At 70.2% G+C, this 56,278-nt stretch carries 58 protein-coding genes (1 of these 58 cut by a window edge); 36 read left to right on the top strand and 22 right to left on the bottom strand.

The window, feature by feature from the left end; all coding sequences use genetic code 11:
* From uvrC to J1M46_RS04470, 9 genes are all read left to right on the top strand, one after another.
* Positions 1-885, top strand: the 3' end of a protein-coding gene (uvrC, locus tag J1M46_RS04510; RefSeq protein WP_206446720.1) for an excinuclease ABC subunit UvrC. Its footprint begins 1,026 nt before the window's first position; only the last 885 of its 1,911 coding nucleotides appear in the window; the start codon falls outside the window, past its left edge; the stop codon is at positions 883-885.
* Positions 882-1,745, top strand: a complete 864-nt coding sequence (gene rapZ / locus J1M46_RS04505; protein WP_342384276.1) for an RNase adapter RapZ — start codon at positions 882-884, stop codon at positions 1,743-1,745. The genes uvrC and rapZ overlap by 4 nt, the downstream gene beginning before the upstream one ends.
* A 14-nt stretch (positions 1,746-1,759) precedes the next feature.
* Positions 1,760-2,737 (top strand): DNA-binding protein WhiA, encoded by a 978-nt coding sequence (whiA, locus tag J1M46_RS04500; protein WP_206446719.1) that lies wholly within the window; start codon positions 1,760-1,762, stop codon positions 2,735-2,737.
* Between the two features lie 94 nt (positions 2,738-2,831).
* The gene (locus J1M46_RS04495; protein ID WP_206446718.1) at positions 2,832-3,455 is read left to right on the top strand and encodes a superoxide dismutase; all 624 of its coding nucleotides are present in this window, start codon (positions 2,832-2,834) and stop codon (positions 3,453-3,455) included.
* 80 nt (positions 3,456-3,535) lie between these two features.
* On the top strand, positions 3,536-4,543 hold the full coding sequence (gene gap / locus J1M46_RS04490; protein ID WP_206446717.1) for a type I glyceraldehyde-3-phosphate dehydrogenase: 1,008 nt from the start codon (positions 3,536-3,538) through the stop codon (positions 4,541-4,543).
* 5 nt (positions 4,544-4,548) lie between these two features.
* Positions 4,549-5,760 (top strand): phosphoglycerate kinase, encoded by a 1,212-nt coding sequence (locus J1M46_RS04485; RefSeq protein ID WP_206446716.1) that lies wholly within the window; start codon positions 4,549-4,551, stop codon positions 5,758-5,760.
* The gene (tpiA, locus tag J1M46_RS04480; RefSeq protein ID WP_206446715.1) at positions 5,757-6,554 is read left to right on the top strand and encodes a triose-phosphate isomerase; all 798 of its coding nucleotides are present in this window, start codon (positions 5,757-5,759) and stop codon (positions 6,552-6,554) included. The genes J1M46_RS04485 and tpiA overlap by 4 nt, the downstream gene beginning before the upstream one ends.
* A gap of 126 nt (positions 6,555-6,680) precedes the next feature.
* Positions 6,681-6,929 (top strand): preprotein translocase subunit SecG, encoded by a 249-nt coding sequence (gene secG, locus J1M46_RS04475; protein WP_206446714.1) that lies wholly within the window; start codon positions 6,681-6,683, stop codon positions 6,927-6,929.
* Positions 6,929-7,285 (top strand): RNA polymerase-binding protein RbpA, encoded by a 357-nt coding sequence (locus J1M46_RS04470; protein ID WP_092919468.1) that lies wholly within the window; start codon positions 6,929-6,931, stop codon positions 7,283-7,285. Before secG ends, J1M46_RS04470 begins: the two co-directional genes overlap by 1 nt.
* A 53-nt stretch (positions 7,286-7,338) precedes the next feature.
* Here J1M46_RS04470 and pgl read toward each other — a convergent pair whose 3' ends face one another.
* Genes pgl through tkt form a run of 6 tightly spaced genes read right to left on the bottom strand, consistent with a single transcriptional unit; the run spans position 7,339 to position 15,398 of the window.
* Complete coding sequence (pgl, locus tag J1M46_RS04465) at positions 7,339-8,049, bottom strand: 6-phosphogluconolactonase (protein ID WP_206446713.1); 711 nt, start codon at positions 8,047-8,049, stop codon at positions 7,339-7,341.
* Positions 8,046-8,984 carry a glucose-6-phosphate dehydrogenase assembly protein OpcA gene (locus tag J1M46_RS04460; protein ID WP_342384275.1) on the bottom strand — a complete coding sequence of 313 codons (939 nt, stop codon included), beginning with the start codon at positions 8,982-8,984 and terminating at the stop codon, positions 8,046-8,048. Before J1M46_RS04460 ends, pgl begins: the two co-directional genes overlap by 4 nt.
* Positions 8,981-10,558 (bottom strand): glucose-6-phosphate dehydrogenase, encoded by a 1,578-nt coding sequence (gene zwf, locus J1M46_RS04455; protein WP_206446712.1) that lies wholly within the window; start codon positions 10,556-10,558, stop codon positions 8,981-8,983. The genes J1M46_RS04460 and zwf overlap by 4 nt, the downstream gene beginning before the upstream one ends.
* Positions 10,555-12,150: a glucose-6-phosphate isomerase gene (locus J1M46_RS04450; RefSeq protein WP_206446711.1), complete on the bottom strand. Its 1,596-nt coding sequence runs from the start codon at positions 12,148-12,150 to the stop codon at positions 10,555-10,557. Before J1M46_RS04450 ends, zwf begins: the two co-directional genes overlap by 4 nt.
* Complete coding sequence (tal, locus tag J1M46_RS04445; RefSeq protein ID WP_206446710.1) at positions 12,147-13,259, bottom strand: transaldolase; 1,113 nt, start codon at positions 13,257-13,259, stop codon at positions 12,147-12,149. Before tal ends, J1M46_RS04450 begins: the two co-directional genes overlap by 4 nt.
* 24 nt (positions 13,260-13,283) lie before the next feature.
* Positions 13,284-15,398, bottom strand: coding sequence for a transketolase (gene tkt, locus J1M46_RS04440; RefSeq protein ID WP_241249017.1), 2,115 nt, complete (start codon positions 15,396-15,398; stop codon positions 13,284-13,286).
* 190 nt (positions 15,399-15,588) lie between these two features.
* Here tkt and J1M46_RS04435 point away from each other — a divergent pair, with 190 nt between their 5' ends.
* Complete coding sequence (locus tag J1M46_RS04435; RefSeq protein WP_206446709.1) at positions 15,589-16,545, top strand: heme o synthase; 957 nt, start codon at positions 15,589-15,591, stop codon at positions 16,543-16,545.
* A gap of 111 nt (positions 16,546-16,656) precedes the next feature.
* Here the strand turns inward: J1M46_RS04435 and J1M46_RS04430 are convergent, their stop codons facing one another.
* From J1M46_RS04430 to J1M46_RS04420, 3 genes are read right to left on the bottom strand one after another with little or no spacing between them, the layout of a single operon-like run.
* Positions 16,657-17,163 (bottom strand): GNAT family N-acetyltransferase, encoded by a 507-nt coding sequence (locus J1M46_RS04430; protein WP_206446708.1) that lies wholly within the window; start codon positions 17,161-17,163, stop codon positions 16,657-16,659.
* 2 nt (positions 17,164-17,165) lie between these two features.
* Positions 17,166-18,161, bottom strand: coding sequence for a Ppx/GppA phosphatase family protein (locus J1M46_RS04425; RefSeq protein WP_206446707.1), 996 nt, complete (start codon positions 18,159-18,161; stop codon positions 17,166-17,168).
* A gap of 16 nt (positions 18,162-18,177) precedes the next feature.
* Complete coding sequence (locus tag J1M46_RS04420) at positions 18,178-19,104, bottom strand: COX15/CtaA family protein (RefSeq protein WP_206446706.1); 927 nt, start codon at positions 19,102-19,104, stop codon at positions 18,178-18,180.
* A 186-nt stretch (positions 19,105-19,290) separates the two neighbouring features.
* Here J1M46_RS04420 and sufB point away from each other — a divergent pair, with 186 nt between their 5' ends.
* The 6 genes from sufB to pnuC are packed head-to-tail and all read left to right on the top strand — an operon-like array spanning position 19,291 to position 24,101.
* Positions 19,291-20,709, top strand: a complete 1,419-nt coding sequence (gene sufB, locus J1M46_RS04415) for a Fe-S cluster assembly protein SufB (protein ID WP_206446705.1) — start codon at positions 19,291-19,293, stop codon at positions 20,707-20,709.
* A complete protein-coding gene (gene sufD / locus J1M46_RS04410; protein WP_206446704.1) occupies positions 20,709-21,938 on the top strand; it encodes a Fe-S cluster assembly protein SufD in 1,230 nt (409 codons plus the stop codon). The genes sufB and sufD overlap by 1 nt, the downstream gene beginning before the upstream one ends.
* Complete coding sequence (locus J1M46_RS04405) at positions 21,935-22,264, top strand: non-heme iron oxygenase ferredoxin subunit (RefSeq protein WP_206446703.1); 330 nt, start codon at positions 21,935-21,937, stop codon at positions 22,262-22,264. Before sufD ends, J1M46_RS04405 begins: the two co-directional genes overlap by 4 nt.
* Positions 22,265-22,307: 43 nt before the next feature.
* Positions 22,308-23,066, top strand: coding sequence for a Fe-S cluster assembly ATPase SufC (sufC, locus tag J1M46_RS04400; RefSeq protein WP_206446702.1), 759 nt, complete (start codon positions 22,308-22,310; stop codon positions 23,064-23,066).
* Positions 23,066-23,398: a metal-sulfur cluster assembly factor gene (locus J1M46_RS04395; protein WP_092919447.1), complete on the top strand. Its 333-nt coding sequence runs from the start codon at positions 23,066-23,068 to the stop codon at positions 23,396-23,398. The genes sufC and J1M46_RS04395 overlap by 1 nt, the downstream gene beginning before the upstream one ends.
* 1 nt (position 23,399) lies before the next feature.
* The gene (gene pnuC / locus J1M46_RS04390) at positions 23,400-24,101 is read left to right on the top strand and encodes a nicotinamide riboside transporter PnuC (RefSeq protein ID WP_206446701.1); all 702 of its coding nucleotides are present in this window, start codon (positions 23,400-23,402) and stop codon (positions 24,099-24,101) included.
* Positions 24,102-24,114: 13 nt separating this feature from the next.
* Here the strand turns inward: pnuC and J1M46_RS04385 are convergent, their stop codons facing one another.
* Both J1M46_RS04385 and J1M46_RS04380 read right to left on the bottom strand, forming a co-directional pair.
* The gene (locus J1M46_RS04385) at positions 24,115-25,974 is read right to left on the bottom strand and encodes a DEAD/DEAH box helicase (protein WP_206446700.1); all 1,860 of its coding nucleotides are present in this window, start codon (positions 25,972-25,974) and stop codon (positions 24,115-24,117) included.
* A gap of 152 nt (positions 25,975-26,126) precedes the next feature.
* Complete coding sequence (locus J1M46_RS04380) at positions 26,127-26,750, bottom strand: biotin transporter BioY (protein ID WP_206446699.1); 624 nt, start codon at positions 26,748-26,750, stop codon at positions 26,127-26,129.
* A 74-nt stretch (positions 26,751-26,824) separates the two neighbouring features.
* Here J1M46_RS04380 and J1M46_RS04375 point away from each other — a divergent pair, with 74 nt between their 5' ends.
* The 3 genes from J1M46_RS04375 (at position 26,825) to J1M46_RS04365 (ending at position 30,020) form a co-directional block, all read left to right on the top strand.
* On the top strand, positions 26,825-27,580 hold the full coding sequence (locus J1M46_RS04375; protein ID WP_206446698.1) for an isocitrate lyase/PEP mutase family protein: 756 nt from the start codon (positions 26,825-26,827) through the stop codon (positions 27,578-27,580).
* A 115-nt stretch (positions 27,581-27,695) separates the two neighbouring features.
* On the top strand, positions 27,696-29,306 hold the full coding sequence (locus J1M46_RS04370) for an ABC-F family ATP-binding cassette domain-containing protein (protein WP_206446697.1): 1,611 nt from the start codon (positions 27,696-27,698) through the stop codon (positions 29,304-29,306).
* Between the two features lie 54 nt (positions 29,307-29,360).
* Positions 29,361-30,020, top strand: a complete 660-nt coding sequence (locus J1M46_RS04365; RefSeq protein WP_206446696.1) for a trimeric intracellular cation channel family protein — start codon at positions 29,361-29,363, stop codon at positions 30,018-30,020.
* A 33-nt stretch (positions 30,021-30,053) separates the two neighbouring features.
* Here J1M46_RS04365 and J1M46_RS04360 read toward each other — a convergent pair whose 3' ends face one another.
* The 5 genes from J1M46_RS04360 to J1M46_RS04340 all read right to left on the bottom strand — a co-directional run bounded on the left by J1M46_RS04360 (position 30,054) and on the right by J1M46_RS04340 (position 33,069).
* Positions 30,054-30,419 (bottom strand): bleomycin resistance protein, encoded by a 366-nt coding sequence (locus J1M46_RS04360; RefSeq protein WP_206448574.1) that lies wholly within the window; start codon positions 30,417-30,419, stop codon positions 30,054-30,056.
* A gap of 52 nt (positions 30,420-30,471) precedes the next feature.
* Complete coding sequence (locus J1M46_RS04355; protein ID WP_206446695.1) at positions 30,472-31,269, bottom strand: SURF1 family cytochrome oxidase biogenesis protein; 798 nt, start codon at positions 31,267-31,269, stop codon at positions 30,472-30,474.
* Positions 31,269-31,508, bottom strand: coding sequence for a hypothetical protein (locus J1M46_RS04350; RefSeq protein WP_446698556.1), 240 nt, complete (start codon positions 31,506-31,508; stop codon positions 31,269-31,271). Before J1M46_RS04350 ends, J1M46_RS04355 begins: the two co-directional genes overlap by 1 nt.
* Entirely contained in the window at positions 31,505-31,840 is a 336-nt protein-coding gene (locus J1M46_RS04345; protein ID WP_206446694.1) for a DUF3099 domain-containing protein, read from the bottom strand. Before J1M46_RS04345 ends, J1M46_RS04350 begins: the two co-directional genes overlap by 4 nt.
* A 65-nt stretch (positions 31,841-31,905) precedes the next feature.
* A complete protein-coding gene (locus J1M46_RS04340) occupies positions 31,906-33,069 on the bottom strand; it encodes an ROK family protein (protein WP_342384274.1) in 1,164 nt (387 codons plus the stop codon).
* Between the two features lie 203 nt (positions 33,070-33,272).
* Here J1M46_RS04340 and J1M46_RS04335 point away from each other — a divergent pair, with 203 nt between their 5' ends.
* From J1M46_RS04335 to J1M46_RS04295, 9 genes are all read left to right on the top strand, one after another.
* Entirely contained in the window at positions 33,273-34,040 is a 768-nt protein-coding gene (locus tag J1M46_RS04335) for a TIM barrel protein (RefSeq protein ID WP_206446693.1), read from the top strand.
* 58 nt (positions 34,041-34,098) lie between these two features.
* Positions 34,099-35,262, top strand: coding sequence for a substrate-binding domain-containing protein (locus tag J1M46_RS04330; protein WP_241249015.1), 1,164 nt, complete (start codon positions 34,099-34,101; stop codon positions 35,260-35,262).
* 56 nt (positions 35,263-35,318) lie between these two features.
* A complete protein-coding gene (locus tag J1M46_RS04325) occupies positions 35,319-36,497 on the top strand; it encodes a Gfo/Idh/MocA family protein (RefSeq protein WP_206446691.1) in 1,179 nt (392 codons plus the stop codon).
* Positions 36,497-38,023, top strand: a complete 1,527-nt coding sequence (locus tag J1M46_RS04320; RefSeq protein WP_241249014.1) for a sugar ABC transporter ATP-binding protein — start codon at positions 36,497-36,499, stop codon at positions 38,021-38,023. Before J1M46_RS04325 ends, J1M46_RS04320 begins: the two co-directional genes overlap by 1 nt.
* A gap of 53 nt (positions 38,024-38,076) precedes the next feature.
* Positions 38,077-38,991, top strand: a complete 915-nt coding sequence (locus J1M46_RS04315; protein ID WP_241249013.1) for an ABC transporter permease — start codon at positions 38,077-38,079, stop codon at positions 38,989-38,991.
* 44 nt (positions 38,992-39,035) lie between these two features.
* Positions 39,036-40,097: a Gfo/Idh/MocA family protein gene (locus tag J1M46_RS04310; RefSeq protein WP_206448570.1), complete on the top strand. Its 1,062-nt coding sequence runs from the start codon at positions 39,036-39,038 to the stop codon at positions 40,095-40,097.
* Entirely contained in the window at positions 40,094-41,107 is a 1,014-nt protein-coding gene (locus J1M46_RS04305; protein ID WP_206446689.1) for a TIM barrel protein, read from the top strand. Before J1M46_RS04310 ends, J1M46_RS04305 begins: the two co-directional genes overlap by 4 nt.
* A gap of 69 nt (positions 41,108-41,176) precedes the next feature.
* A complete protein-coding gene (fabG, locus tag J1M46_RS04300; protein WP_206446688.1) occupies positions 41,177-41,884 on the top strand; it encodes a beta-ketoacyl-ACP reductase in 708 nt (235 codons plus the stop codon).
* Between the two features lie 16 nt (positions 41,885-41,900).
* Positions 41,901-42,293: a polyketide cyclase gene (locus J1M46_RS04295; protein ID WP_092919427.1), complete on the top strand. Its 393-nt coding sequence runs from the start codon at positions 41,901-41,903 to the stop codon at positions 42,291-42,293.
* Positions 42,294-42,363: 70 nt separating this feature from the next.
* Here the strand turns inward: J1M46_RS04295 and serB are convergent, their stop codons facing one another.
* Complete coding sequence (gene serB, locus J1M46_RS04290; RefSeq protein ID WP_092919425.1) at positions 42,364-43,020, bottom strand: phosphoserine phosphatase SerB; 657 nt, start codon at positions 43,018-43,020, stop codon at positions 42,364-42,366.
* Entirely contained in the window at positions 43,017-44,255 is a 1,239-nt protein-coding gene (gene glgC / locus J1M46_RS04285) for a glucose-1-phosphate adenylyltransferase (RefSeq protein ID WP_206446687.1), read from the bottom strand. The genes serB and glgC overlap by 4 nt, the downstream gene beginning before the upstream one ends.
* Positions 44,256-44,337: 82 nt before the next feature.
* On the opposite strand from glgC, the gene glgA reads away from it, so the two are divergent.
* From glgA to J1M46_RS04270, 3 genes are all read left to right on the top strand, one after another.
* Positions 44,338-45,543 (top strand): glycogen synthase, encoded by a 1,206-nt coding sequence (glgA, locus tag J1M46_RS04280; protein WP_206446686.1) that lies wholly within the window; start codon positions 44,338-44,340, stop codon positions 45,541-45,543.
* Positions 45,544-45,612: 69 nt separating this feature from the next.
* Positions 45,613-46,401 (top strand): ABC transporter ATP-binding protein, encoded by a 789-nt coding sequence (locus J1M46_RS04275; protein WP_206446685.1) that lies wholly within the window; start codon positions 45,613-45,615, stop codon positions 46,399-46,401.
* A 113-nt stretch (positions 46,402-46,514) separates the two neighbouring features.
* Complete coding sequence (locus J1M46_RS04270) at positions 46,515-46,763, top strand: type B 50S ribosomal protein L31 (RefSeq protein WP_092919417.1); 249 nt, start codon at positions 46,515-46,517, stop codon at positions 46,761-46,763.
* Between the two features lie 89 nt (positions 46,764-46,852).
* Here J1M46_RS04270 and J1M46_RS04265 read toward each other — a convergent pair whose 3' ends face one another.
* Positions 46,853-47,587 carry an exonuclease domain-containing protein gene (locus J1M46_RS04265; protein ID WP_206446684.1) on the bottom strand — a complete coding sequence of 245 codons (735 nt, stop codon included), beginning with the start codon at positions 47,585-47,587 and terminating at the stop codon, positions 46,853-46,855.
* A gap of 48 nt (positions 47,588-47,635) precedes the next feature.
* Between J1M46_RS04265 and J1M46_RS04260 the strand changes: the two genes are divergently transcribed.
* A complete protein-coding gene (locus tag J1M46_RS04260; protein WP_342384272.1) occupies positions 47,636-48,637 on the top strand; it encodes an alpha/beta fold hydrolase in 1,002 nt (333 codons plus the stop codon).
* Positions 48,638-48,640: 3 nt separating this feature from the next.
* On the top strand, positions 48,641-49,726 hold the full coding sequence (locus tag J1M46_RS04255) for a glycosyltransferase (protein WP_206446683.1): 1,086 nt from the start codon (positions 48,641-48,643) through the stop codon (positions 49,724-49,726).
* A gap of 168 nt (positions 49,727-49,894) precedes the next feature.
* Here the strand turns inward: J1M46_RS04255 and J1M46_RS04250 are convergent, their stop codons facing one another.
* Both J1M46_RS04250 and J1M46_RS04245 read right to left on the bottom strand, forming a co-directional pair.
* Positions 49,895-50,746 (bottom strand): Sir2 family NAD-dependent protein deacetylase, encoded by an 852-nt coding sequence (locus tag J1M46_RS04250; RefSeq protein ID WP_206446682.1) that lies wholly within the window; start codon positions 50,744-50,746, stop codon positions 49,895-49,897.
* Between the two features lie 57 nt (positions 50,747-50,803).
* On the bottom strand, positions 50,804-52,837 hold the full coding sequence (locus J1M46_RS04245; protein WP_342384271.1) for a heavy metal translocating P-type ATPase: 2,034 nt from the start codon (positions 52,835-52,837) through the stop codon (positions 50,804-50,806).
* Positions 52,838-52,922: 85 nt separating this feature from the next.
* On the opposite strand from J1M46_RS04245, the gene J1M46_RS04240 reads away from it, so the two are divergent.
* The 3 genes from J1M46_RS04240 to J1M46_RS04230 all read left to right on the top strand — a co-directional run bounded on the left by J1M46_RS04240 (position 52,923) and on the right by J1M46_RS04230 (position 55,460).
* The gene (locus J1M46_RS04240) at positions 52,923-53,246 is read left to right on the top strand and encodes an ArsR/SmtB family transcription factor (protein WP_241249318.1); all 324 of its coding nucleotides are present in this window, start codon (positions 52,923-52,925) and stop codon (positions 53,244-53,246) included.
* Positions 53,247-53,358: 112 nt separating this feature from the next.
* A complete protein-coding gene (locus J1M46_RS04235) occupies positions 53,359-54,177 on the top strand; it encodes a TrmH family RNA methyltransferase (protein ID WP_206446679.1) in 819 nt (272 codons plus the stop codon).
* Complete coding sequence (locus tag J1M46_RS04230) at positions 54,174-55,460, top strand: D-alanyl-D-alanine carboxypeptidase (RefSeq protein WP_206446678.1); 1,287 nt, start codon at positions 54,174-54,176, stop codon at positions 55,458-55,460. Before J1M46_RS04235 ends, J1M46_RS04230 begins: the two co-directional genes overlap by 4 nt.
* Positions 55,461-55,467: 7 nt before the next feature.
* On the opposite strand, the gene J1M46_RS04225 is transcribed toward J1M46_RS04230, so the two are convergent.
* A complete protein-coding gene (locus tag J1M46_RS04225) occupies positions 55,468-56,256 on the bottom strand; it encodes an SGNH/GDSL hydrolase family protein (protein ID WP_206448568.1) in 789 nt (262 codons plus the stop codon).
* Positions 56,257-56,278 lie beyond the last annotated feature (22 nt).

The raw sequence follows: 56,278 nt of genomic DNA, 5'->3' as shown, positions 1-56,278 counted from the left end.
CGCAGCGAGCACGGCCTGCCGGGCAGGGTCGCGGTGCGGGTGCCGCAGCGGGGGGAGAAGCGCAAGCTCGCCGACTCCGCCGCCGTGAACGCCGCGCACGCGCTGCAGGTGGCGCGCACCAAGCGCACCAGCGACTACGTGACGCGCTCGCAGGCGCTCGCCGACCTGCAGGAGGCGCTGGGCATGAGTGAGGCGCCGCTACGCATCGAGTGCTTCGACGTCTCGCACCTGGGCGGCACCGGTGTGGTCGCCTCCATGGTGGTGTTCGAGGACGGCCTGCCCCGCAAGGACCAGTACCGCAAGTTCTCGATCGCGGAGACCACCGACGACACCGACTCGATCTACCAGATCATGACGCGCAGGGCGCGGTACATCGCCGAGGGCGACCCGGAGGACACCGGGACGCGCTTCGCCTACACGCCGCAGCTGCTGCTCGTCGACGGCGGCCGGCCGCAGGTGCAGGCCGCCAAGCGGGCGCTCGATGAGGCCGGCGTGCGCGGCGTCGCGCTGGCCGGCATCGCGAAGCGGCTCGAGGAGCTCTGGCTGCCGGACGACGAGTACCCGGTGATCCTCCCGCGCACGAGCGAGGCGCTCTACCTGGTGCAGCGGCTGCGCGACGAGGCCCACCGGGTGGCGATCGGCTACCAGCGCCAGAAGCGCTCGAGCGCGATCGAGTCGCAGCTGAGCACCATCCCGGGTCTGGGTCCCGGCAGGGTGCGCGCGCTGCTGAAGCACTTCGGCTCCGCCAAGCGCGTGCGCGCAGCGAGCGCCGAGCAGCTCGCCGAGGTGCCGGGCATCGGGCGGGCTCTGGCGGCGACCGTGGCACACAGGCTCAGCGCCGATACGATGGGGGGAGCAGCCGAGCGACAGGGACAGCAAGCGTGAACGCCAGACAGATCGTCATCATCACTGGGATGTCCGGTGCCGGTAGGACGACCGTGGCGAACGCGCTCGAGGACCTGGGCTGGTTCGTGGTCGACAACCTGCCGCCCACGATGCTGCGAGCGCTCGTGCGCACAGCCGCCACCAACGCATCCACGGAGCCCAAGCTCGCGATCGTCGTCGACGTGCGGGGCGGTGCGCTCTTCGACGACGCCAAGCGCTTCGTCGAGATGCTGCGCGCCGAGCACTCGGTGCGCGTGATGTTCCTGGAGGCGAGCGATGCCGAGCTGGTGCGCCGCTACGAGCAGGTGCGCAGGCCGCACCCGCTGCAGGGCGACGGCACCATCCTCGACGGCATCCGCATGGAGCGCACCCGGCTCGAGCCGTTGCGCGGGATGGCCGACGACCTCCTCGACACCACCGGGCTCAACCCGCACCAGCTGACGACGCGCGTCGGCGAGCGGTTCGCTCCCGGCGGCGAGCTCGAGGTGACGCTGACGGTGATGAGCTTCGGCTTCAAGTACGGCCTGCCGGTCGACGCCGACCTGGTCGCCGACATGCGCTTCCTGCCGAACCCGTTCTGGATCCCCGATCTTCGCGGGCACGACGGCACCGAGGCCGTCGTCTCCGACTACGTGCTCAAGCAGGAGGGCGCACAGGAGTTCCTCGACCGCTACGTCGAGGCGCTGCGGCCGGTGCTCGCCGGCTACGTCCGTGAGAACAAGCTGCACGCCGTGCTGGGCGTAGGGTGCACCGGTGGCAAGCACCGCTCGGTGGCCACCGCGGAGCACCTGGCCAAGCGGCTCTCCGGCGCACCGGGCCTGCGGGTCGCCGTCAAGCATCGAGATCTGGGGCGCGAATGACGAGAGGAGCAGGCGTGGCACTGACCGACGACGTCAAGGAGGAGCTCGCGCGGGTCCGCGTGACGAGGCCTCAGACGAAGGCGGCAGAAGTCGCGACCCTGCTGCGGTTCGCCGGCGGTCTGCACGTCATCTCGAACCGCGTCGCGGTCGAGAGCGAGCTCGACTCCGCCGCTGCCGCGCGCAGGCTCGCCAGGAGCATCCTCGAGCTGTACGGCGTGCGCGCAGAGATCGCGAAGATCTCCTCGTCGTCGAACCGCACGAGCGGCGCCTACCTGGTGCGAGTGATCGCCGAGGGCGAGACGCTCGCGAGGCAGACAGGGCTGATGGATGCGCGACGCCGGCCGGTGCGCGGGCTCCCCAACAAGGTGACCACCGGCTCCCTCGAGGATCTGGCGGGCATCTGGCGAGGAGCGTTCCTGGCGCAGGGTTCGCTGTCGGACCCGGGCCGCTCGGCCGCGCTCGAGGTCGCCTGCCCCGGCAACGAGGCAGCCATGGCGCTCGTGGGCGCCGCCGGCCGCCTCGGCGTGCCCGCGAAGTCGCGCGAGGTGCGAGGCGCACACCGCGTGGTGATCCGCGAGGGCGAGCCGATCTCGCGCATGCTCACCACCATGGGCGCCCACCAGACGGTGCAGGCCTGGGCCGAGCTGCGGCAGCGCCGCGAGGTGCGCGCCACGGCGAACCGGCTGGTGAACTTCGACGACGCCAACCTGCGGCGCAGCGCGCAGGCCGCCGTGGCCGCGTGCGCCCGCATCGAGCGCGCGCTCGAGATCCTGGGCCCGGAGGTGCCGGAGCACCTCGCCTACGCCGGCCGTCTGCGGCTCGAGAACCGCGACGCGAGCCTGGACGAGCTCGGGCACCTGGCGAAGCCGACCATGACGAAGGACGCGGTCGCCGGCCGCATCCGCCGCCTGCTGGCGATGGCCGACCGCTCCGCGCAGGACCAGGGCATCCCTGGCACCGAGTCCGCAGTGCCGGAGGACATCGACGTCTGACACGACCCTCCGGCGCCTGTCCCGTGCAGGATGCCGGTGGCTAGGATCGAACTGACCAATCGGCGCGCAGCGCGCGCAAGAGAGGATGAATCCCATGGCCGTCTACACCCTTCCCGACCTGCCGTACGACTACGCGGCACTCGAGCCCCACATCTCCGCGAAGATCATGGAGCTCCACCACGACAAGCACCACAAGGCCTACGTCGACGGCGCGAACACCGCGCTCGAGAAGCTGCAGGCCGCGCGCGACGCCGATGACTTCGGCGCCATCAACAAGCTCGAGAAGGACCTCGCGTTCAACCTCGGCGGGCACACCAACCACACCGTGTTCTGGAACAACCTCGCCGGCGACGGCGGCGGTGAGCCCGAGGGTGAGCTGCAGGCCGCGATCGGCGAGTTCTTCGGCGACTTCGCCAAGTTCAAGGCGCACTTCACCGCCAACGCCACGGGCATCCAGGGCTCGGGCTGGTCGGTGCTCGCATGGGACTCGATCGCCTCGCGGCTGAACGTGTTCCAGCTGTTCGACCAGCAGGGCAACGTGCCCGTCGGCGCGCAGCCGATCCTGATGCTGGACATGTGGGAGCACGCCTTCTACCTCGACTACCTGAACGTCAAGGCCGATTACGTCAAGGCGTTCTGGAACATCGTGAACTGGCAGGACGCGCAGGCCCGATTCGACGCCGCGAAGACGCAGACCGCGGGACTCATCGTCCGCTGACCCACAACGTCACCATGTGACCGGGGCCCCGGGCACGACGCCCGGGGCCCTTCCATCCCGACAGTCAGGAAAGACATCCCATGACTCTGAAGGTAGCCGTCAACGGCTTCGGCCGCATCGGCCGCAACTTCGTTCGTGCAGCGCTTGCCCAGGGCGCTGACATCGACATCGTCGCGGTCAACGACCTCACCGACAACAAGACCCTCGCCCACCTGCTCAAGTACGACTCGGTCTCGGGTCCGCTCGACACCGCCGTGAGCTTCGACGAGGGCACCATCACCGTCGGCGACGACACGTTCCGCGCCCTGGAGGAGAAGGACCCGGCCAAGCTGCCGTGGGGCGAACTCGACGTCGACGTGGTGATCGAGTCGACCGGCCGCTTCACGAAGGTCGACGCGGCATCCGCGCACATCGCCGCAGGCGCGAAGAAGGTCATCCTCTCCGCTCCCGCCAAGGGCCCGGCACCCACGTTCGTGATGGGCGTCAACCACCAGGACTACAACCCTGAGACCGACCACGTCGTCTCGAACGCCTCCTGCACCACCAACTGCCTCGCCCCGCTCGCGAAGGTCTTCCACGAGTCCTTCGGCATCGAGCGCGGCCTGATGACGACGGTGCACGCGTACACGGCAGACCAGAACCTGCAGGACGGCCCGCACAGCGACCTGCGTCGCGCCCGCGCCGCCGCACTGTCGGTCATCCCCACCTCCACCGGTGCGGCGAAGGCGATCGGCCTGGTCATGCCGGAGCTCAACGGCCTGCTCGACGGCTACGCCCTGCGCGTGCCCGTGCCCACCGGCTCGATCACCGACCTGACAGTGACGACCCGCGACGGCCTCACGGTCGACGAGATCAACGCGGCATACAAGGCTGCCGCCGAGTCGGGACCGCTCAAGGGCTTCCTGCAGTACACCGAGGATGAGATCGTCTCGTCCGACATCATCGGCAACCCGTACTCGTCCATCTTCGACTCGGGCCTGACCCGCGTGATGGGCGACCAGGTGAAGATCTCGGCGTGGTACGACAACGAGTGGGGCTACTCCTGCCGTCTGGTCGACCTCGCCGTGCACGTCGGCTCGCAACTCTGATCCGCATGGCGATCCGCACCCTCTCATCGCTCGGCGATCTCGCCGGGAAGACCGTCCTCATCCGCTGCGACTTCAACGTCCCGCTGCAGGACGGTGCCATCACCGACGAGGGCAGGATCGTCGCATCGCTGCCGACCCTTCGCGCCCTGCTCGAGCAGGGCGCGAAGGTGGTGGCGATGTCCCACCTCGGCCGCCCGAAGGGCGAGCCGGAGGCGCAGTACTCGCTCGAGCCCGTCGCCGCGCGGCTGAGCGAGCTGCTCGAGACCCCGGTGGCCTTTGCGACCGACACGGTCGGCGAGGACGCCGAGCGCGTCCGCGCCGCCCTGCAGGACGGGCAGCTGGCGCTGCTCGAGAACCTGCGCTTCGACCCCCGCGAGACCAGCAAGGATGCCGACGACCGCGCTGCGTTCGCCGGCGAGCTCGCCGAAGGTGCAGACGTCTTCGTCTCCGACGGCTTCGGCGTCGTCCATCGCGAGCAGGCGAGCGTGTTCGAGATCGCCAAGGCGCTGCCCAGCGCCGCCGGCATGCTCGTCGAGCGCGAGCTCGAGGTGCTCTCGCGGCTGACCGACTCGCCGGAGCACCCCTACGCCGTCGTGCTCGGCGGCTCCAAGGTGAGCGACAAGCTCGGTGTGATCGAGCACCTGCTGCCGCGCGTCGACCGGCTGCTCATCGGCGGCGGCATGCTCTTCACCTTCCTCGCCGCGCAGGGCCACGGCGTCGCCTCGAGCCTGCTCGAGGACGACCAGCTCGACCGCGTGCGCGGCTACCTGCAGCAGGCGCAGGAGCTCGGCGTCGAGCTGCTGCTGCCCACCGACATCGTCGTCGCAGCCGCCTTCGACGCCGACGCCGAGCACGAGACGGTCGCCGCCGACGCGATCGAGCAGTCGAGCTTCGGCAAGGACGGCATCGGGCTCGACATCGGTCCCGACTCGGCGGCCGCGTTCGCCGACGCCATCTGCGGCGCCTCGACGGTCTTCTGGAACGGCCCGATGGGCGTGTTCGAGATGCCGGCCTTCGCGCACGGCACCAAGGCCGTCGCGCAGGCGCTCACCGAGATCGAGGGCCTCTCGGTCGTCGGCGGCGGCGACTCGGCCGCCGCGGTGCGGCAGCTCGGCTTCACCGACGACGCGTTCGGTCACATCTCGACCGGCGGCGGTGCGAGCCTCGAATTCCTCGAGGGCGCCCGCCTCCCTGGACTGGAGGCATTGGGCCTGTGACCACGCCGAAGGCAGACCGCATTCCGCTCATCGCGGGCAACTGGAAGCTCAATCAGGACCACCTGCAGGCGATCGCACTCGTGCAGAAGCTCGCATGGACCTTGCAGGACGGCAAGCACGACCACGCGGCTGTCGAAGTCGCGGTCTTCCCGCCCTTCACCGACCTGCGCAGCGTGCAGACGCTGGTCTCGGCAGAGAAGTTCGAGCTGCGCTTCGGCGCGCAGGACGTCTCGCAGCACGAGTCCGGCGCCCACACGGGCGAGGTCTCGGCGAGCATGCTGGCCAAGCTCGAGTGCGCCTACGTCATCGTCGGCCACTCCGAGCGCCGGCAGGACCACCACGAGACGGATGCGGTGGTCGGCAAGAAGGCCGCGGCCGCGCTGCAGCGCGGGGTCACCCCGGTGATCTGCGTGGGGGAGACCGCCGAGGATCTGGAGCAGCACGGCGCCTCCGCGGTGCCCGTGCAGCAGCTGCGCGATGTGCTCGCCGAGCTGCCCGACTCCGGCGAGATCGTGGTCGCCTACGAGCCGGTCTGGGCGATCGGCTCGGGTCAGGCCGCCACCTCGGAGCAGGCGCAGCAGGTGTGCCAGGCGCTGCGGCAGACGATCGCCGAGGTGCGAGGCGACGAGGCGGCCGCGGCCACCCGCATCCTCTACGGCGGCAGCGTCAAGTCAGGCAACATCGCCGGCTTCATGCGAGAGCCCGACGTCGACGGCGCGCTCGTGGGAGGCGCGAGCCTCGACGCGGCGGAGTTCGCCGCCATCGCGAGGTACCGGCAGCACGTCGGCACCTGAGCGGCGCGCGGGTCGAGCCCGGTGCTCGGGATTCCCTGCGGTAGGATGCTCGTTGGACTTCCCGTGCGCCGTCGTCGCGTCGCGCGCACGGTCGCGGCTTCGGCCGAGGAATTGAGAAGAGGGCTAGTGGAGATTCTCCAGATCATCATGCAGGTGATCCTCGGCGTCACCTCGGTGCTGCTGACGCTGTTCATCCTGCTGCACAAGGGCCGCGGCGGCGGCCTGTCCGACATGTTCGGCGGCGGCGTGGGCGGCTCGATCGGCTCGTCCGGCGTGGCCGAGCGCAACCTCAACACGATCACCGTGGTCGTGAGCCTCGCATGGCTCGCCTCGATCGTGGTGCTCGGACTCATCACCAAGTTTGCGGGGATCTGATGGCTTCCGGTGGCAGTGCAATCCGCGGCTCGCGCGTCGGCGCGGGTCCCATGGGCGAGCAGGACCGTGGCTTCCACGCAGAGCGCGTGGCGATCTCCTACTGGGACGCCATGGGCAACGAGACGGTCCGCTACTTCGCGGCCGACCTGCCCGAGGACGAGATCCCCGAGGTGATCGACTCGCCGTCGACCGGCCTGCCGGCTGGCCGCGACAAGGAGAACCCGCCCTCAGTGGCGAAGAACGAGCCCTACAAGACGCACCTCGCGTACGTGAAGGAGCGCCGCACGCCCGAGGAGTCGACGCAGCTGCTCGATGAGGCGCTGCAGAAGCTCCGCTCGGCAGAGGGTCGCGGCTGACCGTCCTACGGTGATCGAGTAGGTCCGAAGGACCGTCTCTCGGGCGCGCGACCTCAGCGGCCGTCCTCCTCCAAGAGGGCGGCCGCTTCGGCGTCCAGCAGCATGAGCGTCTCCTCGCGGCCCCGCGCGGTGCCGGCAGGCGCCACCTCGGGCGCTGCGCCGCTGCGCGCGAGCGCGGCGGCCTCCGCCTTGTCCGAGCCGGCGACGATGAGCCAGACACGGTCGGATGCGTTGATCGCGCCGACCGTGAAGCTCAGGCGCGAGGGCGGTGGCTTGGGGGAGTCGGTGACGGCGATCACCGCGACGCCCGGCTGCCGCACGCCCGGCATGCCGGGGAAGAGCGACGCGATGTGCGCATCCGGACCCATGCCCAGCAGCGTCAGGTCGATGGTGCCGAGCGCCAGCAGCTGCGCCGTGCCGGCGGCGGCGGCGGCGTCGAGGGGTGTGCCGTCGTCGGCGGGCAGCTCGCGCACGTTCTCGGCCGGGATCGGCACGTGGTCGAGCAGCGCCTCGCGCGCCTGTCGGGCGTTGCGGTCGGGCGAGTCGGCCGCGACATAGCGCTCGTCGCTCCAGGTGACGACCACGTGCTGCCAGTCGATGTCGCGGTCGGCGAGGGCCGCGAGCAGCTCGATGCCGACTGAGCCGCCGGTGACCGCGACCGTCGCGCGTCCCTGCTGCACGATGAGGTCGCCGAGCAGCGTGGTGAGCCGGTCGGCCGTCTGCGCGACGAGCGCGGCGCGGTCGGGGTGGGTGATGACGGTCATCGAGGCTCCTCTGCGATCGACAGCAGGACCTGCCGATACATGTCGTCGGCGTCGAGCTTGCGCAGCTCCTCCGCCAGCTGGTCCTCGAGGCCGCGCGTGGAGAGCGCGACGTTGTGGGAGGGCTGACCCGGCTGCTGGAGCACACCCACCGAGTCGCGCATGCGCGTCAGCGACGAGGAGCCGCTCTCGCGCCGCAGCTCGACCGCGTGCAGCCCGCTCGATCCGGTCGGGGTGTCTCCGGCCTCGATCCGCTCGATCGGCACCTGCAGCCGCAAGCGCAGCCAGGCGGCCATGAGGTGCACGCTCGGGTTCGCGAGGTCGCCGGTGACGACGCCCGAGCGCACCGGCTCGTAGGGCGGCTGATCGAGCAGCGCGGCCATGTGCGCGCGCCAGTTGGTCAGCCTCGTCCACGCCAGGTCGGTGTCGCCCGGGGTGTAGCAGCCGGCGAGCGTCAGGATCGCCTGGCGCGGGTCGGCCTGCTTGCCGGAGTCGGTGATGCGGCGCTGCGAGATCTGCCCCAGCTGCGACGCCGATGGCGTCTCGGGCATGAAGCTGGGCCACCACGCGACCACCGGCGCGTCCGGCAGCAGCAGGCCTTGCACGATGCCGAGCAGGTGCGAGCCGAGCTCGCCGTAGCACTGCAGCAGCACGACCTCGCTCGCGCCGGCGTCGGCGCCCACCCGCAGCTCGGCATCGAGGCGCGGCTCTTCGCCGGCGTTGATGCTGTCGGGGTTGCGGGAGACCACGATGACGCGCATCGGGTGCTCGCGGGAGGCCTGGTTGGCCGCCCTGATGGCCTCCTCCTCGGCGCCGATCTGGGTGTGCACGACCAGCGTGAGCACACGGCCGAGCGCGACGACGCCGCCCTCGTCGCGGATCTCCAGCATGCGCCGCTGCACCTCTGCGGTGGTGGTGCGGGAAAGTCGGGTGATCACGGTCGCCTCCAGTGCCTGCCGTCGCGCTCGAGCAGCTCGTGCGCCCCCTGCGGGCCCCACGAGCCGGGCTGGTACTGCTCGACGGGGCCGCCCTCCTGCTCCCAGTGCTCCTCGATGGGGTCGAGGATCTTCCAGGAGAGCTCGACCTCCTCGTGGCGGGGGAACAGCGGCGGGTCGCCAAGCAGCACGTCGAGGATGAGCCGCTCGTACGCCTCGGGGCTCTCCTCGGTGAACGCGTGGCCGTAGCCGAAGTCCATCGTCACGTCGCGCACGTGCATGCCCGGGCCCGGCACCTTCGAGCCGAACCGCATCGAGACGCCCTCGTCGGGCTGCACGCGGATCACCAGGGCGTTCTCGCCCATCGTGCGCAGCGCGGAGTCCTCGAACAGGTACTGCGAGGCGCGCTTGAAGACGATCGCGATCTCGGTAACGCGGCGGCCGAGCCGCTTGCCGGCGCGGAGGTAGAACGGCACGCCCGCCCAGCGGCGGGTGTCGACCTCGAGCTTCACCGCGGCGTAGGTCTCGGTGGCGGAGTCCGGGCGCATGCCCTCCTCCTGCAGGAAGCCCCGCACCTGACCGCCGCCGTGCCAGCCGCCGCCGTACTGGCCGCGAGCCGTCGAGTGCTCGAGGGGGAGCGGCACCCGCGCGGCGCGCAGCACCTTCTCCTTCTCGACCCGGAGGTCGGCGGCGTCGAACGACACCGGCTCCTCCATGGCGGTGAGCGCGAACAGCTGCAGCAGGTGGTTCTGGATCACGTCGCGAGCGGCGCCGATGCCGTCGTAGTACCCGGCGCGGCCGCCGACGCCGATGTCCTCAGCCATCGTGATCTGCACGTGGTCGATGTGGTTGGCGTTCCAGATCGGCTCCCACAGGGCGTTGGCGAAGCGCAGCGCCAGGATGTTCTGCACCGTCTCCTTGCCCAGGTAGTGGTCGATGCGGAAGACGCTGTCCGCCGGGAAGACCGACTCGACGACCTCGTTGAGCTCGCGCGCGGATGCCAGGTCGTGGCCGAAGGGCTTCTCGATCACCACGCGCCGCCAGCGATCGCCCGCGCCCTCGGCGAGGCCGGAGCGCTTGAGCTGCTGGGTGACGAGCGGGAAGGCGTTCGGCGGGATCGAGAGGTAGAAGGCGTGGTTGCCCATCGTGCCGCGGGCGCTGTCGAGCTCGGCCAGCACCGCCGCCAGCCGGTCGAAGGCCGCGTCGTCGTCGAAGTCGCCCTGCACGAAGCGGATGCCGTCGGCGAGCTGCCGCCAGACCGACTCGCGGAATGAGGTGCGGGCGTGCTGCTGCACAGCCTCGCGGACGACCTCGGCGAACTGCTCGTGCGTCCAGTCGCGGCGGCCGAAGCCGACCAGCCCGAAGCCAGGCGGCAGCAGGCCGCGGTTGGCGAGGTCGTAGACGGCCGGCAGCAGCTTCTTCCGCGCGAGGTCACCGGTGACGCCGAAGAAGGTCAGCGCGTTCGGTCCCGGGATGCGCGTGAGTCGCTGGTCGGTGGCGTCGCGGAGCGGATTGTGGCCGGCCGAGATGGGCACGGCCGGGATGGTCTGCGCCGTCCCGGCCGTCGCGTCCTTCATCGAGCGGCTGCGGCGAGGAGCCGCTCGAGGCCCTCGTCCAGGTCGTCCAGCGTCAGCGTCAGCACGGGACGGCCGTGCTCGGCGAGCACGCTCGCATCGCCGGATGCCTGCGACTGGATCAGCTGGCCGAAGCTGAACGGCCGACCGGGGATCTCGAGATCCTCGTGCGGCGTGCCCAGCAGCTGCAGGAAGACGCCGTTGGGCGTGCCGCCCTTGTGGTATTGCCCGGTGGAGTGCAGGAAGCGCGGGCCCCATCCGAACGTGACCGGGCGATTGGTGCGCGCCGCGAAGGCCGCGCGCAGCCGCTCGAAGCGCGGCTGGCCGATGCGATCGAGGTAGGCGTGGATCGCCAGGTAGCCGCCCTCGCCCAGCTGCGCGAGCAGGGCATCGACGGATGCGTCGACGGAGTCGAGCGCGACGCCTGCGGTGCCGCGCACCTCGATGCCGCCGTCGACCGCGGCCGGCGCTGCCGGCGGCTCGAGCGAGTCGAGCAGGCCGCGCGCGGCGATCTTCGCCGACTCGACGTCGGGCTGGTCGAACGGGTTGATGCCGAGGATGCGTCCCGCGACGGCGACGGCGAACTCCCACACCAGCAGCTGCGCGCCGAGAGTGCCCGCCACCTCGACCTCGCCGTCGGCGACCTCGCGCGCCTCACGGGCGGAGCCCACCAGGCGCACGACCTGCAGGTCGGCCAGGTCGGCAGCGAGCTCTGGCGCGTCCTTCTCGAGCACGATCGGCAGCAGGCCGATGCCCTCCTTGCCGGTGGACTCGGCGATCAGCTGCTCGGCCCACTCGCCGAGGCCCACGATGTGCGTGCCGTCGGTGACGATGCCGGTCTTGTCGCGCAGCGGCTGCGTGGCGGCGATCGCGGCGGCGAGCCTGAGGCCGGGGTTGTCGGCCGAATCCTCGCTGATCTCGGGCAGCGCGGCGATCGCCTCGTCGATGAGCTCGCGCACGTCGACGCCGGCGAGCCCGGAGGGGACGATGCCGAAGGCGGTCAGCGCCGAGTAGCGCCCGCCGACGTTCGGGTCGGCGTTGAACACCCGGTAGCCGGCGCGGCGCGCTTCGCCGTCGAGCGGCGAGCCCGGGTCGGTGACGACGATGATGCGGTCGGCCGGATCGATGCCCGCGTCGCGGTAGGCGGCCTCGAAGGCGCGCTTCTGGCTGTCGGTCTCGAGCGTCGAGCCTGACTTCGAGGAGACCACGAGCGCGGTGCGGGCCAGGCCGTCCCGCAGCGCGCGGCGCACCTGCGACGGGTCGGTGGAGTCGAGCACGATCAGGTCGACGCCCTCGGTGCGGGTGATGACCTCTGGCGCGAGCGACGAGCCGCCCATGCCCGCGAGCGCGATGCGGTCGACACCCTGCTCGCGCAGCTGCTTGCGCAGCGCCTCGATGTCGTCGACGAGGCCGCGCGCGCCGGCGGCCGCCTCGACCCAGCCGAGCCGGATCGACGCCTCGGCCTCTGCGGCATCGCCCCAGAGCGTGGCGTCGCCGGAGACGAGCCTGCCGGCCACCCCGTCGACGACGAGCTGCGGGACGACCCGCTCGATCGCCTCGGCGGCGGGGCCGGAGGCGTTGATGGTGAACGTCATGCCTGCGCTCCCTGTCCCATGTGCTCCTGCACGGTCTGCACGAGCTCGGCCCACGAGGCGTCGAACTTCTCGAGGCCCTCGGTCTCGAGCAGCTCGACGACCTCCTTGTACGAGACGCCGACCGAGTCGAGCGCATCGAGCACGCCCTCTGCCTCGGCGGCACGGCCCGTGATCGAGTCGCCGGCGATCTGCCCGTGGTCGGCGAGTGCCTCGAGCGTCTTCTCGGGCATCGTGTTCACCGTCTGCGGCGCGACGAGCTCGGTGACGTAGAGCGTGTCCGGCAGCGCCGGGTCCTTGACGCCGGTGGAGGCCCACAGCGGACGCTGCGTGTTGGCGCCGGCCTCCAGCAGTGCCTGGGCGCGCTCGCTCGCGAATGCCTCCCGCCAGACGCGGTAGGCCAGGTGGGCGTTCGCGAGGCCTGCCTTGCCCTTGAGCGCGGTCGCCTCGTCGGTGCCGATCGCGTCGAGCCGCTTGTCGATCTCGGAGTCGACGCGCGAGACGAAGAACGATGCCACCGAGTGGATCTTCGACAGGTCGTGGCCCGCCTGCTGTGCGCGCTCGAGACCCGTGAGGTAGGCGTTGATGACGTCGCGGTAGCGGTCGAGCGAGAAGATCAGCGTCACATTCACACTGATGCCGGCAGCGGTCGTCGCGGCGATCGCCTCGAGGCCCTCCTGCGTGGCGGGGATCTTGATGAGCACGTTCTCGCGCGCGACGCGCCCGTGCAGCGAGGCCGCCTGAGCGATCGTGCCCTCGGTGTCCCGGGCGAGGCCGGGCTCGACCTCGATCGAGACGCGGCCGTCCACGCCGCCCGACGTGCGGTAGACGTCGGCGAAGACGTCGCACGCATCCGCCACGTCCTTGGTCGTCAGCGAGGTGATGACCTCGTCGACGCTCGAGCCGCCGGCAGCCAGTTCCTGCACGGTCGCCTCGTAGGACTCACCGGCGGCGATGGCGTTCGCGAAGATCGTCGGGTTGGTGGTGACGCCGACGACGTTGCGCTCGGTGATCAGCGCGGCGAGGGTGCCGCTCGTGATGCGCTGCCGCGAGAGGTCGTCCAGCCAGATGCTGACGCCGGCGTCGCTGAGGGCCTGGGTGTTCTGATTCATGTTCTCGTCTCCTGCCGGGCCCGCTCAGCGAGCCGATTCGATGGATGCGCGAGCTGCCTCGATCACGGCCTCCGCCGTGAAGCCGAACTCGCGGAACAGGGTCTGCCAGTCGGCGCTCGCGCCGAAGTGGTCGATCGCGACCGTGCGTCCCGCGTCGCCGACGATGGGGTGCCAGCTGAGCGCGGTGCCCGCCTCGACGGAGACGCGCGCCTTGACGGCAGCAGGCAGCACCGACTCGCGGTACTCGTCCGACTGCTCGGCGAACCACTCGAGCGACGGTGCTGCGACGACGCGGGCGGCAACGCCGTCGGCCTGCAGCTGCTCACGGGCGGCGAGCGCGAGCTGCACCTCGGAGCCGGTCGCGATCAGGATGACCTCGGGTGCCCCGTCGGTGGCCTCGGCGAGCACGTAGGCGCCCTTCGCGACGTTCGAGGCGTGCGCGAGGGTGTCGCCGGATGCCGCGCCGTCGCCGCGCTCGAAGACGGGCAGGTTCTGGCGGCTCAGCGCGATGCCGACCGGGTGGTCGCGGCGCTCGAGGATGGTCTTCCACGCCCAGGCGGTCTCGTTCGCGTCCGACGGGCGGACGATCTCGAAGCCGGGGATGGCGCGCAGCGTCGCGAGCTGCTCGATCGGCTGGTGCGTCGGGCCATCCTCGCCCAGCGCCACCGAGTCGTGCGTCCACACATGGATGGGGTGCACGCCCATGAGCGCGGCGAGGCGCAGCGCGGGCCGCTGGTAGTCGCTGAAGATCAGGAACGTGCCGCCGTAGGGGCGCGTCGGGCCATGCAGCACGATGCCGTTGAGGATCGACGCCATCGCGTGCTCGCGGATGCCGAAGTGCATCGTGCGACCGGCTGCCGAGGCATGCGGGAACTCATCGGTCGCGTGCTGCGCGGGAGCGAAGGAGCCCATGCCGTCGAGCGTGGTGTTGTTCGAGCCAGCGAGGTCGGCCGAACCGCCCCACAGCTCGGGCAGCACCGCCGCGAGCGCGTTCAGGGTCTTGCCCGATGCCGCACGCGTCGCGACCTCGGTGCCGGCCTCAAAGGTCGGGAGAGCATCCTCGACGCCCTCCGGCAGCTCGCCCGAGAGCAGGCGGTCGAGCAGTGCCTTCGACTCGGGGTTCGCGGTCGCCCACGAGTCGAAGCGCTCCTGCCACGCGCCACGAGCATCGGTCGCGCGCTGCGTGGCGTTGCCGCGGGTGTACTCGATCACCGCGTCCTCGACCTGGAACGACTGCTCCGGGTCGAAGCCGAGCGCCTCCTTGACGGCCGCGACCTCCTCGCCGCCGAGCTTCGATCCATGCACGCCGCCGGTGCCCTGCCTGGTCGGGGCCGGCCAGCCGATGATCGTCTTCAGGATGATGAGCGTCGGCTTCGCGGTCTCGCCCTGCGCCTGCACGATGGCGTCGTGCAGCGCTGGCACATCCTCGACGTACTCGGGCGCCTTCGGGCCGTCGCTCTTGCGCCAGGAGACCTCGAGCACCTGCCAGCCGTAGGCCTCGTAGCGGGCCTTGACGTCCTCGGTGAAGGCGATGTCGACGTCGTCCTCGATCGAGATCTGGTTCGCGTCGTAGATCGCGATCAGGCGGCCGAGCTGCTGGTGGCCGGCGAGCGAGCCGGCCTCGCTCGTGACGCCCTCCTGCAGGTCGCCGTCGCCGGCGATCACGTAGGTGTAGTGGTCGAAGGGGCTCTCACCCTCGGGCGCATCGGGGTCGAGCAGCTCGCGCTCGAAGCGCTGCGCGTAGGCGAAGCCGACGGCGGATGCGAGGCCCTGGCCGAGCGGGCCGGTGGTGATCTCGATGCCCTTGGTGTGGGCGTACTCGGGGTGGCCGGGCGTGAGCGAGCCCCAGGTGCGGAGCGACTCGATGTCGGTCTTCTCCAGGCCCGAGCCGGTCAGGTAGAGCTGGATGTACTGCGTCAGCGACGAGTGCCCGACCGAGAGGATGAAGCGGTCGCGCCCGATCCACTTGTCGTCGGCGGGATCGCGGTCCATGACCTTCTGGAAGAGCAGGTGCGCGACGGGCGCGAGGCTCATCGCCGTGCCGGGGTGGCCGTTGCCGACCTTCTCGACGGCGTCGGCCGCGAGCACGCGCGCGGTGTCGACCGCCTGCTGGTCGTTGGTGGTCCATTCGAGTGCCAAGGAGGCTCCTTCTTCGGGCGGCCCGCGCGGCGAAGAGAACCCGCGGCGGGGAGGACGTTTGCGACGCCTCCAAGCATAGTGAGCCAGCACATCCGGTCCCTGTTCGATTCCGGCAGCACCGGCGTGCTCGTCGGATAGGATGGCCGTTGGCCTCGAGCCTTCCCGAACTCGTCTGAACGGAACCAGCTGCATGTCCAACGCGACCACCTCAGGCGTCTCGACCCCGTCGGACGCGGGGCAGCAGCCGGAGGCAGCGCGGCGGTCGAGGTTCGCGATCAAGGTGGGCGCCTACGTCGCGCTGACGAAGCCGCGCGTCATCGAGCTGCTGCTGGTGACGGCGCTGCCGACGATGTTCCTCGCCGCGGGCGGCGTGCCACCGCTCGGCGCGCTGGTCGCGACGCTCATCGGCGGCTTCCTGAGCGCGGGCAGCGCCAACGCGTTCAACATGATCCTCGACCGCGACATCGACAAGGTGATGCACCGCACGCAGCAGCGGCCACTGGTCACCGGCACGCTCTCAGTCACCGAGGCACGGGTGTTCGCCTGGACGCTCGGGGTCGTCTCGACCGTGGTGCTCGCGGTCTTCGCGACACCGCTCGCCGCTGCGCTGGCGGTCGCGGCCATCGCCTTCTACGTGCTGATCTACACGATGCTGCTCAAGCGCCGCACCGAGCAGAACATCGTCTGGGGCGGCATCGCCGGATGCTTCCCGGTCGTCATCGGCTGGGCCGGCGTGACCGGCACGCTCGACTGGCCCGCCTGGATCCTCTTCACGCTCGTCTTCCTCTGGACGCCCGCGCACTACTGGCCGCTGTCGATGAAGTACCGCGACGACTACGAGGCGGCGGATGTGCCGATGCTCGGTGTCGTGCGCGGCAAGCCGATGGTGGGCATCCAGGTCATCCTCTACGCGTGGGCATCGCTCGCGTGCACCCTGCTCCTCATCCCCGTCGCAGGCATGGGTCTGCTGTACTCGGGCGTGGCGATCATCGCCGGCGCCTGGTTCGTCGGCGAGGCGCACGGGCTGTACAGCCGCGCGATCAAGGGCAAGGTCGAGCTGCGCGCGATGCGCGTCTTCCACGCCTCGAACACCTACCTGACGCTGGTCTTCCTCGCCGTCGGCGTCGACCCGCTGCTGCCCTTCTAGCGACACCTCGCGCGCCACAACCTGCGCCGACCTGGTGCAGGCGGTGCGGGCGTGCTTCGCAGACGCTCCGCCTGCGACCGTTCGCCTCGCGGTCCACGATCCTGAAGCCGGTCAGCGCACGTGGTACTTGAACCCCTGGTGGGTAGCGACGAACCCCAGCCGCTCGTAGAACCGATGGGCTTCGAGGCGCTGCGCGTCCGACGTGAGCTGCACGAGAGAGCTGCCGGTGGCGGTGGCTGCAGGGCCCATCGCCCACCGCATGATCGTCGTGCCGAGGCCCGCGGATCGGTGGTCCCGGCCGACTCGCACGGCTTCGATCAGGAGTCGCGTCGCTCCGCGCCGCGCGAGTCCCGGGATGCGGGTGAGCTGCATCGTCGCAGCGATCGCCGCGCGCGCGTTGATGGCCACGAGGACATCGTTCGACGGGTCGGCGATGATGTCGGCGAGCGCTGCCTCGTAATCGCTGGTAGCGGGCGCGTCCGCTGTATCTCCGCGGGCGCCGGCGATCGGGTCGTCGGCGAGCAGGGCGATGAGCGCCGGCAGATCATCCGCCGTCGCTCTTCGCAGGCGATAGCCGGCGAGCGCCAGTTCGCAGGGCAGAGTGAGGGCGGCGATCATCGTCAGACGCGGTCGAGCATCTGCAGCAGCCGGCCCTCGCGCAGCGCCCACGGGCTGACGTCGAGCTGCTTGATGCCGAACGCTCGCATGGCCTCGGAGAGCACGATGCCGCCGGCGATCACCTGGAACGTGCGATCGGGCGTGATGCCGGGCAGCGCCGAGCGCGATGCGGCGTCCATCTTCGCCAGCCGCGGCAGCCAGTCGTCGAGCTGCGTGCGGCTCAGCACGGCGCGGTCGGCGTCGCCCACCCCGGGCATCAGGTTGCCCGCGAGCCGGGCGAGGGAGCGGATGGTCTTCGACGAGCCGATGACGTGGTCGGGGCGACCGAAGGGCTTCACCTGCGCCACGGCGTCGTCGAGCACGCCCTTCGCGTAGAGACGCAGCGCTCGCTGGTTGGCCGGCGTCGGGGGATCAGCGTCGAAGAAGCCGACGGTCGCGCGGCCAGCCCCCAGCGGCACCGAGAGGGCGATGTCGGGCTCCTCGTCCTGCCCGATCGCGACCTCGAGCGAGCCGCCGCCGATGTCGAGCAGCAGGATGCGACCGGCCGACCACCCGAACCAGCGCCGCACGGCGAGGAACGTGAGCCGGGCCTCGTCGGCCCCGGAGAGGATGTCGAGCGTGACCTCGGCCTCGCGCTCGATGCGCGCGACGACCGCTTCGCCGTTCTTCGCCTCGCGCAGCGCGCTCGTCGCCATCACGACGAAGTCGTCGAGGTGCTCGTCGCGGGCGATGGCGGCGCACTCGCCGATCGCGGCGAGCAGCGCGGCGACGCCCTCCTCGCTGATCGTGCCGTGCTCGTCGAGATAGCGCATGAGCCGCAGCGTCAGCTTGTGCGAGCGCTGCGGCACCGGGCGGCCGCCGAGACGGACGTCGACGATCAGCAAATGCACCGTGTTCGAGCCGATGTCGAGCACGCCCAGGCGCGTGCCGTGCCGGATGTCGCCGAGGCCGCCGTCCTCGGGTCGGTCGGTGGCGGTGGGCTGGCCGGCGCTGGTCATGCGCCCGATCCTGCCATCAGGCCGAGGTGGGCGCCTGCCCGGCGTCCAGCGCGTCGGGGACGTCCGTGGACGCATCCGCCCGCACCGACGGCCGGAGCGACAGCACGGTCGCTGCGCCCAGCGCCGTGATGATGACGGAGAAGACCATGTGGATGCCGACCAGCAGCACGGGCAGGCCGAGGTCGGACTGCACGATGCCGATGAGGATCTGCACGAGGATCATGCCCAGCAGCGCCAGCGACCAGCGCAGGTGCGCGCCGGGGCCGCGGACCGCGGCGGCGACCACGACACCCAGCACCAGCGCCAGCAGCACGTAGCCGGGGACGGCGTGCACATGCTGCATGACCGCCGGGTCGAGGCCGTTGCGCGCGGCACCGCCGTCGCCTGCGTGCGGCCCGGATCCGGTGGTGAGGACGCCCACGAAGATCACGATCGCCAGCGCGAGCGTCATGGCGTGCACCAGCAGCGACTGCCAGCGCGGCGCGACGCGCGGGCCGGCGGGGCCGACGACCACCTTCCACGCCAGCACCGCAGCCAGGCCGACCAGGATCACCGAGAGGTAGAAGTGGATGCCGACCGTGTCGGGTCGCAGCTCCATCCAGACCACGACGGCACCGATCAGCGCCTGGGCGATCGTGAGGCCGAGGACGAGCGCGGCGAGCGTGACGATCGGCTTGCCGGCGCGCTGGACCAGCGCCATCACGAGCATCACCACCGCGACACCCACGACGATGCCGCCGTTGACGCGGTTGGCGAACTCGATGATGCCGTGGATGCCCTGCTCGGGCACGGGCGTGAACGACTCCGGCGTGCAGTTGGGCCACTGCGAGCAGCCGAGGCCGGATCCGGTCAGTCGCACCGCCCCGCCGGTGCCGACGATGACGATCTGCGTGACCAGCGTCGTCCAGGCCGCGATCATCAGGCTGCGCGAGCGCGTGAGCAAGGTGCACCTCTCCTGCCGTTCGCGATAGGATCGTGGGGAGCCCATCGGCTCCGAACCCCCGTGCCGCTCAAGCGGCGAGGTATGTGCGAAGGCCCTTTCATTATGGCCCGACCCGGGAGGTGCGGATGCCGCGCGGAATGCCGAGGAGCACCGCCGGGTTGCATTAGACGTGTGGAAGGGGGAGCGATGTCTGATGTCCTGATCGACCGGCCCGAGCTCGAGAGCCTGGGGCAGTACGAGTTCGGCTGGCATGACTCCGACGAAGCGGGAGCCATTGCGAAGCGCGGACTGAGCGAGCAGGTGGTCCGCGAGATCTCCGAGCTCAAGAACGAGTCCGACTGGATGCTCGAGCGCCGTCTCAAGGGGCTGCAGCTGTTCGGTCGGAAGCCCATGCCGACGTGGGGTGCCGACATCTCCGGCATCGACTTCGACAACATCAAGTACTTCGTGCGCTCCACCGAGCGCCAGGCACAGACGTGGGAGGACCTCCCTGAGGACATCCGCAACACGTACGACCGCCTCGGCATCCCGGAGGCCGAGCGCAGCCGCCTCGTCGCCGGTGTGGCAGCGCAGTACGAGTCCGAGGTGGTCTTCCACTCGATCCAGGCAGACCTGGAGGCGCAGGGTGTCATCTTCATGGACACCGACACGGCGCTGCGGGAGCACCCGGAGTTCTTCGAGGAGTACTTCGGCACCATCATCCCGGCCGGCGACAACAAGTTCGCCGCGCTGAACACCGCGGTGTGGTCGGGCGGCTCGTTCGTCTACGTGCCGCCGGGCGTGCACGTGGAGATCCCGCTGCAGGCGTACTTCCGCATCAACACCGAGAACATGGGCCAGTTCGAGCGCACGCTCATCATCGCCGACGAGGGCTCGTACGTGCACTACATCGAGGGCTGCACGGCCCCGATCTACTCGTCCGACTCGCTGCACTCGGCCGTGGTCGAGATCGTCGTGAAGAAGAATGCCCGCGTTCGCTACACGACCATCCAGAACTGGTCGAACAACGTCTACAACCTGGTCACCAAGCGCGCGATCGCCGAAGAGGGCGCGACCATGGAGTGGATCGACGGCAACATCGGCTCCAAGGTCACCATGAAGTACCCGTCGATCTACCTGGTCGGCGAGCGCGCCAAGGGCGAGACGCTGTCGGTCGCCTTCGCCGGCCCCGGCCAGCACCAGGACGCCGGCGCGAAGATGATCCACATGGCGCCCTACACGACGTCGTCGATCGTCTCGAAGTCGATCGCCCGTGGCGGTGGCCGAGCCGGCTATCGCGGCGAGGTGCGAGTGGATGCGAATGCGCACCACTCCGCCAACAGCGTCGTCTGCGACGCCCTGCTGGTCGACACGATGTCGCGCTCCGACACCTACCCGGCCATCGACATCCGTGTCGACGACGTGGTGCTCGGCCACGAGGCGACCGTCTCGAAGGTCAGTGAGGAGCAGCTGTTCTACCTCATGTCCCGCGGCATGTCGGAGACCGAGGCGATGGCGATGATCGTTCGCGGCTTCATCGAGCCGATCGCCCGCGAACTGCCGATGGAGTACGCGCTCGAGCTCAACAAGCTCATCGAGATGAGCATGGAAGGATCCGTCGGTTGATGACTGCGACAGACACGGCACTGCATCACTCCGGCCCGGCCCACCTGGCGTCGGCTGAGCCTTTCGTCCCCATCCAGACGCGGTCCGAGCGCCCCACCTCGTTCGACCCGGCCGAGTTCGGCACGCCCACCGGCCGCGAGGTGAATTGGAAGCTCTCCGACATCAAGCGGCTCGCGCCGCTGTTCGTCGACGAGGAGACCGAGGCAGGCGACGACAATCGCATCGAGTATCAGCTCGACGAGCTCGAGTCGCGCGGCCTGCTCGTCGAGTCGACCGGCCATGACACCGCGCCGCGCGGCGAGATATTCCGCCCCGAGGATGTCGTCAGTGCGATCGCCTGGAAGCGCTGCGCCAACGCGCTCCACATCCGCCTCCCCGAGGGGCAGGTGCAGGACGAGCCGGTCATCGCCCGCCTGATCGGCAAGGGCGCGGACCGCCACTCGAACGCGCACATCGTCATCGAGGCGATGCCGGGTTCGGTCGGCACGATCGTGCTGCACCACTCCGGCTCGGCGCAGTACGCGCAGAACCTCGAGATCATCGTGCGCGACGGCGCCCGCCTGACGCTCATCTCGGTGCAGGACTGGGCGGACGACACCGTCCACGCCTCTTCGCACCAGGCCGTCGTGGGCGAGGGCGCGTACCTCAAGCACATGGTGGTCTCCTTCGGCGGTGGCGTCGCGCGCGTCAACCCGTCGATGCGCCTCGCCGGCCTCCACGCCGAGGGCGACATGTACGGCCTGTCGTTCGCCGACAGCGGCCAGCACATCGAGAGCCAGGTCTTCATGTTCCACGAGGGTGTCTCCACCCGCGGCAACGTGCTCTACAAGGGCGCGCTGCAGGGCACCGGGGCACGCTCGGTCTGGATCGGCGACGTGCTGATCGGCAACGGCGCGACCGACACGGACAGCTACGAGAAGAACCAGAACCTGGTCCTGACCGACGGCGCGCGTGCCGACAGCATCCCGAACCTCGAGATCCAGACCGGCGACATCGCCGGCGCAGGCCACGCATCCGCCACCGGTCGCTTCGACGACGAGCAGCTCTTCTACCTCGAGTCGCGCGGCATCGAGGAGGAGGAGGCTCGTCGCCTGGTCGTGATCGGCTTCCTCATGGAGATCGTGCAGAAGATCGGCGTGCCCGAGATCGAGCAGCGCCTCGCCGAGGCGATCGAGGAGGAGCTGCGCCGCGGCGCAGGGCTCGCTCCGGCCACGAAGGCGGGGGCATGAGCGCACAGCGTGCCTGCGGCGTGAACGACGTCGCCGTCAACGCGGCGATGAAGGTCGACCTGGACGGCATCGCGGTCGCGATCGTCAAGGACTCCGCCGGTGACATCCACGCCATCGGGGATACCTGCACGCACGGCGAGATCTCCCTGTCGGAGGGCTTCGTCGAGGGCGATGCCATCGAGTGCTGGGCGCACGGATCGCAGTTCGCGCTCAGGACGGGCAAGCCCATGAACCTGCCCGCCTACGAGCCGGTGCCCGTGTTCCCCGTGACCATCGACGGCGACGACGTGCTCGTCGACGTCCAGAACCCACTGACTCAGCAGTAGCAGACGGATTGACGCGGCTGCTGCCGCGAAGGAAGGAAGCGCCATGAGCGTCCTGGAAATCAAGGACCTGCAGGTCTCCATCGAGACCGAGCAGGGCAAGAAGGAGATCCTGCGCGGTGTCGATCTCACGATCAACTCCGACGAGATCCACGCCATCATGGGCCCCAACGGCTCCGGCAAGTCGACGCTCGCGTACACGATCGCCGGCCACCCCCGGTACCTCGTCGACGGCGGCTCGATCACGCTCGACGGCGAGGACGTCCTCGCGATGAGCGTGGACGAGCGTGCGCGCGCCGGCCTGTTCCTGGCCATGCAGTACCCGGTCGAGATCCCCGGCGTGACCGTGTCGAACTTCCTGCGCACCGCCAAGACGGCGATCTCGGGCGAGGCACCGCGCGTGCGCGAGTGGATCGGCAGCGTCCGCGGCGCCATGGAGAAGCTGCGCATGGACTCGTCGTTCGGTGAGCGCAACGTCAACGAGGGCTTCTCGGGCGGCGAGAAGAAGCGTCACGAGATCCTCCAGATGGAGCTCCTGCGCCCGGCATTCGCCGTGCTCGACGAGACCGACTCCGGACTCGATGTCGACGCGCTGCGCATCGTCTCCGAGGGCGTGAACCGCATCAAGGCCGAGACCGGTCTCGGCGTCATGCTCATCACGCATTACACGCGCATCCTGCGCTACATCGAGCCCGACCGCGTGCACGTGTTCGTGAACGGCCGCATCGCGGAGCAGGGCGGCCCCGAGCTCGCCCACCGCCTCGAGGAGGAGGGCTACGATCGGTACCTGAAGGCAGGTGTCTGATGGCTCTGATCGAGGTTGACGCAGCGAAGTTCGACGAGGCGACCGAAGCGCTGAAGGACGTCGTCGACCCCGAGCTCGACGTCAACATCGTCGACCTGGGCCTGATCTACGATCTCGCGTGGGACGACGAGCAGGATGCGCTGGTCGTCTCCATGACGCTCACCTCGGCAGGCTGCCCGCTCACCGATGTGATCGAGGCCGAGATGGCCGAGAAGCTCGACGGCGTGGTCGACCAGTTCCGCATCAACTGGGTGTGGATGCCGCCGTGGGGTCCGGAGCGGATCACCGAGGACGGCCGCGAGATGATGAGGGCTCTGGGCTTCTCCATCTGAGATGGATCCGCTCGACTGGATCCTCGGGCTCTACACCGCGACCATCCCGGTCGGTGGCGGTCAGGAGCTGCTGCTACGCGAGGTCGTCGGCAACGCCTTCGGCCTCACGAGCGCGCTCGGTGGCATGCTGCGACGGGTCTGGGCGTGGCCGGTCGGCATCGTCGGCAACGCCCTGCTGCTGACCGTCTTCCTCGGCACGCTGCTCGATCCGGGCCATGAGCTGCCCGCGCTGCTCGGGCAGGCCGGCCGCCAGGTCATGTTCATCGCCGTCGCCATCTACGGATGGGTCCGGTGGCGTCAGGCGCGCGACGACGGCGGACAGATCATGCCTCGCTGGGCGTCGTGGCGGGAGCGCGGCGGTCTGGTGCTCGCGCTCGTGCTCGGCACGATCGCCATCACGCCGCTGTTCCGCATGCTCGGCTCCTACGAGCCGGTGTGGGCGGATGCGTGGACCTTTGTCGGCTCGCTGCTGGCCACTTACGGGATGGCCAAGGGCTGGACCGAGTTCTGGCTGATCTGGATCGCTGTCGATCTCGTGGGCGTGCCGCTGCTGTTCAGCGCCGGCTACTGGGCGACCGCGCTGATGTACGCCTTCTACGGCGTCTTCACGCTCGTCGGCTTCATCGTCTGGTCGCGCGCTCGGCGCAAGCCCAGCATCGAGACGGTCATGCCCGATCCGCGGGTCGGGAAGCCGCAGAACTGAGCCTGCCGCAGCGTCAGTGCCGCGGCTTGCGCGGCGGCCGCTCGTCGCGCTGGCGTCGCTCGTCCCGCCCGCCGCGGTCGTCGCGCTGGCGTCGCTCGTCCCGCCCGCCGCGCTCGTCGCGCTGGCGTCGCTCGTCCCGCCCGCCGCGCTCGTTCCGGCCGCCGCGATCCGCCCGGCCGGTGTCGACGCGGATGTCGATCGGCACGCCCATGATGCGGGTCTGCGACAGACGCTCGAGCTGCGAGCGATCGAGCTCGGGCAGCTCGACGAGCGTGAAGTCCCAGCGGATCTGGATACGGCCGAAGTCGTCGCGCCCGAGGCCCCCCTCATTCGCGAGCGCGCCGACGATCTGGCGGGGCTCGACGCCTCGCCGGCTGCCGACGGCGAGGCGGTAGGTCGTCGCGTCCGAGGGGCCACGGCGGGCGCGGCGCTCCCCGGGCTCGTCGCCGCCGGCGCGGCTGCCCTGCTCAGCGCGAGGGGCTCGCTCGGTGCGCGAGGCCTGCAGTTTGCGATCGGCCGCCTCGTCCAGCAGCAGGGGAGTGTCGCCCTGCGCGACGACTGCGAGCGCGGCGGCGACATCCTCCTGCGGCACGTCGTGGTGCTCGACGTAGTGGGCGACGATCTCGCGGAAGCGCTCCACGCGGTCGCTCTGCGCGAGCGCAGCCGTGATGGCGTCGTCGAAGCGCGCCAGACGCGTCGTGTTCACCTCGCCGGCGCTCGGCATCGGCATGACCGTGACCGTGGCCTTCGTCGCCTTCTCGATGGCACCGAGCATGCGGCGCTCCCGTGCGGTGACGAAGCTGATCGCGTCGCCCGAACGGCCGGCCCGCCCGGTGCGGCCGATCCGGTGCACGTACGACTCGGTGTCGATCGGCAGGTCGTAGTTGATGACGTGGCTGATGCGCTCGACGTCGAGCCCGCGGGCGGCGACGTCCGTGGCCACCAGCACGTCGAGGTCGCCGGAGCGCAGCTGCTCGATCGTCTTCTCGCGCTGCGGCTGCGCGACGTCGCCGGAGATCGCCGCCGCCGCGTAGCCGCGCGCTCGCAGGCGCTCGGCCACCGTCTCGGTCTCGTTGCGGGTGCGGGTGAAGACGATCGCTCCCTCGAAGGGCTCCACCTCGAGCACGCGCGTGAGTGCCTCGAGCTTCTGCTGGTAGGAGACGAACAGCGCGCGCTGCGTGATGTTCGGCGTCGTCGAGGCGCTCGCGCGCACCGTGATCTCCGCCGGCTGGCGCAGGTGCTGCTGCGAGATCGCCCGGATCTGCCGCGGCATGGTCGCTGAGAACAGGGCGACCTGCTTCTCGACCGGGGTCGACTCGAGAATCTGCTCGACGTCCTCCGCGAAGCCCATGCGCAGCATCTCGTCGGCCTCGTCGAGCACGACGTGGGTGAGACCGGAGAGGTCGAGCGTGCCCTTCGCCAGGTGATCCATGATGCGACCGGGCGTGCCGACGACGACGTGCACACCGCGGCGCAGCGCCGAGAGCTGCACGCCGTACCCCTGCCCGCCATAGATGGGCAGCACGTGCACGCCGCCCAGGTGCGCGGAGTAGCGCTCGAACGCCTCGCACACCTGCACCGCCAGCTCGCGCGTCGGCGTCAGCACCAGCACCTGCGGGCTGCGGCGCGAGACGTCGACGGCGGCGAGCACTGGCAGTGCGAAGGCTGCGGTCTTGCCCGTCCCGGTCTGCGCGAGCCCGATGACGTCGCGACCGGCGAGCAGCAGCGGGATGGTCTCGGCCTGGATCGCCGACGGCGTCTCGTAGCCGACGTCGTCGAGCGCGCGCATGATGCCGGGCGGGAGGCCCAGGCTCGTGAACGTGGTGCGCTCGGCATCGGGCTCGGTGGCAGGGGGCTGCTGCGCGTCGGTCATGAACGCAACGCTACGCGCTCCAAGGCGCCGCGCGCGCCGCGAGGGTCATGAGGCGCCGGGATGGCTCGCTTCACCCAGACATGACGACGCCCGCGCGATCGGTGCGCGCGGGCGTGGTCGACGGATGCGCCGGTGGCGCGACGGGGTCGGGCTCAGTCGGCGCTGCGGTCGAGTGCCCGCACGCCCTTCCAGGCCAGCGGCAGCGCCGCTGCGGCGATCGCCCACTTGACGAGGCCGCCGACGATGAACGGCAGGAAGCCGACGGCGAGCGCGCCGCCCAGACCCACGGGGCTGCCGAGCGCGGCGAGCACCATCGCCATGTAGGGGATACCGAAGGCGAAGGGGATGAGGCTCGCGAGGCCGAACAGCGCGATCGCCAGCACGGGGCGGCGATCCCAGCGGCGCTCGGCGAGCGCGCCGACGACCGCGGCCGTGGCGATGAAGCCGATGATGAAGCCGAAGCTGGGCTTGCCGATCGCGGCGATCGAGCCGGTGAAGCCCGCGAAGATCGGGGCACCGGCGAGGCCGAGCGCCATGTAGCCGGCGAGCGCGGCGACACCGCGGCGGAAGCCCAGGGCTGCGGCGACCAGCATCACGGCGAGCGTCTGGCCGGTGATGGGCACCGGCCACATCGGGATCTCGGCCTGCGCGAGCGCGGCCACGACGGTGATGCCGGCGAGGACGAGCAGGACGTCCTTCGCGAGCGTTCGCTGACCGACGAGCGCGTCGACGAGCACGGTGCGGCGGGGGAGTGGGACAGCAGCAGCAGCAGTCATGAGCGACAGCCTATGCGGGGGCGGTGGCTCCGCGGCGCACCTATCTCTCGGTACCACCGAAGTAGCCTGGCTGCATGAGCGATCTGAAGGCCAAGGCCACCACCCTGCTGCGCATGCACGACGACTTCGTCGTGCTCCCGACCGTCTGGGATGCGTGGTCGGCGCGCGCGATCGTCGACGCGGGATTCGCCGCGATCTCGATCGGCAGCCACCCGCTCGCCGATGCGCGCGGCCAGCAGGACGGCGAGGGCATGAGCCTCGACGACGCGCTCGAGGGCATCGCCCGCATCACCGCAGCCGTCGACGTGCCGGTCAGCGCCGACCTCGAATCCGGCTACGACACCGCCCCGGCCGAGCTCATCGACCGCCTGCTCGACGCCGGCGCCGTGGGGCTGAACGTCGAGGACACCGTGCACAGCGAGGGCCGCATGCGCGAGCCCCAGGAGCACGCCGACACCATCGCCGGCCTGCGTGCCGCCGCCGACGCGGCGGGCGTCGACGTGGTCATCAACGCGCGCACCGACGCCTTCGTCAGGCCCGAGCTGCACGGCGGCGACCCCGTGGCGCAGGCGGTCGAGCGGATGCTGCTGGCCGAGCAGGCGGGCGCGCGCTGCCTGTACCCGGTGAAGGTGCCCGACGCCGCGGCGCTGACGGCCGTGCTCGAGGCCGTCACCCTGCCCGTGAACGTCATCGCGCATCCGCGGGACGGATCGACCGTCGACGGCCTGCAGGACATCCGCGCGCTCGGCGCCCGCCGCGTCACCTTCGGCCCGATGCTGCAGAGGGCGCTCACGGCGACGATCGCCGACCTCGCCGGGCCGTGGCGCTGAGGCGGTGACGCTGACGCGCGACCGCGAGCCCCGCTCCGGGGCGCTGATAGGCTGAACGGCTGGCCCGCTCTGTCGGGCCGAACCCCACCACCTGTCGAGAGAGGCTCCTGCGCGCATGATCGCTGTGTCTGGATTCGAGCTCTCCGTCGGGCCCCGCACGCTGATGAGCGACGTCTCCTTCCGCATCAGCGCGGGCGACAAGATCGGCCTCGTGGGCCGCAACGGCGCGGGCAAGACCACCATGACGAAGGTGCTCGCCGGCATCAGCGACGACCGCGACGGCCACACCTTCGCAGGGCAGATCGACCGCAGCGGCGAGATCGGCTACCTGCCGCAGGACCCGCGCTCCGGCGACCCCAAGCAGACCGCCCGGCGCCGCATCCTCGACGCCCGCGGCATCGGCGAGCTCGTCGAGGGCATGCGCCTGGCGACCGAGCAGATGGGCGAGGGCGGCACCGTCGCCGACGACGCCATGCGCCGCTACGGCCGGCTCGAGGATCGCTTCCTGGCGCTGGGCGGCTACGCGGCCGAGGCCGAGGGCGCGGCGATCGCCTCCAACCTGCAGCTGCCCGACCGCATCCTCGACCAGCCGCTCGAGACGCTCTCGGGCGGTCAGCGCCGCCGCATCGAGCTCGCGCGCATCCTCTTCTCCGGCGCCGACACCATGCTGCTCGACGAGCCCACCAACCACCTCGACGCCGACTCGGTGGTGTGGCTGCGCGAGTTCCTGAAGGGCTATCAGGGCGGCCTGCTGGTCATCAGCCACGACGTGCAGCTCGTCGAGGAGACCGTCAACCGGGTCTTCTACCTCGACGCCAACCGCCAGGTGATCGACATCTACAACATGAGCTGGAAGCTCTACCTGCGCCAGCGGGAGGCCGACGCCGAGCGCCGCAAGCGCGAGCGCGCGAACGTCGAGAAGCAGGCCAGCCAGCTCGAGCTGCAGGCGGCGAAGATGGGCGCGAAGGCGACCAAGGCCGTCGCCTCCAAGCAGATGGCGAAGCGCGCGGAGCGGATGCGCTCGGGGCTCGAGGACGTGCGCGCCGTCGACCGGGTGGCCAAGCTGCGCTTCCCGAAGCCCTCGCCGGTGGGCAAGACGCCCATCATGGCGCGCGACCTGTCGAAGTCCTACGGCTCGCTCGAGATCTTCACCGCCGTCGACCTGGCGGTGGACCGCGGCTCGCGCGTCGTCATCCTGGGCCTCAACGGCGCCGGCAAGACCACGCTGCTGCGCATCCTGGCCGGCGTCAGCGAGAGCGACACGGGTGAGATCGAGCGCGGCCACGGGCTGCGCGTGGGCTACTACGCGCAGGAGCACGAGACGCTCGACGTCGAGCGCAGCGTGCTGCAGAACATGATGACCGCCTCGCCCGACATCACCTCCACCGAGGCGCGTCGCGTGCTGGGCTCGTTCCTGTTCACCGGCGACGACGCCGACAAGCCTGCCCGCGTGCTCTCGGGCGGCGAGAAGACGCGCCTGTCGCTGGCGATGCTGGTGGTCTCCAGCGCCAACCTGCTGCTGCTCGATGAGCCGACCAACAACCTCGACCCCGCCAGCCGCGAGGAGATCCTCGGCGCGCTGGGCGCCTATGAGGGCGCGGTCATCCTCGTCAGTCACGACGAGGGCGCCGTCGAGGCGCTCGACCCCGAGCGGGTGCTGATCATGCCCGACGGCACCGAGGATCTCTGGAACCCCGAGTACCTCGAGCTCATCGGCCTGGCCTAGCCTTTCTCTGGCGGCATGCCGCCAACGGCTTCGGAGCGTGGAGGAGTGGCTGCGATGGACGAGCTGAGCGGATGGGTCCTGGTCGTCTGGGAGTCGTTCAACGCCGTCGGCGTGCTCGCCTTCGCACTCTCCGGTGCACTGCTGGCCACGCAGAAGCGCATGGACCTGGTCGGCATGGCCGGACTCGCGGTCGTCACCGCCACCGGCGGCGGCATGGCCCGCGACGTGCTGATCGGAGCGACCCCGGCCGCGGCGCTCACCGACTGGTGGATGCTCGCAGTGGCGCTTGCGGGCGCCCTGCTGGTGTTCCTGCTGCACCGCTGGATGAGCCGGCTCGACAAGCCCGTGCTGGTCTTCGACGCCATCGGCCTGGGCATCTTCGTCGTCGACGGAGCGAGCAAGGCGATGCAGCACGACGTCGGGCCGGTCGGGGCGGCATTCGTCGGCATGCTCACCGGCATCGGCGGGGGTGTGCTGCGCGACGTGCTCGCCAACGACGTGCCCGCTGTCTTCCGCCGCGAGTCGCGGCTCTACCTGCTGCCGGCCCTGATCGGCTCGAGCCTGGCGGCCGCGGCCATCAGCCTCGGCGTCGGCTACTGGTGGCTCATGGTGCTGATCGCAGTGCTCGTGTGCGGGCTGCGCATCGCCAGCGAGCTGCTGCAGTGGCGGCTGCCCGCGGTGAAGACCGAGGCGATGACGATCATCCGCGACTGAGGCGGGCGGGGGCGCAGGGGCTGCGCGGGGCGCTCAGCCCGCCTGCTCGATCAGCGCCAGCTGCGTGCCGTCGAGATCGACCAGGTACCCGGCGCGCAGCCCCCACTCCTGCATGCGGACGGCGTGCAGGCGCGGCATCCCGGCCGTCGCCTCCGGCACCCCGGCGTCGCGCACGGCCGCGTAGAGCTCGTCCACGTCCCCGACCCGCAGGCAGCACATGAAGCTGCTCGCGCGCGGATCGAGCTCCGGGTGCGGGAAGAACTCCAGCTGCAGGTCGCCGCGGACGAGGATCATCCATCCCTCGTCACGGAAGCCGCGCGCGAAGCCGAAGGCGCCGTAGAACGCCTCCGTCGCGTCGAAGTCCCTCGACGGCAGGTTCGGCACGGCACGGTCTCGCACGATGGACACGGCCCCATGATGCCGTGCGCACGGGAGGCCGTCGAGCCGTCTCTCAGGTGCGATCGAGGATGTCGTCCTCGACGTCGGCGTCCGTGCGCCGCACGCGCTTGGGCCGCACCTCGGGCGAGGCGCTGCGCAGCTCGTCGCGCATTCCCCACGCCAGCGCGGCGAAGGCGCCCAGCGCGAACACGTACCACTGCAGCGAGTACGACAGGTGCGGGCCCGGGTCGAGCACCGGGCGGCTCGCGAGAGAGACGTCGTCTGGCGCGCTGCCGTCCTCGCTGACGAGCAGCCCGTAGGCGCCCGTGTAGGTCGATGGCCCCAGCTGCACGGCGAGCTCCTCCAGATCGACCGATGCGATCTGCCCCTCCGGCGCGCCGCGGCCGGCGATGGAGCCCTCATCGGGCCGCAGCCGCGCCACGACCGTCGTCGGGCCCTGCGGCGTCTCGGGCTCCGTCACGGGCCGCTCGGCACCGCTGGCCTGGTCGATCCAGCCGCGGTTGACCACGAACACGGTGCCGTCGACGGTGCGGAAGGGCGCGATCACCTCGAAGCCGACCTCACCGCCGCGCCAGCGGCCGCGCAGCAGCAGCTGCTCGTCCGGCAGGTACTCGCCCTCGAGCAGCACGGGCGTCCACTGCAGGTCGGGGTCGAACGCGCCCAGCTCTGGCAGGGCATCCGCCACCGCCGCAGGCGTCCGGTCGTAGTTGGTCTCCAAGCGGTCGATCGCGGTGAGCGCCTCGTCGCGCCGGTTCCACTGCCAGATCGCGAGCGCGCAGCACACGATCGCGAACACGACGGCCACGGAGATGTAGCCGAGCCAGCGCGGCTCGCGCAGCAGCCGCAGCATCAGGCGACCCGCTCGACGGTCTCGCCGAAGGCGGTCACGACCACCGGGAAGCCGCGGGAGCGCAGCCACGCGGCGAGCGTGTCGCGGTGCTCGCCGCACGCGGCCCAGGTCTTCACCCGGTCGGCCGAGTGGATGCGCGGGTTGCGCCAGTGCACTGCGTGCGCCGCGTCGTCGCTGCAGCCGGCGGCCGAGCACGGCGTCGTGCCCTGCTCGCCCTCGAGCATCGAGAGCAGGCTCACAGCACGTCACCCGTCGGTCGGGTGCTGCCCGCATCCGTCGCCTGCGGGGCCGCGCTCGGGCCGGGCGGCAGCGCGTTGGGCGCCTCGATGCCCGCGCTCGTGCGGTGCGTCGAGACGTTCGCGATGACGACGGCGAAGTAGGGGATGAACACGGCGAAGAAGGCCGGGATGAGCTTCCACCAGCCGGGCACGATGAAGAAGATGCCGAGGGCGGCGACGCGTACGAGCATCAAGTAGAAATACATGCGGAAGCGCCTCTGACGATCCTCGTCAGGGGACATCGGGAGGTCGGTGAGCGACCCGGCGCTATCTTGATCTCTGTGCTCTCGCATGGCTCTGACAAGTATACGCCCGGGGGGTCAGCCCAGCAGGGCTCTGAACGACGCATCGCCGCAGTTCACTCGCCGTTCAAGCGGGCGAGGACCGCGTCGATGGCGGCGGCGTTCAACCTATCCTCGATCACCATCAACGCCGCGCCCCGCACTCCTGCATCCACCCCGCCCTGTGCCGGGACGATGCTCAAGTGCTGTGTCGCGAGCGGGATGGCACGTCGGTAGACGACCTCGCGCACGCCCGCGATGATCTCCTGCACGTGCACACCGAGTTGGCCGCCGACGACGACGGTCGAGGGGTTGAGCATGCTCACGCAGATCGCGGCGACTTCCCCGATCGCCCTGCCGGCATCGCGGGCGGCTGCGATCGCGCTCGGATCACCGACGCGGATGCGATCCACGACGTTGGCCGGGTCGATGGTTTCGCCCGTCGCATCGCTGAGCGCGCGCGCGATCGCCGGTCCGCTCGCGGTCGCCTCGAGGTCGTGCTCGTCGCCACCGTGGGGGACCTGTACGTGCCCGAGATCGCCGGCAGACCCTCTGGCACCTCGCTGTAGCACACCTCCAGCCACGATGCCGGCACCGATGCCGGTCGACACCTTGATGAACAGCAGATCATCGACGTCCGGCCAGGTGGTCGCGCGCTCCCCGAGCGCGAGCAAGTTCACGTCGTTGTCCACGAGCACGGGCACGTCGTAGTCACGACGGACGAACGATGGGATGTCGAAGCCATCCCACCCCGGCATGATCGGAGGTCTGATCGGGCGTCCGGTGGCGTGCTCGACAGGGCCGGGCACGCCGACGCCAATGCCGATCAGTGACGTCTGGTCGAGGCCCGCGCTCGCAATGAGTGCTGCAGCGGAGTCGAGCACGAGGTCCAGGATCGCGTCTGGGCCCGCTGCGATGTGCAGCCGGTGCTGCGCCCGGGCTATCACGTCGCCGGACATGTCCGTAAGGCCGACCGTCCCGTGCGTCGCGCCAAGATCGATGCCGATGATGAAGCGTGCTCGCGGGTCGAATACGAACCGGCTCGGCGGGCGACCCCCGGACGAAGCCGCGACGCCTGCCGGCACGATCAGGCCGAGCTGGGTGAGTGCAGCCATGCGCACGACGACCGTGGTGCGAGCCAGACCTGTCTCCTGCATCAGCTCAGCACGCGTGCGAGCACGTCCGTCTCGCAGCACCTGGAACAGTTCGCCGGCTCCATGTGTGGGCGTCAGCGAGATCACCGCACCTCCTCAACTCTCCGGAAGGGTTAACGTTGTGAGCGAGCGTATTACACCTTCACTTTCAACCTCGAGATAATGACATTTGACTTATCGAAGTCAAATGGCTAGCCTGGGCTCGTCGGGTCATACGAGGAGGTAGTCGACTCATGAAGCTTGCATACGAGGCGAACGCTTGGGGCGGCGTTGTGGGCACCCCTGCCGCTGTGACAGACCTTCCCACCGGCTACTACCTGACGCCGGGAGATATCGGCGTCGCGCTCACCGCCATAGCTGAGGCCGGCTTCTCAGGAGTCGAGGTGTTCGACGGCAACCTGATGGGGTGGGAGGACGGCATCGAGCCGTTCCGCTCCGCTCTGACCGACAACGGCCTGTCGCTCACCGGCGTGTACTCGGGCGGCCACTTCATCTATCGAGACGCCCACGATGACGAGTACGCCAGGTTCGAGCGATCGATCGCCGTTGCGGCGTCCGCGGGAGCCCGGCATTACATCGTGGGCGGCGGTTCGATCCGCAGCACCGGCCGTCGCGTCGAGGACTTCGCGGTCATGGGCGAGTTGCTCGATCGCGTCGCCGAAAGAGCACGCGCGGAAGGCCTCGTGCCCAGCTATCACCCGCACCTCGGAAGCCTTGCTGAGACGGGTGAGCAGATCGACGCGCTCTTCGCCGCCTCCAGCATCGGACTATGCGCAGACGTCGCGCATCTCGCCGTCGGCGGCTCCGACCCCGCAGCAGTCATCCGACGGTACGCCGACCGTCTCGACTACGTGCACCTCAAGGACGCCGACCTCACTACGGGAGCCTTCCTCCCCCTCGGAAGCGGCGACATCGACCTCGCTGCAGTCATCGCAGAGGTGCGGGCGGCGGGGTACGACGACTGGATCACGGTGGAGCTCGACGGCTACCTGGGCGACCTCCAGGCTGCCGCAGTCACCAGCCGGACCTTCCTGGAGCATCACGGCCTCGCCGACTGAAGCACCCGAACGACCGAGCGGCGCGACCGCGCTGACTCGCACAGCAAAGGAGATGTGCATGAAGAACCTCACACGGCCGCTCGTCGCGGTCGCAGCCCTCACGGCGCTCGTGGGCCTCGCGGCCTGCACGCCAGCCAGCGACGGAGCGCAAACCGAAGTCGATCCAGAGGTCGCGGCGCAGATCGATGCCGCGCTCGAGGAAGTCACGGGCCAGGTGCTCAGCGAGGGTCCCAACGGAGAAGAGCCGTCGCCGTTCTCGGCCACCGAGATGACGGAAGATCAAGTCGCCGAAGTCGCCGACATGGACCTCACCGCGGCGATCGTCATGCACTACGGCGGCAACGACTGGGCCAACGCGCAGATCGCGGGGCTCAACGCTGAGTTCGAGCGCCTGGGCATCGAGGTCATCGCGACGACCGACGCCGACTTCGATCCCGCGAAGCAGGTCTCCGACATCGAGACCGTGCTCGCCCAGCAGCCGGACATCATCGTCTCGATCCCCACCGATCCCGTTGCGACCGCCGCTGCCTATCGGCGGGCGGCGGAGCAGGGCGTGAAGCTCGTCTTCATGGACAACGTTCCCGATGGCTTCGTCGCGGGGGAGGACTACGTATCCATGGTCTCCGCCGACAACTACGGCAACGGCGTCACGTCTGCCTACCTGCTGGCACGCTCGCTGGGCGGTCAGGGCACGATCGGCGTGATCTACCACGAGGCCGACTTCTTCGTGACGCAGCAGCGCTACGACGGGTTCATGGCGACCATCACCGAGGAGTTCCCGGACATCGAAGTCGTCCAGGAGCAAGGCATCGCCGGACCTGACTTCGCAGGCGATGCCCAGGGTGTCGCGAGCGCCATGCTGACCCGGCACCCGGACCTCAGCGGCATCTGGGCAGTGTGGGACGTGCCGGCCGAGGGCGTGATGGCCGCCGCGCGCGAGACCGGCAGGACCGACATCCGGATCGCGACCGAGGACCTGGGCACGAACGTGGCGATCGCGCTCGCGCGGGACGAGATGGTGGTCGGCCTCGGCGCCCAGCTCCCGTACGACCAGGGCGTCGCGGAGGCGCGTCTCGCCGCGCTCAGCGTGCTGGGGGAGGATGTGCCGCCGTATGTGGCGCTCAGCTCGCTTCCCGTCGACCACGACAACGTCCTCGAAGCCTGGGAGCTCGTCTACCACGCCGACCCGCCGGCGGCGGTCACGGACGCCTACACCGAATGACCACCGTGGGGCGGCCAGCATTGCCGGCCGCCCCACGCTCTCGAAGAGGAGAAGACATGCAGGACATCAACATCGCCCTCATCGGCGGCGGATTCATGGGCAAGGCCCATTCGCTCGCGTACGCAGCCATGCCGATGTTCTTCTGGCCCGCGCCTGCTCGACCCATCCGCAAGACGGTCGTCGATGTCACCGAAGAGCTCGCATCGACCGCCGCAGACCGGTTCGGCTGGGAGCGCTACGCCACCTCCTGGCAGGAGGTCATCGACGACCCGACGATCGACGTCGTGGACATCGCGACTCCGAATCATCTGCATGCGGAGATCGCCATCGCGGCAGCCGAAGCCGGGAAGCACGTCATCTGCGAGAAGCCGCTCGCGCCGTCAGCCGCGGATGCAAAGCGCATGCTCGACGCAGTCGAGCGAGCCGGTGTCGTGAGCGCAGTCGCTTTCAACTATCGCCGCACGCCCGCGGTGGCGCTCGCGAAGAAGTACATCGACGAGGGCGCGATCGGCACGATCCTGAACTTCCGCGGCACGTACTTGCAGGACTGGAGCGCCGATCCTGATTCGCCGCTCAGCTGGCGCTTCCAGAAGAAGATCGCCGGATCGGGGGCGGTGGGCGACATCGGGTCGCACGTGGTCGACCTCGCCCGGTATCTCGTCGGCGAGATCAGCGAAGTCAGCTCCATCGTCTCCACCTTCATCAAGGACCGACCGCTGCAGTCGAGCGGGTTCGACGCCCTGGGCGGCTCCGTGAAGTCCGACGGGCCGCGCGGAGAGGTTGACGTCGATGACGAGTCCGTCTCCCTCGTCAAGTTCCGGGACGGCGCGGTGGGCTCTATCGAGGCAACCCGAAACGCGTGGGGTCGCAACAACTTCATCACGTTCGAGATCCACGGTACCGAGGGCTCGATCGTGTTCAACTACGAGAACCGCGACGAGCTGCAGGTCGCATTCAAGAACGACCCGAGCGATCGGCGGGGCTTCCGCACGGTCTACACCGGTCCCAGCACACCGTACGGCGATGCGCTCTGGCCGATCCCCGCGCTCGGCATCGGCTACGGCGAGACGAAGATCATCGAGGCCTACGAAGTCATGAAGGCGATCGTCGAAGGCGGATCGGTTCGCCCCGATTTCGCCGATGGCTACCAGACCGCGCTGATCGACGAGGCGATCCTCGAGTCAGGGCGCACCGGTCTGTGGACCCCGGTGCCTGAGCATCCACGAGCCCGGTGATGGGCGCCTCGGCGATCGACACGACGACGCCCGTCGTCCGAATGCGGGACGTGGTCAAGGACTTCGGCCCGGTCAGCGTGCTCAAGATGGTGGACATGGACATCCGGGCAGGGGAAGTCCATGCGCTCGCCGGCGAGAACGGTGCCGGCAAGTCGACGTTGATGAAGATCCTCCAGGGGGTCTACACGATCACGTCGGGCACCATCGAGGTGGACGGCCGCGAAGTGACGATCCGTGACACTGCGGATGCGGAGCGCGCCGGGATCGGGATGGTGTTCCAGGAGTTCAGCCTCATCCCGTCGATGACCGTCGCGCAGAACATCTCGCTGAACCGAGAGCAGCGCGGCCGGCTCGGTCTCATCGACGACCGGGCGGCAGAGAACGAGGCACGTCGCATCTTCGACGATCTGGGCGTCGCTCTCGACCCGCGCGCAACGGTCGGGAACCTGGGGACCGCGTACTGGCAGCTCGTCGAGATCGCGAAGGCGATCGCGAAGGACGCGAAGGTGCTCGTCATGGACGAGCCGACTGCAAGCCTCGCCAAGCATGAGGTCGAGAACCTGTTCGCGCTGATCGAGCGGCTCAAGCATCGGGGCATCGCGATCGTCTACATCTCTCACCGCATGGACGAGATCCGCCGCGTCGCGGACCGGATCACCGTGCTGCGTGACGGCAGTGTCGTGCTGAGCGATCAGCTCTCCGAGCTGTCGTCGCCCCAGATCATCGAGGCCATCATCGGGCGGAGGCTCGCGAGCGATCTCGTCTATCGCGAGCGCGAGCGAGATCCTGAAGCACCGATCATCCTCTCGGCGGTCGGCATCGCGAGCGCACACGTGCTCCGATCGATGGATCTCACCGTGCGCGCCGGCGAGATCGTCGGCCTCGCGGGACTGATGGGCAGCGGCCGCACGGAGTTCGCTCGAGTGCTCATCGGCATGGACAGGCCGACACGAGGCGAGCTGCGCATCGACGGGGAACGTCGGGTGCTCTCGGGTGTGCGTGCCGCGCAGCGAGCTGGCATCGCGCTGATCCCCGAGGACCGTCGCGAACAGGGTCTCGTGCTCGAGCACTCGGTCTCCGACAACCTCGTCCTGCCAGTGCTGGGAACCGTCATGCGTGGGCCCTTCGTGAGCCCCGCGAAGATTGCGCGGCTCACCGACCACCTCGTCAGGACCTACGGCGTGAAGACCAGTGACCCCGACATGCCCGTGAACAGACTCTCCGGCGGCAACCAGCAGAAGGTCGTCGTCGCGAAGTGGATCAACACCGCCCCTCGACTGCTGGTGATGGACGAGCCGACGGCCGGCGTCGACATCGGCACCAAGACCGAGATCCTCGACATGGTTCGAGACTTCGCGTCACAGGGCAACGCCGTCGTCTTCATCTCCTCTGAGCTGCCCGAGCTGCTCGCCGTCGCCGACCGCATCGTCGTACTCGGGGAAGGCAGTACGTTCCGTGCATTGGAGCGAGCCGAGATCGAGAGCGAGGAGCAACTGCAACTCATCATCCAAGGAGAAGCCGCATGAGCAGCACCGCAACGACGGAGAGGCCGTCGCTGATCAGCAGGATCACTGCGCACATGGATTGGCGCAGCAACATCATCTACATCGCGTTCATCCTCGTGTTCGTGCTGTTCTCGGTCATGTTGGGCGACAGCGGATTCTTGACGGGAAACAACCTCCTCAACATCGTTCGGCAGACTGCGACGATCTCCGTGATGGCAGTCGCCATGACCTTCGTGATCGCCAACGCTGAGATCGACCTCAGCGTCGGCTCTGTGGCAGGACTGTCCTCCGTGGTGACTGCGATGGCGATCACGCACTACGGCCTCCTTCCCGGAATCCTCGCGGGTCTCGCCTCTGGTGCGGTCATCGGGGCAATCAACGGCGGGCTGGTGGCATGGCTGAAGATTCCGTCGTTCCTGGTCACGCTCGGCATGCTGGGTCTCGCGGCCGGACTCGCTCAGTGGATCACGGGCTCTGCACCGCAGCCGATCGGCGACCGGTGGTACATCCTGATCTTCGGAGGCGGTGACTTCGGTCCGGTGCCCGGCCTGCTCGTCTGGACGGTGCTCGCAGTCGCGGTCGGCTGGATCGTGATGAACCGCACTCGCTTCGGTCGTCAGGTGCTCGCCACAGGCGGTAACCCGACCGCCGCCGCCTACACAGGCATCCGCACCGCACAGATCAAGTTCGCCGTGCTCCTGACGTCAGGAATCGTGGCAGCGCTCGCGGGCATGCTCTACGCCGGTCGACTCGAGTCAGGACGCTTCCAATGGGGTCAAGGCGACGAGCTCACCGTCATCGCCGCCGTCATCCTGGGGGGCACGAGCCTCTTCGGTGGCCGAGGTGCGATCATCGGCACGCTCTTCGGCTCGCTCTTCATGGGCCTGGTGAACAACGGCCTGATCCTCGCGGGGCTCGATGTCGCGCAGCAGCAAGTCGTCCGCGGCGCCATCATCATCGCGGCCGTCGCGCTGTCGAGGAAGAAGTGAGCGCGGCACGGCCCGTGCGCAGCGGGATCATCGGCCACGGGTTCATGGGCGCCGTGCATACCCGCGCGGTGCGTGCAGCCGGGGGCGAAGTGGTCGCCTACGCAGGGCGCGACCTCGCTCGCGCGGCGGATGCCGCAACACGAAACGGTGTTGCGCGCGCTCTCTCGCCTGAGGCGCTGATCGCCGACCCAGAGGTCGATGTCGTACACATCTGCACGCCGAACTCACAGCACGTTGCGCTCGCACGCGCGGCCATCGCCGCGGGCAAGCACGTGGTCTGCGAGAAGCCGCTCGCGATGACCCTCCATGATGCGATGGGGCTCGACCGGGCCGCTGAGGCCGCAGGCGTCGTGACCGTCGTGCCGTTCGTCTACCGGTACTACCCGGCGGTGCGCGAGGCTCGTGCGCGCATCGCGGCTGCCGGCGAACGCATCTGGCTTGCCCACGGCCACTATCTGCAGGACTGGATGGCCGACAGCGACGCCTACAACTGGCGAGTGGAGGACGGCGACTCGCGGGCGTTCGCCGACATCGGCGTGCACTGGTGCGACTTGTTCGAGTTCATCAGCGGTCACCGCATCAGCCGGGTCTCCGCCCGCTTCACGCGTCTGCACGATGTTCGCATCTCACCGCAGGGCGAGGTGCCGGTGTCCAGCGAGGATGCCGTCACGATGCTGTTCGAGACCGACCGCGATGCATCCGGCAGCGTCGTCATCTCGCAGGCGAGCCGCGGACGCAAGAACCGGCTCTGGCTCGAGCTCGACGGCGTCGAGGCCTCGTACGTCTTCGACCAGGAGGACCCCGATCGCCTCGTGGTGGGAATGACCGAGGGAACCCTCATCGTTCCGAAGGGCGGGGAGACGATGCCCGCGGCCGCGGTCGCACCGTACGTCACGACGCCTTCCGGTCACGTCCAGGGATACCAGGAGTCGTTCACGCTCCTCATGGGCGAGATGATCTCGGCAGTGCGGGGTCACCCGGCATCAGGGATGCCGGGCTTCTCCGACGGCGTGCGTGCGGCGCAGATCACGGAAGCCGTCGTCACATCCGCACGTCGGGGAGGATGGTGTGAACTCACCAGCACCGAACTCGGGAGGATCGCGTGACACCGACGACGCACCCCGTCACCCTGTTCACCGGTCAGTGGGCGGACCTGCCGTTCGAGGAGGTCGCGCGCCTGGCCGCCGGATGGGGATTCGACGGCCTCGAGATCGCGGCGTCCGGCGACCACCTCGATCTTCGGCGAGCAGATGAGGACGCCGCATACCTGCAGTCGCGGCTCGACATCCTCGACCGACATGGTCTGCGCGCACACGCCATCTCGAACCACCTCGCGGGTCAAGCCGTGTGCGACGCCCCGATCGACTTCCGACACCGAGCGATCGTGCGAGAGTACGTCTGGGGGGACGGTGAGCAGGAGGGTGTGCGCCAGCGTGCGGCGGCCGACATGCAGCGCGCCGCGCGAGTCGCCCGCAAGCTGGGCGTCGACACCGTCGTGGGCTTCACCGGATCGTCGATCTGGCCGTACGTCGCGATGTTCCCGCCGGTGCCTGCAGAGGTGATCGATCAAGGCTACGAGGACTTCGCAGACAGGTGGAATCCCATCCTCGACGTCTTCGACGGCGAGGGAGTGCGATTCGCCCATGAAGTGCACCCGGGTGAGATCGCCTACGACTACTGGACATCGGTGCGCGCGCTCGAGGCGATCGATCACCGCGAGGCCTTCGGATTCAACTGGGATCCGTCGCACATGATGTGGCAGCACATCGACCCGGTCGGCTTCATCACCGACTTCAGCGATCGGATCTATCACGTCGACTGCAAGGACACGCGGCTCCGATCCAAGAACGGGCGCGGCGGCGCGCTGGGGTCACACCTGGCATGGGGCGACCCGCGGCGCGCTTGGGATTTCGTCTCGACCGGGCGCGGCGACGTTCCGTGGGAGGACTCCTTCCGCGCGCTCCGCGCGATCGGATACGAGGGTCCTATCTCGATCGAGTGGGAAGACGCCGGGATGGACCGGTTGCACGGGGCTGAGGAGGCACTGCGCTTCGTGCGGTCGCTGCTGTGGGAGTTGCCCGACGCGGCGTTCGATGCAGCGTTCTCCAACCAGTGACCAGCGCTCGCACGAGACCCTACGCGCCTGAGGGATGCCGAGGCCTGCGGCCCCAATAGGCTGGCGGTCATGATCTCTCGCACCGTGCTCGTCACCGGCGGCAATCGCGGCATCGGCCGCGCGATCGCGCAGGCCTTCCTCGACGCCGGCCACCGCGTCGCCATCACCTCGCGCGACGGCTCCGGCCCCGAGGGCGCGCTGGCAGTGGCCGCCGACGTCACCGACAGCGCCTCGGTCGACGCGGCGTTCACGACGATCGAGGCCGAGCTGGGCCCGGTGGAAGTGGTGGTGGCGAACGCCGGCATCACCCGCGACACGCTGCTGATGCGCATGAGCGAGCAGGACTTCTCAGAGGTCGTCGACACCAACCTCACGGGCGCCTTCCGCGTGGCGCAGCGGGCCTCGAAGGGCATGCTGCGCGCCAAGTGGGGCCGCATCGTGCTGATCTCGAGCGTCGTCGGCCTGTACGGCGGCCCCGGCCAGGTGAACTACTCGGCGTCGAAGGCGGGCCTGGTGGGCATCGCCCGCTCGATCACCCGCGAGCTCGGCGCGCGCGGCATCACCGCCAACGTGGTCGCGCCCGGCTTCATCGAGACCGACATGACGGCCGAGCTCGACGACAAGACCCAGGCCGAGTACAAGAAGGCCATCCCCGCCGGCCGCTACGCGACCCCCGAGGAGGTCGCGAACGTGGTGCGCTGGATCGCCAGCGACGAGGCCGCCTACATCTCCGGCGCCGTCATCCCTGTCGATGGCGGCCTTGGCATGGGTCACTGACCTCCGGATCCCCGGCATGGAGTCGCGACACCTCAGCGTCGTCATCCGCCGCGACTGGCGCGCGGTCGCAGCCTTCGCCGGTGATCCCGAGCAGCTGCCGCGCTGGGCGGCCGGCCTCGCCACTGGCGAGCTGCGCAGGGACGGCGACGCGCTGGTGCTGGAGTCTCCGATGGGGGAGGTGCGGGTGCGCTTCGCGCCGCACAACGCCTTCGGCGTGCTCGACCACGACGTGACGCTGCCCGACGGCACGGTCGTCCACAACCCGCTGCGTGTGCTGGCGCATCCGCACGGCGCAGAGGTCGTCTTCACGCTGCGACGCCTGGACGGCGTGAGCGCGGATGCGTTCGAGGCCGACGCGCAGGCGGTGGCCGCCGACCTCGCGCGGCTCAGGTCGCTGCTCGAGCGCTGAGCGCTCCGCAGGTGTACGACGGTTTGCTCACAACCGGCGGTCGGGAGCGCCGATCGCCATACATGTGCCTTCAGGGGCGAGCGGGCGCGGGCAGCAGCGCGATGAGCTCGCGGAAGTCGGGCACCTCGACGATGTGGCTCGCCTGCTCGCGCACGGCGGGCTTCGCGCAGAACGCGACCGAGATGCCCGCCGCTCCCATCATCAGCAGGTCGTTGGCGCCGTCGCCGACCGCGACGATGCGCTCGCGCGGCACGCCCAGGTTGAGGCGCAGCGACTCGAGTGTGTCGCGCTTGGCCGCACCGTCGATGACGGGACCGATCGAGCGGCCCGTCAGGCGCCCATCCGCCACCTCGAGCCGGTTGGCGCGCGCATGGTCGATGCCGAGCTGCGCCGCCAGCGGGTCGAGCACCTCGTGGAAGCCGCCCGAGACGGCCGCGACGACGCCGCCGCGCTCGTGCACCTCGGCGATCAGCTCCGGCACGCCGTCGGTGACGGTGACCTGCTCGCGCACGTCGTCGAGCACGGATGCGGGCAGGCCCTCGAGCATCAGCAGACGCTCGGCGAGCGAGGCGGCGAAATCGAGCTCGCCGCGCATCGCGCGATCGGTGACCGCGGCCACGTGACGCTCGGCGGCGGGCCCGACCGCGCGCGCGATCAGCTCGATAACCTCATCGCGGATGAGCGTGGAGTCGACGTCGGTGACCAGCAGCAGGGCGGCGCCGCTCACTGGAAGATCTTGGTGCCCTTGGGCACCGTCACGATGCCGGAGGCGGAGATCGAGAAGCCGCGCGAGCGGTCGAGGTCGTGGTCGACACCAACCTGCACCCCGGGCCCGAGCTCGACGTCCTTGTCGATGATGGCGCGGCGCACGACCGCACCGGCGCCCACGTGGACGAAGTCGAACAGGATCGCGTCGGAGACCGTGGCGCCGGCATCGATCACGCACCAGGGGGCGACGACGCTGCGCACGATCGAGGCGCCCTGCACGACCGAGCCGGAGCCCACGATGGCCTCGTTGACGTCGGCGGCGCGACCCCACGCATCCCTGGTGAACTTCGCCGGGGGAGCGTTGACGATCTGCGTGTAGATCGGCCACTCGCGGTTGTAGAGGTTGAAGATTGGCAGCGCCGAGATGAGATCCATGTGCGCGTCGAAGAACGACTCGATGGTGCCCACATCGCGCCAGTAGTACTTGTCGCGCTCGGTCGCGCCGGGCACCGTGTTGTGCTTGAGGTCGTACATGGCGGCCTCGCCGCGCTCGACGAACCAGGGGATGATGTCTCCGCCCATGTCATGGCTCGAGCCTTCGAGGCTGTTGTCGGCGATGACGGCCTCGACCAGCGCATCCGCGTCGAAGACGTAGTTGCCCATCGAGGCCAGCACCTCGCCGGGGGCGACGACGAAGTCGGATGCGTCGGCGGGCTTCTCGTGGAAGGCCTTGATGAAGCCGTCCTTCGTCTCGTCCTCCTCGATCACGCCGAACTGGTCGGCGAGCTCGAGCGGCTGACGGATGCCGGCGACGGTCGCGCGGGCGCCGGACTCGATGTGCGCCTGGATCATGTCGCTGAAGTCCATGCGGTAGACGTGGTCGGCGCCGACCACCACCACGATGTCGGGCTTCTCGTCGGCGACCAGGTTCAGCGACTGGAAGATCGCGTCGGCGCTGCCTGCGAACCAGTGCTTGCCGGTGCGCTGCTGCGCCGGCACCGAGGTGACGTAGGAGTTGAGCATGTTCGACATGCGCCACACCTGCGAGAGGTGCCGGTCGAGCGAGTGCGACTTGTACTGGGTGAGCACCACGATCTTGCGCAGATCGGAGTTGATCAGGTTCGAGATCGCGAAGTCGATCAGCCGGTAGGCGCCGCCGAAGGGCACCGCAGGCTTCGCACGATCGGCTGTCAGGGGCATCAGCCGCTTGCCCTCGCCGCCGGCGAGCACGATCCCGAAGACCTTCTTCTCCATGGCCACACCCTACGGGCACGCGGGTGGGAGGGGCCAGGGCACCGCCCCCAGACTGGGCAAATGCCTGGCATAGGGTGAGGCCATGCGCGTCGATCTGCTCACCAAGGAGTACCCGCCCGCGGTCTACGGCGGCGCCGGGGTGCACGTCACCGAGCTCGTGAAGGCGCTGCGGCGCTCGATCGAGGTGCAGGTGCGCTGCTTCGGAGCACCGCGCGACGAGGCCGACACCACCGCCTACGAGGTGCCCGACTCGCTCGCCGGGGCGAACGGCGCGCTGCAGACGCTCTCGGTCGACCTGCAGATCGCCGACGCGGTCGGCGGCACCGAGCTCGTGCACTCGCACACCTGGTACGCCAACGAGGCAGGCCGCCTCGCGCAGGCGCTGCACGGCGTGCCGCACGTCGTCTCGGCGCACTCGCTCGAGCCGCTGCGGCCGTGGAAGGCCGAGCAGCTCGGCGGCGGCTACCGCATCTCGAGCGACATCGAGCGCCGCGCCTACGAGGCCGCCGACCGCGTGATCGCCGTCTCCAACGGCATGCGCGCCGACATCCTGCGCTCCTACCCCTCCCTCGACCCTGAGAAGGTCGTCACCATCTACAACGGCATCGACCTGGAGTCGTGGGCGCCGAACCCCGACGCCGACCGGGCGCGGGAGCTGGGACTGGACCCGACGCATCCGTCGGTCGTCTTCGTCGGCCGCATCACCCGGCAGAAGGGTCTGCCGCATCTGCTGCGCGCCGCCCGTTCGCTGCCGGAGGACGTACAGTTGATCCTCTGCGCCGGCGCACCGGACACGCCCGAGATCATGGCGGAGGTCAAGGGCCTCGTGCAGGAGCTGCAGGCGACCCGCGAGGGCGTCGTCTGGATCGACGACGTGCTGCCGCGCGAGGATCTGCGCGCACTGCTGACACACGCGACCACCTTCGTCTGCCCGAGCGTCTACGAGCCGCTCGGCATCGTCAACCTCGAAGCCATGGCGTGCGGCGCGCCGGTGGTCGGCAGCGGCACCGGCGGCATCCCCGAGGTCATCGACGACGGCGTGACGGGCTTCGTGGTGCCGATCGACCAGGTGCAGGATGGCACCGGCGCGCCGACGGATCCCGAGCGCTACGAGGCCGATCTCGCCGATGCGCTCTCGCGCATGGTCGCCGACCCCGAGGCGGCGAAGCGGATGGGTGAGGCAGGGCGGGAGCGCGCCCGCACCCACTTCGACTGGGGCCGCATCGCCGAGGAGACGCGCGAGCTGTACGCCACGGTGATCGCCGAGCGCGCTGCGGCGGCCGAGTAGGCGCCGAGCGGCAGCCGCTGCCCGCGCGCCCGTGCTGATCGGGGCGCCCCGCTCGATAGGCTCGCCTGCATGGCCAGCGTCCTCGAGCTCACCGACGTCTCGTTCGTCAGGAACCGCAACCGCATCCTCGACTCGATCTCCTGGACGGTCGACGAGACCGACCGCTGGGTCATCCTCGGCCCGAACGGCGCCGGCAAGTCGACCATCCTGCAGCTCGCCTCGGCGAGCACCCACCCGACCTCCGGCACGGTCGAGGTGCTGGGGGAGCGCGTGGGCAAGGTCGACGTCTTCGAGCTGCGCACCCGCATCGGCCTCGCCGCCACCGGGCTGGCCCGCCGCATCCCCGGGCACGAGCGAGTCGGCGACGTCGTGCTCACCGCCGCCTACGCCGTCACCGGGCGGTGGCGTGAGCACTACGAGTCGTTCGACCTCGAGCGCGCCGCCGAGGTGATGGACGCGTGGGATCTCACCGAGCTCTCCACCCGCACCTTCGGCACCCTCTCCGACGGGGAGCGCAAGCGCGTGCAGATCGCCCGCGCGGTGATGACCGACCCCGAGCTGATGCTGCTGGATGAGCCGGCGGGCAGCCTCGACCTCGGCGCGCGCGAGTCGCTGCTGGAGTCGCTCGCCGACTACGCCTCGTCGTCGCTCGCGCCCGCGATCGTGATGGTGACGCACCATGTCGAGGAGATCCCGCCCGGCTTCACCCACGCGATGCTGCTCGGCGAGGGCAGGATCCAGGCGGCGGGCACGCTCGACGAGGTGCTCACCGACGCCAACCTCACCGCCACGTTCGGCGTGCCGCTGCAGGTGCAGCAGGAGGACGGCCGCTGGCGTGCCCGCGCGAAGCGCTCGTGATCGATGGCCGCACCACGCCGCGTCTCGCACACCACCCGAACCAACTGATACACTCGTCTGTCGGCCCGTACGTTGGCCGTAGACTTTCCGCGCCCGAGCGACCAAGGACTGCAATGAAGACCGAGACTCACCCCGACTACCAGCCGATCGTGTTCCGCGACCTCGCCTCGGGCGAGACGTTCCTGACGCGCTCGACGGTCACCAGCGACAAGACGATCGAGCTGGATGGCGAGACCTACCCGGTCATCGACGTCGAGATCTCGTCGGCCTCGCACCCGTTCTACACGGGCAAGCAGCGCATCATGGACTCGGCCGGCCGCGTCGAGAAGTTCAAGAACCGCTACAAGGGCTTCGGCGGCTGATCCAGCCGCACCCGATCACCGAGTGACGGGTTGTTGCAGGAGTGATGCGTCACTCGTGCAACAACCCGTCATTCTGCGTCTGGGGGCGCTCAGGGGCGGCGCAGCGGCCAGCCGCGGCCGGCATTGAACGCCGGGTCGGTGCGGCGGCGATAGGTCTCGAAGTCGGCGGCCTGCTCGTCGGCCCACGCGGCCGTCATCTCGTGCAGCGATATCGGGTCGATGCGCAGCTCCGCGAACTTCGCCGCCATCGCCTGCGCGACCCTGCCGGCGGCGATCGCGTCGGCGCTGGCGTCGTGCGCGTCGAGCAGCTCGACGCCGTAGATCTCGCTCGCCACCTGCAGCGTGCGCTTGCCGCGGCGGAACTTGTCGAGCCGCCGGTCGAGGATCATCGGGTCGATCACCGGGCGGGCGTCGAGCGGCTCGTGGCCGTGCCTGCGGCACTCGGCGTCGAGCAGCGAGATGTCGTAGGCGGCGTTGAAGGCGCACACCGCGAGGCCCTGCGCGAAGTAGCCCGCGAGCACGTCACGAATCTCGCAGACGGACGCCGACGCATCCGCCCCCTCTGCCCGTGCTCGCTCGGTGGTGACGCCGTGGATGGCGACCGAGCCCTCGGGGATCTCGATGCCTGGGTCGACGATCCAGGAGCGCTCCTCGATGACTTCGCCCGCGGCGTCGAGCACGCCGACGTAGGCGGTGACGACGCGCGCCTCGGTGGGCTCGACCCCGGTGGTCTCCAGGTCGAACACGACGAGCCGGTCGATCCAGCGATCCGGGGCGTTCGCATTCACCTCGAGGATCGGGCGCAGCAGCTGGGTCTCGGTCATGGCCCCACGCTAGCCGCGGCCGCCCACAGCCGCCGGTAGGCTCGGCGGGTGCCTGTGGATGACCGACCTGCCGACGACTCGGCAGCGACCCGCCCCGGCGTCGACTCGCCGTACCGCGCGCTGCTCGACGCGCTGCCGCAGCGCCGCCGCGAGGCGACGGTCGACGGCGTGCGCACCGCGGTGTTCGAGTACGGGCCGGAAGACGGCCCGACCATCGTGTTCGTGCACGGCTTCCGCGGCGACCACCACGGGCTCGAGCCCGTCGCCGCACATCTGCCCGGCTTCCGCGTGATCGTGCCCGACCTGCCGGGCTTCGGATCGTCGGATGCGCTGCCGCATGCGACGATCGACGCCTACGCGGCGTGGTTGCGGGCGTTCGTCGCCGCCCAGGCACCGGCTGCCGACGGGCAGCGCCCGGCGGTGCTGGGCCACTCCTTCGGCTCGATCGTGGTCGCCCACGCCGCCGCCGAGGGACTGGAGGCGGACCGCATCATCCTCGTGAACCCGATCGCGACGCCCGCGCTCGCCGGCGGCAACAGGCTCGGCTCGCTGCTCGCGCTCGGCTACTACCGCGCGGCCGCCGCGCTGCCCGAGCGCGCCGGGCTCGCGGTGCTGGGCGCCCCGCCGATCGTGCGCGGCATGAGCGTGTTCATGGCGAAGACGCGCGACCGGCAGCTGCTGCGCTGGATCCACGACCAGCACGACCGCTACTTCTCGCGCTACACGTCGCGGCAGTCGGTGCTCGAAGCCTTCGACGCCTCGATCCGTCACACCGTCGGCGAGGTCGCCGCGCAGATCACGCAGCCCGTGCAGCTGATCGCCGCCGACCGCGACGACATCACGCCGCTCGCGCACCAGCACCGGCTGCGCGCGCTCTTCCCGGATGCACGGCTCGCGGTGCTCACCGGCGTCGGCCACCTCGTGCACTACGAGCAGCCGGCGCAGGCAGCGCGCGTCATCCGCCGCTTCCTGGCGGAGGCGCAGCACGGCGAACCGACCTCGGACCGGCCGACCTCGGACGGCCCGGCCCCGAACGGACCGGCGAGCTAGCCCGTGCACATCCTCTTCGACTGCCGCTACGTGCGCTTCCCACGCCACGACGGCATCTCGCGCTTCTCGGCAGAGCTGGTCGCGCAGCTCGCAACCGAGCACGACGTGAACATGCTCGTCAGCGACGAGCGGCAGCTGGCGATGCTGCCCGCGCTGCCGCACATCCTCGGACCGTCGCCGACCGGCCCGCTGGAGCCGCTCACCGCCTGGCGGCTGCGGAAGGTGCCCGCCGACGTGGCGTACTCGCCCATGCAGACGATCGGCTCGATCGGCCGCGCCTGGCCGCTCGTGACCACGGTGCACGACCTCATCTACTACCGCCACCCGACGCCGCCGCGCGACCTGCCGGCACCCGTGCGGCTGCTGTGGCGGCTGTACCACCTCTCCTACGCGCCGCAGCGGCTGCTGCTCAACGGCGTCGACGGGGTCGTGACCATCTCGCAGACGACCCGCGAGCTCATCCGCCAGCACCGCCTCACCCGCAGGCCGGTCGCGATCGTGCCGAACGCCGCAGCCACAGCTGACACCGGGCCGTTCGGCGAGCCCGTCAGCCACACGTCCCCGCCGTCGAAGCGCCTGGTCTACATGGGCTCGTTCATGCCCTACAAGGACGTCGAGACGCTCGTGCGCGCCGCAGCCCTGCTGCCCGGCTACGAGCTGCACCTGTGCAGCCGCGTCGACGCGGCGACGCGTGACCGGCTGACGGCGCTGGCGGCAGGCGCATCCGTCACCTTCCACGACGGCGTCTCCGACGAGCAGTACGCCGAGCTGCTGCGCGGCGCCACCGCGCTCGTGCACGCCTCCCACGAGGAGGGCTTCGGCATCCCGCTGCTCGAGGCGATGAGCCTGGGCGTGCCGGTCGTGGTGGCCGACACGGCGATCTTCCGCGAGGTGGGCGGCGAGGCCGCGGTGTACTTCGCGGTCGGCGATGCGGATGCGCTGGCGCACGCCGTGCGCGCGCTCGAGGGGGAGTGGGGTGCCAGGTCGCGCGCCGCCCGCGAGCAGGCCGCGACCTTCACCTGGCGCTCCTCCGCGGCACGGCTCGGAGCCTTCCTGGCGGAGATCGCTGCGGCAGCGCCCCGACGTTAGCGATCGGCCGCGCCCGCTCCGCACGGGGCGCCTGCCCCTACGCCCCACGCCGCCCGCCCAGCGTCCGGTACCAGGTTGTCGCTTGGACCAGCGCGAAGCGACAATCTCGTACCGGTCATCCGGGGCGCAGGAGATCCGCGGGAGCGCTGGATCAGCGCGACGCGCGGCTCAGAACGGAGCGACGAGCGCGTCGGCGATCTCCGTGAGCGTCTCGCTCGTGCCGCCCTCGACGCGCACGGCCGCCCGCGCATCCCACTTCGTCTCGCCGCGGTTGACGATCACGATCGGCACGTCCTCGCGGCGCGCCACCTCGAGCAGCCGCGTGCCCGAGTTCACGACCAGCGACGAGCCGGCCACGAGCACCGCCTGGCCGGCCGCGATGACGTCGCGCGCCGCGGCGAACACCGCCGGCGGCACGAACTCGCCGAAGAAGACCACGTCGGGCTTGAGCATGCCGCCGCAGACGGGGCACGGCGGCACCCGGAAATCCTGCGAGGCGTCGATCTCGACGTCACCGTCGGGCTGCAGCCGCACCTGCTCGGGCACCACGATCCAGGGGTTGAGCCGCTCGATCTCGGCCGCGATCCGCTCGCGGTCGAAGGTGTGCCCGCACTGCAGGCAGGAGACGGTGTGCATGCGCCCGTGCACGTGCACCACTTCGCGCGATCCTGCCCGCTCGTGCAGGTCGTCGACGTTCTGCGTGGCGATGCCGGTGATGAGGTCGGCCTCCTCGAGCCGCGCGAGCGCGCGGTGCCCGTCGTTCGGCTGCACGCTGGTGAAGCGCTTCCAGCCGAGGTGGCTGCCTGCCCAGTAGCGGCGCCGCGCATCCTCGCTCGAGCGGAAGGTCTCGAAGACCATGGGCGTGCGCCGCGGCGCGCCGGCGCCGCGGTAGTCGGGGATGCCGGAGTCGGTCGAGATGCCCGCGCCGGTGAGCACCGCGATCCGGCGTCCGCGGAGCAGGTCGATGGCTGTGTCGAGCACGGCCACAACCCTAGTTCGCGACGGCGCTGGTGCGCGCATCGGCGCGCGCTCATCGCCGCATGGTTCGCGATGCAGGTGCGACGCCGGCAGCGTTGGTCAGTGCTCGGGCTTGTCCTCGTGCTCGATGCCGTCGTGCTCCTTGCCCTTCTCGAAGTTGAGGAGCCGCAGCGCGTTGGCGACGACGATCAGGGTAGAGCCCTCATGGATGAGCACGACCGCGGCGATGTTCAGCCCGATGAAGGTGGCGATCACGAGGAACGCGACCACGGCAAGGCTCGCAATGAGGTTCTGCCGGATGATCCGGCTGGTGGCGCGGCTGAGCCGAACGGCGAACGGGACGCGCCCGAGGTCATCGCTCATGAGCGCGATGTCGCAGGTCTCCAGCGCGACCGCCGATCCAGCGGCGCCCATCGCGATGCCGATGTCGGCCTTGGCCATCGCGGGGGCATCGTTCACCCCGTCGCCCACCATCGCGATCGGGCGCTGGGTCGCAGCGAGGCGGGTGATGTGGGCGACCTTGTCTTCGGGCAGCAGCTCTCCGATGGCCGTGTCGATCCCGACCTCACGGCCGACGGCGTCGGCGACACGCTGGTTGTCACCGGAGATCATGACGAGCAGACCGACATCCGCGTCGCGGAGCGCCTGCAGGACCTGAGCGGACTCGTCCCGGGCGGCATCCATCACCCCGACGAGGCCCAGGAAGCTCGATCCACGCCGCACGATCATCAGCGTCTGCCCCGAATCACGCGCCTGCTCGTAGGCTGCGGCGAGGGAGTCCGGAAGACTGAGCTGCTGCTCGGTGAACATGCGCAGGTTGCCGACCTCGACACGCTCTCCATCGAGCCTGGCGCGCACGCCTCGGCCGACGACAGCGTTGAGGTCCGTCGCCGCGAGCCGCTCGGATTCCGGCACGCGATCGCCGAGGTCCCGGACGATCGCCGAGGCGAGGGGGTGGTCGCTGAGCGATTCCACCGCCACCAAGGTCGAGACCAGCAGGGCATCGTCGGTGCCGTCGGCGGGCGTGAGGGAAGTGACGCGAGGCAGGCCCCAGGTGAGGGTGCCGGTCTTGTCGAACGCCATCGCCTTCACCTGGCCGAGCGTCTCCAGCGGCGCGCCGCCCTTGACGAGGATGCCGGCCCGCGCAGCGCGCGCGACGCCGGCCAGGACAGCTGCGGGCGTCGCGATCGCCAGCGCGCACGGGCTCGCGGCGACCAGCACGGTCATCGCGAGGTAGAACGCATCGGCGAATGGTTGACCGAACACGTACATCGCCACGAGCAGCACGGCTGCGACGCCGAGGATCACCGCAGGCACGTACCAGCGCTGGAATCGGTCGATGAACTGCTGCGTGGGGGACGTCGCCTGGTCGGCGGTGCGGACGAGCTCGACGACCTTGCTGAGCGTCGAGTCGGCAGCTGTCGCGGTGACCTCCACCTCGAGCGCACCCGACCCGTTCACCGTGCCCGCGAACACGCGATGGGCGGCGGGGAGCGTGGCAGCGGCGCGCTCCGCTCGGCCACGGTCCGGGACCGGTTCCTTCTCGACCGGGATCGACTCACCGGTCACCGCCGACTGGTCCACGGCCGACGAGCCCGAGATCACGAACCCGTCCGAAGGGATCCGCGAGTTCGGACGGATCACCACGACGTCGCCGACCATGATCTGCTCCACGGGGACCTCGACCGGTTCACCGCCATCGCGCCGCACCAGTGCGCTGCGGGGCGCGAGTCCGGCAAGGGCCTCGATCGACTTGCTCGCGCGGCTGAGCGCGTACTCCTCCAGAGCGTGGCCGAGACTGAAGAGGAACAGCAGCACCGCACCCTCGGCCCACCGGCCGATCAGCGCTGCGCCCAAGGCAGCGACCAGCATCAGGAAGTCGACCTCGAACCTGCCGCGCAAGGTCGAGCTGATCGCTGTGCGCACGGTGAAGAAGCCGCCGAAGAAGTACGTGGCGAGGAAGAACGCGAGCGGCCATCCGAGCATCGGCAGCCCGATCGCGTACTCCGCGATCATGCCGGCACCGTAGGTCAGGCCGGCGGCGATGGCGAACCAGAGCTCCCAGTGCGTCGAACCGTGCGCGTGCTCCTGCACATCGTCGGTCGTCGGGGCAGCGGTCGAGAACGTATTCACGCGCCCATCATACATCAGTACATCATGATATGTTGTTGATGCGAATGGTGATCGCAGTGGGGTCAGAATGGTTCATGTGAATGCAATGCCCCGAGAGGTCGCCGGCACGCTCGCCGTCGCGGATGCCGAACGGCTGGCAGAGATCATGCAGGCACTGGCGTCGCCCGTTCGCCTTCGCGTCCTGAGCATGCTCCACGCCCGGCCCAGCACGGTGACCGAGCTCAGCGCGCAGCTCGAGATCGGTCAGACGACGGTGTCGAATCATCTGCGGCTGCTGCGGCATCTCAGTCTGGTGACAGCGAGTCGCGAGGGCAGGCACATCCGCTACGCGGTGTTCGACAGTCACGTCGCGGAGCTGCTCGATGAGGCGATCGGCCACCTGGAGCACCTGCCTCGCGGTGGCCGATAGGGACTCTGAGGCTCGCTCCGCCGCGGCGGCATGCCCGCATGGTGGGCCGGAGCGATCGCCGGCGTCGCGTCGGCCGCTACCCTCGGAGACGGCCCAGGCGAGGGGAGCGCGCATGCCGATCATCGAGATCGACTCGCTCGACGACCCTCGGCTGGACGACTACGTCGGGCTGACCGATGTCGCCCTGCGGCGCCGCACCGAGCCCGAGCGGGGCCTCTACATCGCCGAGTCCCAGACCGTGCTCGAGCGGGCGCTGCGGGCGGGCCACCAGCCCCGCTCGGTGCTGGTCGCGCCGCGCTGGCTGCCGCAGGTGGAGGCCGTGCTGGCCGCCGCCGATGCCGCACCCGGCGTGCCGGTCTTCGTCGGCGAGGAGCCGGTGCTCGAGCAGCTCACGGGCTTCCACCTGCACAGGGGCGCGCTCGCCTCGATGCAGCGCCCGGTGCTGCCGGATGCGTCGGCGCTGCTCGCGCAGGCGCGTCGCGTCGTGGTGCTCGACGGCCTCGTCGACCACACGAACGTCGGCGCCGCGTTCCGCTCGGTCGCGGGCATCGGGGCGGATGCGGTGCTGGTCACGAAGGCGTGCGCCGACCCGCTCTACCGCCGCAGCGTGCGGGTCTCGATGGGCACGGTGCTGCAGGTGCCGTGGACCCGGATCGAGTCGATCGAGGCGGCTGCGCCCATCTTCCGCCAGGCCGGCTTCGAGACCGTCGCGATGGCGCTGCGCGACGACGCGATCACGCTCGACGAGTACGCCGCAGCGCCCGCGAAGCGCGTCGCGCTGCTGTTCGGCTCCGAGGGGCCGGGGCTGGGCCGCCGAGCGCTCGCAGCCGCCGACCGGGTGGTGCGCATCCCGATGCACCACGGGGTCGACTCCCTCAACGTCGCGGCATCCGCCGCCGTCGCCATGTGGGCGCTGCGGGGCAGCGCGTGAGCAGCCCCGCGGTCACGGCGGTCACCCAGCGTCGCCGCCGGACGCATCCGCTCGTCGTGCTCGTGCGATGGCTGGTGCTGCTGGCCCTGATCGTCGCCGTCGTCGCGGCCACCGCGATCGCCTTCGCCCCGCCGCCGCGCGTCGCGGCAGCCCCGGTCGCGCTGCCGGAGCCCACGGGCGAGGCCGTCTCGGTCACGTGGCCGGAGGGGATCGCGCGCTCGGCCGGCTACGCCGTCGTCGGCATCGACGCCGCGCAGGAGCACTGGGGCGACGAGTCGGCCGTGCCGATGGCGAGCCTGACGAAGCTCGTCACCGTGCTGACCGTGCTCGAGGCGCATCCGATCTCGGGCGACGACCGCGGCGCTGCGATCACGCTCGGCCGCGCCGACATCAACGCGCTCGGCGCCGCCATCGCCGAGGCCGCGCCGGTGGTGCCGGTCTACGACGGCATGGTGGTCGCCCAGCGGGATCTCATCGAGTGGTCGCTGGTCGACTCGGCCGGCAACGCCATGTGGTCGCTGGCCAACTGGGCCTTCGGGTCGATCGACGGCTACCTGGCGGCGGCGAACGACTGGGCGGCACGGCGCGGCCTGGCCGACACCGTCATCGCCGACCCCTCCGGCCTCTCGCTCGAGAGCCGCTCGACGGCCGCCGACATGACCGAGCTGGGGCTGCTGGCCGTGGCCGACCCGCTCGTGCTCGAGACGATCGGCATGGAGCGCGTCGACGTGCCCGGAGGCACCGCTGCCAACACCAATCCGCTGCTCGGCGACGGCTTCATCGACGGCGGCAAGACGGGCACCCTGCGCGTCTGGGGCCGCAACCTCTTCGTCACCGCGGAGCGCGACATCGAGGGGGAGCCGCGCCGCATCGTGGCGGTGATCATGGGCGTCGTCACCCAGGACGACATGAACGCCGCGATGCTCGCGCTGGTGGAGAGCCTGTGGGACGACTTCGGCACCGTCACGCTCGTGCCCGCCGGCACCCCGGTCGCCGAGTACGAGGCGCCGTGGGGCGGCATCGTGCAGGCGACCACGGTCGCAGACCTGCAGACGGATGCGTTCGGGCCGCACGTGCCGACGGCGCGCTTCGAGACGGCTGAGGCAGCGGAGGCGGGCATCGAGGTGGCCGCGCCGCGCGGGCAGGTGGGCGCGGTGGTCGTCGAGGACCTCTACGGCGCGACGACCCAGGTGCCGGCGCGCACCGAGGGCATGCTCGCCGCACCCGACCTCGGGTGGCGGCTGACGCATCCGTCGACCGTCGTCGGGTGGTACTTCGACTGAGCAGTCGCTAGCCGTCCAGGTGCTCGAAGGGCAGCACGGGGCCGGCCTCCGGCCGCTTGGCGTGGATCGTGTCGCCCGAGGACTGCCCGCGCAAGCGCCGCAGCACCCATGGCGCCAGGTGCTCGCGCGCCCAGTGCAGGTTCTCGACCGCCATCTGCTGCCGGGTGCGATGGGGCAGCGGCTCGGGCTGCATCGCCGTCAGCTGGTGCTGCACGCCGAGCGCGTCGAGCACCAGCATCGCGATCGCGTGGTGTCCGTAGTGCGAGAAGTGCAGCCGGTCGGCCGCCCACATCTGCGGCTGCTGCAGGTGGCGCGCCGACCACATGTCGGCCATCACGGCGCCGTGCTTGGCGGCGACGCCGAACAGGTTGGCGTTGTAGATGCCGACCTTGCCGCGGATCGCGCGCAGCACCGGCGTCATGGCGATGTCGGGGCCGTTGAAGAGCACCACCTCCGCCCCGGTGGCGCGCAGCCGGCCGACGATGGCGTCGAGTCGTGCGGCGAGCGCGTCGGGGTCGCCACCGGGTCGCAGCAGATCGTTGCCACCCGCGGAGATCGTCACGAGATCGGGCTCGAGGGCGATCGCCGGTTCGAGCTGCTCCTGCTCGATCTGCCCGAGCAACCGGCCGCGGATGGCGAGGTTCGCGTACTGGAAGTCGGGTCGGGTGCGCGCGAGCTCCTCCGCGACGCGGTCGGCCCAGCCGCGCAGGCCGTTGGGGAGGTCGGGCTCTTCGTCGCCGACGCCCTCCGTGAAGCTGTCGCCGAGGGCGACGTAGCGCGTGTAGGGGTGCTCCATGCCGGGGTGGGAGGTGTCGGGG

The organism is Agrococcus sp. KRD186 (assembly GCF_017168255.1).
GTDB lineage: Bacteria > Actinomycetota > Actinomycetes > Actinomycetales > Microbacteriaceae > Agrococcus.
This window is presented reverse-complemented; position numbering and strand designations above follow the sequence as displayed.

Coding starts and splice junctions, on each gene's coding strand:
- glgC (WP_206446687.1), bottom strand. CDS start 44,255: ATGGAGAAGAAGGTCTTCGGGATCGTGCTCGCCGGCGGCGAGGGCAAG.
- J1M46_RS04430 (WP_206446708.1), bottom strand. CDS start 17,163: ATGATCGCCGCCCTCACTCTGCCCTGCGAACTGGCGCTCGCCGGCTAT.
- J1M46_RS04450 (WP_206446711.1), bottom strand. CDS start 12,150: ATGACGTTCACCATCAACGCCTCCGGCCCCGCCGCCGAGGCGATCGAG.
- J1M46_RS04265 (WP_206446684.1), bottom strand. CDS start 47,587: ATGACCGAGACCCAGCTGCTGCGCCCGATCCTCGAGGTGAATGCGAAC.
- J1M46_RS04250 (WP_206446682.1), bottom strand. CDS start 50,746: ATGCGCGCACCAGCGCCGTCGCGAACTAGGGTTGTGGCCGTGCTCGAC.
- zwf (WP_206446712.1), bottom strand. CDS start 10,558: ATGAAGGACGCGACGGCCGGGACGGCGCAGACCATCCCGGCCGTGCCC.
- sufC (WP_206446702.1), top strand. CDS start 22,308: ATGAGCGTCCTGGAAATCAAGGACCTGCAGGTCTCCATCGAGACCGAG.
- J1M46_RS04485 (WP_206446716.1), top strand. CDS start 4,549: ATGGCGATCCGCACCCTCTCATCGCTCGGCGATCTCGCCGGGAAGACC.
- tal (WP_206446710.1), bottom strand. CDS start 13,259: ATGAATCAGAACACCCAGGCCCTCAGCGACGCCGGCGTCAGCATCTGG.
- J1M46_RS04425 (WP_206446707.1), bottom strand. CDS start 18,161: ATGACCAGCGCCGGCCAGCCCACCGCCACCGACCGACCCGAGGACGGC.
- J1M46_RS04330 (WP_241249015.1), top strand. CDS start 34,099: ATGAAGAACCTCACACGGCCGCTCGTCGCGGTCGCAGCCCTCACGGCG.
- J1M46_RS04225 (WP_206448568.1), bottom strand. CDS start 56,256: ATGGAGCACCCCTACACGCGCTACGTCGCCCTCGGCGACAGCTTCACG.
- J1M46_RS04345 (WP_206446694.1), bottom strand. CDS start 31,840: ATGCGAGAGCACAGAGATCAAGATAGCGCCGGGTCGCTCACCGACCTC.
- pgl (WP_206446713.1), bottom strand. CDS start 8,049: ATGACCGTCATCACCCACCCCGACCGCGCCGCGCTCGTCGCGCAGACG.
- J1M46_RS04470 (WP_092919468.1), top strand. CDS start 6,929: ATGGCTTCCGGTGGCAGTGCAATCCGCGGCTCGCGCGTCGGCGCGGGT.
- J1M46_RS04355 (WP_206446695.1), bottom strand. CDS start 31,269: ATGCTGCGGCTGCTGCGCGAGCCGCGCTGGCTCGGCTACATCTCCGTG.
- sufD (WP_206446704.1), top strand. CDS start 20,709: ATGACTGCGACAGACACGGCACTGCATCACTCCGGCCCGGCCCACCTG.
- J1M46_RS04310 (WP_206448570.1), top strand. CDS start 39,036: ATGGGCGCCGTGCATACCCGCGCGGTGCGTGCAGCCGGGGGCGAAGTG.
- J1M46_RS04295 (WP_092919427.1), top strand. CDS start 41,901: ATGGAGTCGCGACACCTCAGCGTCGTCATCCGCCGCGACTGGCGCGCG.
- glgA (WP_206446686.1), top strand. CDS start 44,338: ATGCGCGTCGATCTGCTCACCAAGGAGTACCCGCCCGCGGTCTACGGC.
- J1M46_RS04270 (WP_092919417.1), top strand. CDS start 46,515: ATGAAGACCGAGACTCACCCCGACTACCAGCCGATCGTGTTCCGCGAC.
- J1M46_RS04235 (WP_206446679.1), top strand. CDS start 53,359: ATGCCGATCATCGAGATCGACTCGCTCGACGACCCTCGGCTGGACGAC.
- gap (WP_206446717.1), top strand. CDS start 3,536: ATGACTCTGAAGGTAGCCGTCAACGGCTTCGGCCGCATCGGCCGCAAC.
- J1M46_RS04435 (WP_206446709.1), top strand. CDS start 15,589: ATGTCCAACGCGACCACCTCAGGCGTCTCGACCCCGTCGGACGCGGGG.
- pnuC (WP_206446701.1), top strand. CDS start 23,400: ATGGATCCGCTCGACTGGATCCTCGGGCTCTACACCGCGACCATCCCG.
- J1M46_RS04325 (WP_206446691.1), top strand. CDS start 35,319: ATGCAGGACATCAACATCGCCCTCATCGGCGGCGGATTCATGGGCAAG.
- J1M46_RS04495 (WP_206446718.1), top strand. CDS start 2,832: ATGGCCGTCTACACCCTTCCCGACCTGCCGTACGACTACGCGGCACTC.
- J1M46_RS04320 (WP_241249014.1), top strand. CDS start 36,497: ATGGGCGCCTCGGCGATCGACACGACGACGCCCGTCGTCCGAATGCGG.
- J1M46_RS04395 (WP_092919447.1), top strand. CDS start 23,066: ATGGCTCTGATCGAGGTTGACGCAGCGAAGTTCGACGAGGCGACCGAA.
- J1M46_RS04365 (WP_206446696.1), top strand. CDS start 29,361: ATGGACGAGCTGAGCGGATGGGTCCTGGTCGTCTGGGAGTCGTTCAAC.
- fabG (WP_206446688.1), top strand. CDS start 41,177: ATGATCTCTCGCACCGTGCTCGTCACCGGCGGCAATCGCGGCATCGGC.
- J1M46_RS04315 (WP_241249013.1), top strand. CDS start 38,077: ATGGATTGGCGCAGCAACATCATCTACATCGCGTTCATCCTCGTGTTC.
- J1M46_RS04375 (WP_206446698.1), top strand. CDS start 26,825: ATGAGCGATCTGAAGGCCAAGGCCACCACCCTGCTGCGCATGCACGAC.
- sufB (WP_206446705.1), top strand. CDS start 19,291: ATGTCTGATGTCCTGATCGACCGGCCCGAGCTCGAGAGCCTGGGGCAG.
- J1M46_RS04405 (WP_206446703.1), top strand. CDS start 21,935: ATGAGCGCACAGCGTGCCTGCGGCGTGAACGACGTCGCCGTCAACGCG.
- J1M46_RS04240 (WP_241249318.1), top strand. CDS start 52,923: ATGCCCCGAGAGGTCGCCGGCACGCTCGCCGTCGCGGATGCCGAACGG.
- J1M46_RS04370 (WP_206446697.1), top strand. CDS start 27,696: ATGATCGCTGTGTCTGGATTCGAGCTCTCCGTCGGGCCCCGCACGCTG.
- J1M46_RS04275 (WP_206446685.1), top strand. CDS start 45,613: ATGGCCAGCGTCCTCGAGCTCACCGACGTCTCGTTCGTCAGGAACCGC.
- J1M46_RS04385 (WP_206446700.1), bottom strand. CDS start 25,974: ATGACCGACGCGCAGCAGCCCCCTGCCACCGAGCCCGATGCCGAGCGC.
- J1M46_RS04380 (WP_206446699.1), bottom strand. CDS start 26,750: ATGACTGCTGCTGCTGCTGTCCCACTCCCCCGCCGCACCGTGCTCGTC.